Genomic DNA, 51,527 nt, shown 5'->3' with positions numbered 1-51,527 from the left:
CGGCAGCGGCAGGATATAGAGCCGCCGCTTAGGGCGATCCCAGAAGACGCCCACCCAAAGGTCGTACCAGGCGAACAAAGGCCGGATCCTCATTCCGCCGCCTCCGCTGTGAGCTCGCGCCGCACGTTGCATTCGGCGAGCAGCTGCACCATGCGCGGCGGCACGCTGTTGCCGACCAGGTGGTACTTTTCGGTTTTCGTCAGCCTCCGCGTCCTGCCGTCGATCGTGATCATGTCGGGCAGGCTGCCCTTGGCGAAGCCGTGCGCCGCCGCGCCCTCCTCGGGCTCCAGCATGCGCATGCCGATGTCGGTGATGACGTAGGTGTCGCGGCCGACCTTGACGGTGACGAGCCCGTGCCGGGCCTTCGCGGTCAGCGCGCCGAGCGGATCGACGAGCGACTGATCCTGCCCGCCCGTGCCGTAATAGTGCTGGAGGAAGCCGAGGATCAGGCCGGCATGGTTGCCGCCGGCGCCGACGGCGGAAAGCGGATCGCGAATATCACGCCCATCTTTGTCCGTGCCGCGCAGGTTGAGCATGGAAGCGGCGACGACGCCCTGCTGCGTGCCGGCCGAGGTCACGGTCGATAAAGGCTCCAGCAAGTCGCGCGCCGGCTGTCCGGGATGCGACCCGGCGGAATGTTGGGCCATGAAGACGGCGGAAACGGCAACCTGTGGAGACGTCGTGAACGCGGCGAGCGGATCCTCGACGCTCCGACCCTTTCGGGCGGCCTTGCTGCCGTCCCGGCGCGGATCGCTATTGTGTTGGGCGAGGAAAGCGGACACCAACGCGGCCTTCGCGCCGCCAGCAACCCAGGTACCCGAGGGCTCGGCGATATCGAGCGCCCGCGGAGCCTGACCCTCCCGCTCGCCGTAGCCGGATTGAACCATCGTCGCCGCGACCAGCGCGGGATTGGCTCCACCCGCCGTCAGCGTTTGCAAAGGTTCATCCGCAGCACTATACGGCTTGCCGCTGTTGCGCATGACCGCAACATGGGGCACCGCGACCGCCATCTCGCCCCGGTGCGCCGTGGTGAGCGTGCGCAACGGCTCGTCGAGCGAATGCACGCGGTCGGAGCCGCTATGCGTGATCGGCACGATGAACGGCTTGGCCGCGTTGACGACGTACCGCACCACGCCGCGCGCGGTCCGGCGCATCGTCGCCTCCGCGAGGTCCTTCTTCCGACCGAAGATCGACTTCACCGGACGCGTGAAGTCGATGATCGTATGCGCACCCACCCATGGTTTCAGGCCGAGGCGCCTGGCATCCTTGCGCGGCGCATGCGTCCGCTCCGGCCAGACGATCGGCGCGCCGCCCGCCTGGGCGATGCCGAAGAAGCGCTTGCGGATGGTCGGAATCCCGTAATCCGCGCAGACGAGGACCTTGCCCTCGAAGGCGTAGTCGAGGCGCGCCATGTGTTTCAGCCAGGCGCGCCAGATGCGGCCCTTGTGCCTCGGGTCCGGTATCAACCACTGGTCCTGCACGGGCACCCGCTCGCCCTTTGCCGCGACAGACCCGTCGAGCCGGACGACGCGGCCGGTCTTCGGGCAGCGCTTGGCGATGAGCGGCCCCCATGTCCGGATTTCCGGAACGTTCTCCAGCGTGATCGTCTCCGGCCGCACCTGCCCCGCCCATCTGCAGATGACCCAGGCCAGCGAGCGCCGGCGGCGCGAGACGGGCTTGCCGCCCTTGGCGACGGAAAAGTGCGTGCAATCGGGCGAGGCATGCAGGACGCGCACACCCCGGCCGTTCGTCGCCTTCCTCGGGCAGACCTCGAACACGTCGCACCGTTCATGGCGCGTGTGAGGATGCCGCGCCTGGTGGACGGCGACGGCGACGGGATCGTGGTTGATGGCGAGATGGACGTGGAACCCTGCCGCCTCCAGCCCGTCGCAGCCCCCGCCCATGCCGGCGAACAGCACCACCGTCATGCGGTTGTCGAGATCGAAGGCCGCGCCCGCGCTATACGGCATGCGCTTCATGGCGAGCCTCCCTCAATTCCTCGGGAGCCCGGGACGCCGGCCCGTCCGCGCAGGACGGGCAGCGAAAGCCCCCCCCCCTGCGGACGGCCCATCCGAAGGCCTGTGCCACGCGCTCCCGCGCGCGATGGTCGCCGGAAAAGCAAAGCTGGCGCGGGCATTCACGGCATGTCAGAATCATGCAATTCCCCCATTCTGATCGCCTCCCGCATGCCCGAGCGCGCCGCCTCGGTGGCGAGCACGACGGTGACCGGATAGCGGCCGTCGGGAAGGCGTGTTGCGTGCTGCTGCGCATGGAGCGCGTCGAGATAGGCGCGCCCGGGCGCGAAGCCGGCGGCATGGAGCACGGCGGCGATGTCGAGATAGGCGGTGCTGACAAAGTGGAGCGGCACGGCCTCCAGCCATTCCGCCCGCGCGCGGTCGTTTCCGGCGTCCCGCAGGATGTCGATCAGGGGAACGGCATCGCTCATGGCCGCACCTCCCGTGTTTCACGTGTGCCGGTTGCTGTAACAGCTTGATTTCTCAGGAGCGGAACCATGACGAGGTAGCGCATGGGATCGCGCCCGATCGCCCGGCAGAGCGCAAGCAGGCTCTGCGCCGACAGGACCTGCCCCGTGCAGGCGCGCGAGATCATCGCCGGGTTTATGCCCTCGGCGGCCGCCGAGGCGGTGCGCGTCGAAAGGCGGTTCTCGGCGAGCCATGCGCCGACATCGGTGGCCAGCAGGGCGCGGTCTATGTCCGGTTTCACCGCGGTCATCCCGGCACCTCGCTTTCCGCTTCCGGGCCGGTCGGTGCGCGAAGATCCTCCTGGCCGCCATGGACGAGACGCAGGCCGAGGACGTGCGGCGAGATGCCGAGCGCCGACCAGAGTTTCACCCGCGGCTCGGGCTCCATCAGCCGTCCCGTCCACGCCGCCTGGAATTCCTCGCGGGTGACGCCGGCGAGCTGGCGCAGCTGCGCCTTCGCCGCGCGCAAGGCCGAGGCCTTCGGCGTCGCATAGGTACCCGCCATCGCGAGGTATTCCGCGCGGATCCTGAGGAAGCTTCAGCATGGCGGGCGAGAGGTCATGCCGCATCCTCGACCTCCAGGCCGAGCGCGGCGAACATGTCGGGCACGGCGATCTTCGCCTCGGCGGCCCGGCAGTAGCGAAGGCCGTCCTCGAAATAGGTGGCGGAAAGTTCCGAGGCCTGTCCGCGCCGGCCCTTCAGGATCGCCCGGTAGGGAACCGTCATCAGCCCGCCGAACGGGTCGTAGACGAGGTCGCCCTTGTCCGAATACCGCTCTATCAGCCGGTCGACGATGTCGAATTGCAGCGGGCAGACGTGCTTTTCGAGGTTCTTCTGCGACTGCTCGCCGTTCAGCGTGCGCATGCGCGTGACGTCCGTCCACACGGACGGATGCTTCGACTGCGGCGCCAGCGTCATGTATGTCTTGGACAGCTTGTCGCGCGCGGCCAGTTCCTCGCCGAGCCGGCAATGCGCCTCGAAATCGTAGACGGCGTCGCCCGCCGCCATGTCGCGGAAGGCCTTCATCGCCGATTTCGAGCCCATGCGCACGAGCTCGTCGGTCGTCAGCAGCCGGTTGCCCGACGAGGGCCAGAAGGCGTGCGCGTCGAGCTGCCAGCGGGCGAGCGTGTAGCCGATGCCCGGCACCTGCGGGCGCCGGTCCCCGTCCGTCCACTCCGCCGTCCCGCCGTCGCCGGTGATGACCTGCGGCGGCTCGTGCCGGACCCGCACGTCGGCATAGCCCTTCGACCGGTCCGTCTGCGGCTTGCGCATGAGCAGCACGTATTCCGGACTGCCGACGCCCATCTTCGTGGCGTCCTTCATCATCTCGGAATAGGTGAGCCGGTAAGTCTGGTTGTTCTCGTAGACGACGTCGGTCGTCACCGTGATCATGCCGCAGAACTGGAAGCCGTGCCGCATGTAGTGGAAGATCGCCTCGGCATGGAACGGCGAGACGGTCGGCACGCCCTCCCCGGTCACGCTGCCGAAGAGGACCCGGTCCTTGACGTGGATGCACGCCAGGCGCCCCGGCGAGAGGATGCGCAGGAGCTCGGGCGTCAGGAAATCCATCTGCGCCCAGAAATGCGAATTGTCGTCGGTATGGCCGAAGTCGTTGTAGCTCGCGGAATACTCGTAGTGATTGGCGAAGGGGATCGAGGTGACGATCAGCCCCACGCTGTCGCTCTGCGTGCGGCGCGCCTCGTCGACGCAGTCGTTGTGGGCGATGCGGAACGACGTACCCTCCTCGACCCGGCGCGTGACGCCCATCGAGCGCGAAAGCACGTCGTCGACCGGCAGGCGGTCGAGGCCGAAGCGGCGCACGATCTCCGCCATGCGCTCCATCTGGGCGTCGTGGTCGCGCCACTTGCGCTCCAGCTCGCGCCGGACCTCGCGCTCGGCCTCCGAATAGATGATGTCGATCCAGACCTCGTGCGCCTGCCCGAAACGCCAGATGCGGTGCACCGCCTGGATGAAGTCGTGGAACTTGAAGCCGATGCCGGCGAAGATCGACCAGAAGCAATGCTTCTGGAAATTGCAGCCCGCCCCGCTCATCTCCGGCTTCGTCGCGAGGTCGCGGAACCTGCCTTCCTTGAAGCCGATGGCGTTCGCCTCGTTGAGCTCGAGCGCCTGCGATCCGTAGATCGAGCGCACGCCCGGCACGGCCGCCTCGATCGCGCGGCGCTCGTCCTCGAGGTCGTGCCAGAGGATCCGGTGAAGGTCCGGATGCTCAGCGATCAGCTCGCTCATCTTGGCGATGCGCGCCGGCAGGCTGTCGCGCTTGGCGGCCGCCGCCTGGGTGATGCCGAGCGCGGTGTTGCGCAGGAGGAGGCCCTGCCCGTCCCGGTCGACGCCGGCGGTCGAATGGTCGATCGGCACCTCGTGCCAGCGCACGCGCAGCGGCGGAAGGTCGTAGCCCGTATCGTCGCAGCCGAGGTCCGAGGGCTTTTGCAGGAAGATGGCCCAGCTGTGCACCCACAGCCAGAATTCCTCTTCCTTGTGCGGGAAGAGCTGGAGGTCGCCCGCCTTTTCCGAATTGCGCTGGAAGAACCGCGTCAGCGCCTGGCCCGTGTCCATGATGCCGAGGAAGCCGGCATAGTGGATCAGTTCCTTCGTCCGGTTCGGCGAGGGCGTCGCGGTGGCGACGAACTTGAAGCGCACCCCGGAAAAGAGCGGCAGGAAGGTCTGGAAGGTCTTCGTGCCGTAGCCGCGCAGCACCGCCGCCTCGTCGAGGCTGACGCCGGTGAACTGCGAAGGGTCGATCTTCCCGTCGCGGGCGCTCTCGTAGTTCGTCAGGAAGACGAGCGGCACGGCTTCGGACGCGGCGTCGCGGTCGGCCGGCGTGATCTCGTCGGTGGACCGGATGAACCTGAGGCGCACGGCGAAGTCGCCGGCGAACCGCTCTTCCGCCTCCGCGAAGAATTCCTGCCGCACGCCGAGCGGCAGCACGATCAGGCAAAGCCCGCCCGTCACCCTGCGGATGACGCGCATGAGGTCGATCTGCATGGCCGTCTTGTGCAGGCCGAAATTCGCGAAGATCGCGCGGCGGCCCCCCTTCAGCGCCCATCGGTTGATGATGCGGCAATGCGGCTTCATCGCCGGGTTGATCATGTCCATGGCGACGTCGAGCCCGTCGGCCGTCGCCAGTTTCATCTTTCCGCGCAGGAAGGAATCGTAGTCCTGGAGGGTCATGCTGCCGCCGTCCTTTCCGCCCGCCACGCCCTGACCGCGTCGGCCGCATTGGCGGCGGCGGTGACGTGCAGGCCCTGCGCGGTCGGGCGCCACAGGCCCTCCGCGTCCTTTTCGATGAGATCGTTCTCGGCCATGGCGAGGATCAGCGCCTCGGCGACGCTCGGCCGCACGCCGATGGCGCGGCGCAGGATGACGGCGTCGAAGGGCCGCATCTCCTTGAGCCAAAGGACTGCCCGCTCGATCTCGCCGTCCACGCGCTCGTCGAGCGTCAGGCGCGGCGTGGTGCGAGTGAAGTCTTCCCCGACGGGGCCGAAGAGGAGTGCCGCGCGATGCCCGCCCTCGCCGGGCGCGAGCGGCGGCGCGGCCTCGTAAACCTTCCAGTCGATGCGGATCGTCTCCCACCGGCCCCTGCCGAGGCCGTAAGTGCCGTCCGCGTTGCGCTCCCACACGAACCAGGCGGTGTTCATCTGGCTCGACGCCTCGGGCCCGGCCCAGCCGTCCCGGTGCATCATCTCCAGGCGGCGGGTGAAGACGTAGACACGGCTCGGCGGGTTCTCGTCCATGACGAAGACCCGGTCCGGATCGTCGAAGCCGCACATGAAGTTGAGGTTCAGCAGCACCGCCATCTTGCGCGGCCGGTGCACGCGCAGCGCATGGGCAAGACAGGCGTTCGCGTCTCGGCCATAGGGCGGGTTCGACACGATATCCATGCCGAGCGTCTCGCCGGGCTCGGAGTGCAGGAAATTGCCGACCTGCTGCAGCTCGCCGTGCCGGGTGGCGACGCCGCGGTCGCGAAGGTCGGAGATGACCATGTCGTAGCCGGCCGCCTCCATCACCCGCAGGATGGCGCCCTTGCCGACGAACGGTTCCTTGACGACCGCGGAAAAGCTTTCCAGCGCGAGCAGGGAGCGCGTCGCCTCGGCCGCCGTCTCGTAGAGCTTGTCGCCCTGTTCCTCCTGCGAGGCGGCGCGAGTGCCGATCGCGTGCCCCGCCGCCCTCTTCAGGGCCGCCCGGCTCGGCTCCAGCCCTTCCGCCAGCCGCGTCTCCACCACGCGCTCAATGAAATCCGGCTCCTGCCGTACACGGTCGCGCAGCTTGCGCACCTCGTGAAGCTTGCCGCGGTCGAGGCCGATTTCGTCGAGCGTAAAAATGTTTCTATCGGAAACATTTTTGGGGCGTCCTCTGCGGGCAATCTCGCCTTTCGCCTGAGCCTCGTCGACGGCATCCGCCATCGCCACGTAGCAGAGGCTCTCGATTTTCAGCGCCTCCGCCTGCATGCGCCGGGACCGATCAACCAGGTCTCGGGACGCCTTCACACGCTCGGCGGAATCGCCGGCCGCCTTCGCCTGATCATACGCGACGGACGAAACCTTGAGCGCCGCCTCAGTCGCGCCGGCATCCAGCAGCGACCGCGCCGTCTCGATCGCGGCGACGAGGTCCGATGCGTCGGGACGGACGAACAGTTCCACCGTCATGGCGAGCCGTCCTTCACCGCGCCGGTCGACGGAAGCGCGGCGATCGCCTTATCAAGCCCGTCGAGGGCCTTGCGGACGGTATCGAGGCCTGCGGCGAAGCCGGTATAGGTCTCGTGGAAGCCGGCATCGTGGATGGCCTTTGCGAGTCTGGCGATGCGCGCGATCTCGTCCTCGGCCATCCAGCCGCTGAGCGATATCCCGGAGGCCGCCTCGAAGGCCTCGACCTTCGGCGCGAGCCGCTCATAGGCCCGCGTGCGCTGCGCGACGAGCGCTGCAACGCGCTCCTCGATACGGGCCTCGGCTCCCTTGACCGCCGCGCGGATGCCTTCGTCGATCATCGCCTGCTGCAGGCTGTCGGCACGGCGCAGCAGCGCGGCGAGGAACGGCCGGCTCATCGGCTCGGCCGGCGTCGCGGTCGCGGGCCGCACCGTCGTCCACTGCCGGCCGTTCCATTCCCGCAGACCCCAGGCCGGCGGCAGGGCGGAGATATCGTCCACCACGCCTGGCGCCGTATGCAGCCACCATGTGTCGCAATATTTGGCGATCGCTTCCGCCTTGCGCGGGTCGAGTGCCTCGCGGCGATAGTCAGAACGGGAGACCTTGATCTCGATGCCCTGCACCTCCAGCCCCCGCGAAGGCCAAAGGCTCATCATCACGGCATCTGCATAGCGGTGGCGCGAAGCCCCGGTGCTGTCGGACACCTCCCACAGCACCGCCCATTCGGGCTGCGCCCAGCGCTTGGCCATGGCGGCGCGAATGTCGGCGGCCGTGATGCGCTCCGCGTTGACCTTAGCCATCAGTGCGCCCTCATCAGGAGGTCGAGGAAGGCGACGCCGTCGTCGCAGAGGCGAACAAGATCGCAGTCGCGCGCGTCGATGCGGACGAAGCCTTCCCGCGCGCAGATGGCGGCGGCCGCGCGGTCGCCCTTGTCGCGGCAGACATAGGTGCCGCCGGCGGCGCGCACCCTGCGCAGGAACGCCGTCGCACGCGGGCCGACGGCCGCGGGCGGGATGGTCCCGGTCGAGGCGTTGCGCCGCGCTGCCGTCATCGGCCCGCTCCCGCGCCGCGCTCGCGCGCGACCTGTTCGCGCGCCTTGCGGATCGCCTTCTGGCGCTCCTCGTTCCATGCCCATTCCGGAAGCGTGATCACGAGGCCGTCTGCGGTCCTGCGCGTCTCGGGATCCTCGGCGACGGCGGCGAAGTCCGGGGCGAAGTCCAGTTCGGGAAAGCGGACGATGACCGCCGTCTTTAAGAATGTCGGCTTGAACGCCCCTTCAGCGTCCGCGACGAGCAGCAGCTTGCCCGCGTCGCTGCCCTTGCCGATCTTCACCGTGAGGCGCGCGGCATCGCCGAAAGCGGCGGTATAGCGCGCGCTAGGCATGGAAAGGACGAGGCGGAACGCCCCCCCCTGGCGGGCCACGGACATGATCTTGAAGACGCCGGTCCTCGCCTTCGCCTGCGGGATGATCGTCTCGAAGGCCATCAATCGCCCTCCCCGACCACGCGCAGGGAAGCCGCCGTGCCGCCGCGCGCCTTGACCGCCGCAAGCGATGCGCGCAGCCCGTGCGCCGCCCGCTCGAGGCCTGCCGCGAGGCGGTCGATGTTCCGCGCCTCGGTCGGTGTGACCTGGCCGTCCGCGATGGCGTTCGCCATGCCGTTGGCGAGCTCGGCGGCCTGGCGCAGCACCTCGGCGTGCGAGAGCATGACGCAGACGTTCTGCGCGCGCTCCTCCTCCGGGTCGGTGAGCCGCCGGCCGTTGGCCTCGGCCAAGACGCCCGTCACCAGCGCCGCGCCGCAATCGGCCTCCAGCGCGCGCACGGCCCCGATCGGCATCAGATCGGGGTCGGAAGGGTTGTTCCAGCGTCCGACCTGGCTCTTGGAAAAGCCGCTGATCGTCTCGACGCGCAGGATGCCGCCGCAACGCTCGATCAGGTCGCGCTGGGCCGCTTTCACGCGGTACAGGAAAGGATCGGACATCGCATGTCTCCGGAAAAGAAAACGCCGTTCCCGCGCCGGGAAATCCGGCCGGGTTTTCCCGTGGCGGGAAGGTTCGAGATCGTCGAAGGATCAGGGCCTCAGATCACGGAGGCCCGCATGTCATTTGCACGCGAAAGAAGATCGTCCCGCCGCAGCGGGGCAGGGAGTAAAATGGCGCCGGAGCGGTCCGCGCGGCGAAACCTGCCGGTCTCGCGCTCCGGCGCCAGGTGGCAGGGTGGGCGGGGGAGGTTGCCGCCCGGCGTCCTGCGGGGAATTGAGCGAGGTGGACGAGGCGCGTCATTCGGCGGCCTCCTTTGCGGCGGCGCCGTCCTGGGCAGCAAGGCATATTTCGAGAAATTGAAGTTTCGATACTTTGCCATTTGTGCCGCGCTCAACGTCCCGAGCGAGATCTACGCTCGGATCACGCTGGCCAGAGAGAACCCGCGATAAAGTGCTCGGCGCTCTTCCGATGCGAACAGCAAAGGTCGAAAGCTTCTCACCTGACTCAGCAAAATACATCGAAAGGGCATCCATGGCCCGGGAATGTGCCAAATAGGCAAATTCCCGTCAAGGCGAATTTTCGCCTATTTGGCTATGGCGGATTCTTCAAAATTGCGGAAATTTGCCACATGGACAAAAAATTCCCCAATCGCATCCGCGAAATCCGCAAGGATCAAGGCCTCACGATCGAGGACCTTGCCGAGAGGACGGGCCTTTCTGTTTCATACGTGGGCAGGCTTGAGAACGGCGAAAGAAATCTTTCAGTAAAACACCTTAGCTTATTTGCGGACGCCCTATCCGTCACCTCTCAGGATCTCCTTGTTCAGACCGAGTCTTCAGCCAGGAACATCGTGAGCGTGATGGGGCGCATTGGAGCCGGGGCTGAAATTTTGCCAGACGAAGAACAAATCCCTCCGGAAGGCCTCTACGAGATAGAGACGCCATTCCCGCTTCCTGACGATGCAATTGCATTTGAGGTCCACGGAGAATCAATGTGGCCACGCTATGATGACGGAGACATCATCATTTGCTGGCGACAGGGGATCGTAGCTGAGGAGGTTTTAGGCTGGGAGGCTGCGGTTAAGACGGCATCTGGCAATCGGTACTTGAAGCGGGTACTCAGAGGAGCCGAGACGGGGACCTATGATCTTGAGAGCCATAACGCACCGCCGATTCGGGGCGTGCGGCTGGAATGGGTAGCCGCAATACAGTCGGTGATACGCAGCGGGCAGTGGCGAAAGCTAACACCCGCTGCTCGCCAACGGTTAGTGCAGCGCATGACCGGGTCGAAGTAGCCCAACCAAATCATCTCAACGTATCAAACCCGCGCCGTAAGCGCGGGTTTTTCTTTGCCAATTTGGCGAATTGATTCATTCAGGGGAGACATGTTTTGCCAAATAGGCAAATTTTCGCTTGACGCGAATATGCCTATTTGGCAAATATTGAACCGTTCCCCTCGGACGAGCGGGCCGCCGTTAACCCCCACCCAAGCCCTGCGGCGGCCCGTCTTCCGAGTTCATCAACGAACGGAGAAACCCCATGCAGCATGCATCCGCAATCGCAGTTTCGATCCCCATGGAGATCGCCGCCTTCGTGCGCGGCCGCGGCGACGAGGGCCTGACCCTCGAGGATATCGCCGTCGGCATCAACCGGGCCGAGGACGAGATCGGCAGGCACCTTCCCGAGGCCCGCCGCATCGTACGCCGCATGCAGTCCGGTCGGGCCTGACCGCCATGGCGACGATCAGCGACCTCGAAAGACGGGCCGGCATCGCGGACCGCGAGACCCATGTCCCGCGCGACCGCTCGATGATCGAGCGCGTGGCGGACGCCACCGCGCCTTACGTCCTCGTCGCCGCGATCGCGGCCCTCGGCGCTCTCGGCATGGTCTGCGCCGTCCAGCTCGAGCGCTACGAGCGCCAGCTTGTCGCCGAGGCGAGGATCTGACGATGCGGGGAAGCGCCGCGCGACCACGTCGAGGTCCGGCCCCGCCCGGCGCATGTGCGCCGGGCCCGCACCCTCCTCGCCTTCCTCATCCTCATCAACCCCGTGCTCGCGCTCGCCGCGATCGCGATTGCCTTCTGGCGCGACTGAGCGCCGTCCAACCCAGGGAGCACAGCATGCCGAAACTTGGTGCAACGTATTACGACCTCATCACCGGCTTCGAGGGCGTCGCGATCGGCTATGTCCAATACATCACCGGATGCAACCAGGTCCTGCTGGCGCCGCGCGCGATCGACGGTGCCATGAAGGAGTCTCAGTGGATCGACGAGCAGCGCCTCACGGTCAACGAGGACGTCGCCGTGATCGCGATCGACAACGGGCGCGCCGCCGGCTTCGACCGCGCGCCGCCCCGACGCTGAGGTCCGCGCCGATGGCCGACATCCTCACCTTTCCCCGCCCCGCCGCCGTGCACGCGCGGCCCTGCCCCATCGTCGAGGCGGCCACCGGCTCGCTCTGCGAGGCCAAGCGGCTCGTCGGCGACGGCGTGAGCGCGGAGGCCGCCGGGCGCATGCTCGAGCAGACCGACACGCTCGCCTGCCTCCTCATCGCCGCCCGCCACACCATCGCCCTCACCGGCGACCTTGCGCGTGACCGCTTCCTCGGCGCGGCGCTCGATCAGTGGCTCGACGTCCACGGAGGAACCGTCGCATGACCGAAGAGACCGGCGTCACGAAATACCTGCCGAAGGATTGGCTGGACGAAGCCATTCCCGCGCCGCAGCGCGACGTGAACGACTTCATCCACCGCGCCGAGGGCGGCACCTTCCTCCTGATGCCGAAGGACGAGGCGGACCAGCAGGAAGAATGCTGGTGCACTTCGCTGGAGCCGGGCCAGGTCGTCGCCTTCCGGGCGACGGAATGGTACGGCTGGCACACGGTCCATGTCGACGACGACGGCCGCGTGGGCGCGCTGACCGTCCCGGCCAGGGCCAATTGCCTGTGCCTCGACGGCGACACGGAAAATCTCACGGATGACCTTTCCGAGATGGTCAAATGCGGCCGTGGCGACGGACCGCTCGCGCCCGGCGCCTACGACATCACCGTCTATTGGTGGGACGAGAGCGATACCCGCTTCCGCTTCGTCGTCGACGCGGACGGCGCCGGCCGGTTCGAGCCCTGCGCGGGGGCGAGCTGACCATGAGCCGCCCCGCAAGCCCCATCCGCCTCGGCCAGCGCCGCACGCGCCCTATGCCCTCGGAAGCATTCGTCTACCACGCGCTCGCCGACGGCCGCCCGATCGAGGACATCTGCACGGACGTCGGCATGAGCCGCAACAACCTCCTGCAGTTCATCAGCGCCCGCCGGGAGGCCTGGGAGGCGCGCCCACCCAAGCGCCTTGTCGAGGACGAGCGCCGCATCGTCGTCATGCGGGAATCCTTCATCGGCCACGCCTACCGGCAGGTCTCCGTCTCGCTGCCGCGCATCTCAATGCATGTCGCCGCCCGCACGGAGGGCGAGCGCCATGGCTGAGTTCATCGCCTTCCGCGTCCACTTCCAGGGCGAGGACGCCCCGCCCTTCGACGTCCTGACCGTCGACGCCGCCGACGCGCGCAAGCGCGCCGAGATCGCCCGGCCGGGCGAGATCGTCCGCAAGGTCAAGGTCGTGCGCGCCGGCGGCCCCTTCCCAACCTCTTCCATCAGCTCAACCACCGGAGAAACCCCATGAACGTCGCAGCCGCAGTCAAGACACCCGCCGCCACCATAACGCGCTCAGACGCGGCCGCGCCGGTGATCGTCGCAACCAGCCCCGCCGATATCTTTCTCAGGGCCGGAACGACGATCGACATCGGCGGAAAGGTCGCCGTCTTCGAACGCGACACACCGGTCCTCCTGCCCGACCTCGTCGCCGGCGAGGACTACGGGGTGAAGCTCGACGGCGAAGGCCGGCTCTTCGCCTCGCTCCTCGGCCCGGAAAACCCGTTCGACGCCGGCTGGATCGCAGGCTTCCACCATGCGCCGGGCGGCAACGCGCGTGCCCGCGCCGGCGGCGACAGCACGCCGGCCATCAACCCGGCATCGCTCTGGGATCTCGGCTTCCGCCCCTCCTGCCCCGATCCGCGCGGCATGGTCCGCGTCGAGGCCCCGGCCGGGCGTCTCTTCTGGATCGACATCTACCTGCTCGGCGTCGACCACAAGCGCGACGGCACGAGCCGCTGCGGAGCGAGGATCGCCGACGGCGTCTCGCTCGACCGGCTGAACTATCACGACGCGGTCGCGATCATGGCCGGGCACGGCAAGCGCCTGCCGACCTATGACGAGTTCCGCGCCGCGGCCTATGGCGTGACGGAACATTCCTCGGCCAACCGCCATCCGAAGACGACGGGCCTCGACGCCGCCCGCACCAGCGCATGCGGCCTCATGCAGGCGACAGGCAATCTCTGGATCTGGGGCACGGACGGCGACCCCTACGACCCGCGTCCGTCCATCCTCGGCGGCAGCTGGCTCGACGGCTCGAATGCCGGCTCCCGCTACGCGTACCTGGACTACGCTTGGCCGGTGTCCTCGAACGAGAGCCTCTCGGCCCGCGGCGCCTGCGACCACCTGGGCGCCTGACCGCCCGCGCGGAAGCGCGGGCAAACCCTTCCACCAGCAAAAGGATGACGACCATGACGGCAGCAGCCGCAGTCAAGCAGCATGAAACCACGATCGAGCGCCCCGACCCGGACGCACCGATCCTCTACGCCGCGGGCAGGGAGGCCATCGGGATCCGCGCAGGCACGGTGATCCGGATCGACGGCAGGACGCATGCGTTCGACGAGGACACGCTTCTCGACATCGCCGGGACGCTCGTGCCCGGCTACGACTACGGCGTCGGCGTCCACGAGGACGGCAGGCCCTTCGCCACCGTGCTGGCGCCTGCCAATCCGCTGGCCGCGGGATATGTCGCAGGCTTCCACTTCGCACCGAGCGGATGCGCCGAGGGCACCGAAGGCGGCGATGGCGTTCCGTCCATCAACCCGCACTCGCTGTGGGACGTCGGCTTTCGCCCGGCCTGCCCGGATCCGCGCGGCATGGCGCTCGTCAGCCTGGCGGCCGGCTGGCGCCTGTGGGCGGATATCTACCTCCTTGCCGTCGACCACCTTGCCGGCACGAGCCGCTGCGGAGCGACCATCGCCGACGGCCGCGACCGGCCGGAGCGTGTCGACGGCAAGGGCAAGTGCGACAAGCTGGACTATGCGACGGCCGTCGCGATCTACGCCCATCACGGCAAGCGCCTGCTCGGCGCCGACGAATTCTTCGCCGCCGCCTATGGCGTCAAGGAACGTTGCGCACGGGGCGAGGACGCAATCAAGACGGGATCGCTCGACGAGGGCGGCGCGCGCTTCGTCAGCCGGTTCGGCCTCTTCGACGCGACCGGCACCATGTGGATATGGGCGACCGACGGCCATCCCGACGATCCGCGTCCGTCCCTCCTCGGCGGCAGCTGGTTCTACGGCTCGAGTGCCGGCTCCCGCTACGCGCACCTGGACTACGGTTGGCCGGAGGTCTCGAGCGAGCGCATCTCGGCCCGCGGCGCCTGCGACCACCTGAGCGCCTGACGCCCGCGCGAAAGCGCGGGCAAACACCCTGAAACGGACGATCGCCAGCCATGAAACGAGACCACAACGTCAACCCCAGGGACCTGGCGATCGTCGAAAAGTACGGAGCTGCCGTGAACTATCTCTATCCCATCCTCCAGTCCTTCCCGCGCCGGCACGGCGCGCTGCGGGACGAGATCGTCGGAAAGCTGATGGGCGCGGTGGACCTCCTGTATCACGCCGCGAAATCCAGACAGCTTTCGCGGCTTCACGCGGCGGACGCCCATCTGGCGGCGCTGCGCTTCCGGTTGCGCTTCGCGTGCGACTGCCGGCTCCTTTCGCCCCGCCAGCTGTCGGTGGCCCTCGGGCACATCTACGAGACCGGTGCGATGCTGGGGGCCTGGCTGCGCGATGCGAAGGGCAACGGGAGGTCGGGGCAATGACGTTGCCTGGTCCGTCCATCCTCGGCGGCAGCTGGATCAACGGCTCGAATGCCGGCTCCCGCTACGCGAACCTGGACTACGATTGGCCGGAGAACTCGAACGAGAACATCTCGGCCCGCGGCGCCTGCGACGACCCCTTTCCGGCTCGGCGACGGTTACGACCCCGCCGGCCCCTTTCCACCGGCGCTCATGCGCCAGGGTGGTCGGCCCGACCTTCCGGCTTCGGCGAATACACTGCAAGGTCCGGCAGAGCGGGGAGTAGCGGCAACGCTGCCGTCGAAACCCGCGGCCGGCATTCCCGGAGAGTGTCCATGGCCAGGAAATACCGAAACCTCATCGGGCCGATCACGGCCGACGCCAACATGCGCGAGGCCCTGCGGCTTACAGCGCGCGGCAAGCGCTTGACGCCCGGCTATCTCGAATTCAAGGAATACTCCGTCCTCAACCTGCACCTCCTCGCCGCCGCCATGCGCGACGGCACCTATCGGCCGGGCGAGCCGCAGCAGTTCCAAATCTTCGATCCCAAGGAACGCCTGATCTCGGCGCTGCCCTTCGAAGACCGCGTCGCGCAGCAGGCCGTCGCGGCCGTCATTGCGCCGATCTTCGACGCGACGCTCTTGCCGCGATGCTTCGCCTGCCGCCCGGGCAAGGGCACCCACGCGGCCGCCATCGCCCTCCAGGCGGACATGCGCCGGCTCGACCGGGACGGCCCGCTCTACGCCCTCAAGACGGATTTCTCGCGCTACTTCTACTCGATCGAGCGCGGCACGCTCTGGCGGCTCATCGAGGCAAAGATATCGTGCCGGGCGACGCTGCGCCTGGTCGAGGCAATGCTGCCGCGCAGCGGCATCGGCCTTCCGATCGGCAACCTCACCTCGCAGATATTCGCCAACATCTATGCCGGCGTCGTCGACCGTCATCTCCAGCAGGATCTCAGCGAGCGGTACTGGTACCGCTACATGGACGATATCGTCGTGCTCGGCCGGGACCCGGAGCACCTGCGCAAGGTCCGCGCCTCGATCGAGGCGCTGTCGCGCGAACGTCTCGGCCTGCGGTTTTCCAAGTGGAGCATCCAGTCCGTCCACCGCGGCGTGAACTTCGTCGGCTACCGCATCTGGTCGACGCACAAGCTCCTGCGCCGCGACAGCGTCATCCGCGCCCGCCGCAAGATCCGCGCCTACCGCGCCGCCGGCGAGCACGAGCGGCTGGAACGCTTCCTCGCCGCCTGGACCGGCCACGCGAAGTGGGCCGACAGCCGGAATCTCTTGAAGAGCCTCGGCCTAGCGGATGCCGGCCGGATGGGCTCCGATATCAAACTGAATGGGTGTACCGAATGAAAAAACTTCCTCGTGTATCCCCGAAAACGCCAAGCCCTGGAAAGGCGCCGCCAGCGATAGGGGACAAGCATCCCGATGCTTCGGCTGTCGATCGCTTTGCCGTCGCTATGAAGGCGAAGCTGGCGAAAAAGCGCGCCGAAGGCCGTGGAGGATGGGATGATCCCGAGCAATGCAGCGCCGCCTACCTATCCTACCTGCTCATTCAGCATTGCTTCAAGGGCGATCCGCTCGACGTCGGCAACTTCGCGATGATGCTTCATCAGCGCGGGGACCGGATTGTCATTGACGACGAGACTGCCAGCATGGCCCGAGCTGCCATCCCCGGCGCCTTGCCGGTAGAGCCGGTGGGATACCTGAAGCCCGACTTTGCACACGCAACCGAGCCGAAATACATCCCGGCTTCAGAGCGCGTAGAGATCTGGGCGAAAGAGGTTTTCACAGTCCCGGTTTATGCGTCCCCACCCCTCTCCCGAGAAGGAGAGGACAGCGCGGAGGTGGATAGGCTCCGTGGCTTGCTCGACATAGCCCTTGAAGCACTCAACACATACGCCGATCCGACCAGCTATCTAGACAACGACGGGGAGCCCTTGCCGGCGGACGCTGAAACTCATGAGGGTATTCTCGCCGCAAAAACCATCGCCGTCATCCGCTCCGCCCTCGCCGCCACGCGCAGCCGTTCCGCCGCTACAGCGAAGGGAGGCGAGCATGGCTGACCGTCCAATGTGGTGCGACGATTTCGATATGGACCTCCCAAAGGTCGTCCCCGGCGCACGGGAGGCGGTCGGCGAGGCAGGTGGCATCGTACTTTTCACCTATGGGCATACCACGCATGGGACGCTCAACTTGCCGTGCATGTGGAATTCCTGCGAGGGCGGCACGCTGGCATTTTTTGGGTTCTCCAGCCCGGCCGCTCCCCGCGGGTTCACAACCTCATCCCCTGTGGTCGAATGCACCGGCTGGGAGATGTTCCGAGATCTGTGGGTGCACGGTACCGCCGCCTATGTCGAGCGGTTCCTGGTCTGGAAATCCGAGGAGCTGAACCGCGATTTCGAGAACATCATGTGGAACCTGCGCGGCTGGGGTGATGCATCGTCGCGTACCAGCCAGCGTCGCCGGCGCATGGGCGAGCTTCGCGCTCTTATTTCGATCCGGCAGGCCGCGCAGCGCTTGGTCGAGCTTCACAAACATTACGAAGGGCTCCGTCGATGAATAGCCTTAGCATTTCCAGCGCCGCCGTGGTCGCGGCGTTCCGAGACCATAAAGTGGCCCTCCCGCTTCGGCTTTCCGACGAAGACGCCGGCGTCATCCTCGACGATGACGGCGTGGACGTGGCCACCGTCGACGTCAACTGCGAGCGCCCTGGCGAGCAGGCCACCGCCATCGCCATGATGATCGTCAGCGCCATCAACCATCTCGCCGGCCTCGTGCCCGCCGCCTGCCAAACGAAAGGCGACGACCATGGCTGAGAATTCGGCAATCTCCTGGACGCATCACACGTGGAATCCATGGATAGGTTGCGCCAAGGTCTCACCGGCTTGCGACGGGTGCTACGCCGAAGCCATGATGGATAAGCGCTACGGCCGCGTCCGTTGGGGCGGGCCGGGCGCCGGCGCGGGCACGCGTTCCCGCACGTCCAAATCCACCTGGGATGCTCCGTTCAAGTGGCAGAGACAGGCTGAGAAGGACGGCACCCGACCCTTTGTTTTCTGCGCGTCCTTGGCAGATATCTTCGACAATCAAGTTCCGCAGGACTGGCGCGGTGAGGCGTTCTCGGTCATGCGCAAGACGCCTAATCTGGTTTACCTGCTCCTCACGAAGCGGCCTCAACTCATCGTCAAACTGTCAGACGCAGCCGGCGGCCTGCCCGCCAACGCCGCGCTCGGCACGACGGTAGAAGACCAGGACCGAGCCGACATCAACCTTCCGGCCCTAAAGGTTGCGAAGATCGAGTTGAGGCCGCTCTTCACCTTCGGATCGTTCGAACCGCTTTTGGGGCCTGTCGTTATCCCGCCGGCATTCATGCCGGATTGGATCATCGCCGGCGGGGAAGCCGATCAGGGCGGGCATCAGGCGCGCCCCACGCACCCGAACTGGATGCGTAGCCTGCGCGACCAGGCAGCCATGGCTGGCAAGCCCTTCCACCTCAAGCAATGGGGAGAATGGGTGCCCCAGCTCGGCTCGGTCGACCTTCCCGACAACCCCGAGATCAGCCGCTATCAGTGGGCCGAATGGGACGGTGAGGAGTGGGATTTCTGGAACCGTCCTATGTTGTGCGACGAACTGGACCCGGATCACAGCATGATCAGGGCGGGCCGGAGGCGCACCGGCCGCATGCTCGACGGCGCGACACATGATGCCTTCCCACATATCCCTTCGATCTCCGACGCTGGAGAGCAAAAATGAGCCGCCCCGCCGCATCGAAAGACCAGGCACGGCTCGACGCGATCCGCAACCGCGTGGCGCTTGCCTCGCCGGCCTGGGGTCTCGTGGCCGACGATCGGCTGACGATGACGGCAGGCGACGGCGAGCTGGTCGACGTGCTGACATTCGCGGACAACGTCTACATCGAGGACCGTGACCTGATCCTCCATGCGCCCGAGGACCTGCCCTGGCTGCTCGGCATGTACGACCGCGTCGTCACGCGGCTGCGCGAGGCGATGGCGGAAATTGCGCGCCTCAGCCCGCCGCCGAAGAAGGCCAAGGACTATGCGGCCGAGTGCGCCATGCAGTGCGGCCGGCAGGCGTTCCGCGTATTTTTGCGCGAGCGGCACGGCCTGGAGACGACCGACGACGAGCGCGTCAATGCGCGCGTCCGCTCGATCCTGCAAATCCAGTCGCGCGCCGAGCTGAACACGGACGAAAACGCCCGCAAGCGATGGCTTTCGCTGCGGGCGGGATTCAACCAATGGCAGGAGGGTCGGTGATGGAACCGATGGACGATGAGCCCCTTACCCTCGCCGAGGCTTGCGCAATTCTCTTTCGCGGCACTATCAAGCCAGCCACCTTGCGGGCGGAAGCTGCGCGAGGCAATCTCGTCATCGAACGGATCGGCCGGTGGGATTTTGTGACCCGCCAGGCAATCAGGGAGATGAGGGAAAAATGCCGCGTCCAGCAAAAGGAGCCCGTCTCTGGTACGATAAAACGTCCGGCCTCTGGTACATCCGAGACGGATCGGCAAAGCGCGGCACTGGCTGCGGCCTTGAAGAGCGCGCGCGAGCTGAGGAAGCCCTCCGCGAATACATCGGCCAGAAATACGAGCCGCCGAGGGACAGTAGTCCGTCTCGGCTCCTAGTTTCCGATGTCCTGACCTTCTACGCCCGGGAGATCGCCCCCGGACAGAAGTCGGACGCCACCAGCTACGCCATAGAGCGCCTCCTGGACTGGTGGAAGACAAAGCCACTTTCCGAGGTGAAGCGATCGACGTGCCAAGACTATGTCGCCTACCGAACGTCACAGCCCATCCGGCAGGCGAAGAAGGCGAAGGAGCCCAAGCTCGTCAGTGCGGAGACGGCCCGTCGCGAGCTAACGGTTTTGCGGGCCGCCATAAACGCCTATCACGCCGAAACTCCACTGGATGCTCTCCCCGTCGTCACGCTACCCCAAGCCTCCGAGGCGCGCCCTGACTGGCTTCGACGCGATCAGGTAGCCAAGCTCCTCCGAGCCACGCGCAAATTTGACGACAAGGACGCGGCAAGGGCATTGCAGCGGTTCATCTTGCTTGGCGTCTACACCGGGACCCGTTCGGGCGCACTCCGCCGGCTCGGGTGGATTCCCAACACGCTCGGCGGCCACATTGACGTTGACGCCGGCGTCATCCACCGCCGCGGCGACGACGAGGCGGAAACCAAGAAGCGACGGCCGACCGTCAGGATACCTCAACGGCTCTCGGGTTTCCTCACGCGCTGGCGGCAGGCGGACATGAAAAGGGAAAAGCCGATTGCCTACGTCATCCACTATCGCGGAAGCCCTGTGGATAAACAGAGGAAGGCATGGGCGTCAGCCAGGCAAGCGGCCGGCCTCGGCAAGGAAATCACCCCGCATATTCTTCGCCACACCGCCGCGTCGTGGCTGATGCTGGCCGGTGCGGAGATATGGGATGTCGCCAACTACCTCGGAATGAGCCCCAAAATGCTGGAAGACGTGTATGGCCATCACCACCCTGACTTCCAGAAGGAAGTTGCGTCGAAGGTGGGTAAGAGGCGGTAACTGTCAGGATTTCTGTCATGACCGATACCGCAGGTGAAACGAAATGGTATCTAAGCCATTGAAAAGAATGGTGCTGCTAGAGAGATTTGAACTCTCGGCCTCTCCCTTACCAAGGGAGTGCTCTACCCCTGAGCTATAGCAGCATCCGGCGAAACAGGACTGCTTCGCGTGAGCGAGGGCCTATTGCCACAGGTCATCCGGCAGCGCAAGCGGCCTATATGCGATTATCGCAACAAATCTGACGAGTCACCGCTTTTCGCGGGGCCGGTTTAACGACGAGAAGAGGCATGAGCAGCAAGGACGGCACAAAAAGCGGGAAGATCAGGACGGAGGCGGAGATACGCGCCGAGCGGCTGGCGAAGACGCTGCGCGACAATCTCCAGCGGCGCAAGCAGCAGGCGCGTGCCCGCCGCGCCGGAGCGGCGGACGAGACGATCGGGCTTCCCGCAGCCGTGCCTGCCGCAAAAAAAGACGAATCGGACGGTTAGTCGGACATGTCTTCACCGCGAAGGCTAAGGGGGACGGTTTCCGGAACCGGACGCACGGATAAACCGGCGGCCGGCACGGTCTTCATTTTTCGATCGCGATGCTCTAAAGAGGCCGCCATCTCCGAAAGCCGATGTTCTTTGAGAAAGGCGGGCCCGGCCCGTAGTCACACATGGATCGTATCAGGATTGTAGGCGGCAACGAGCTTACGGGCACCATCCCGATCTCCGGCGCCAAGAACGCCGCCCTGCCGCTGATGATCGCGTCGCTCCTCACCGACGACACGCTGACGCTGGAAAACGTGCCGCACCTTGCCGACGTCGAGCAGCTCATCCGCATCCTCGGCAACCACGGCGCCGACATTTCGGTCAACGGCCGCCGCGAGCGCCAGGGCGAGGGTTACTCCCGCACGATCCACTTCACCTCGCGCAACATCGTCGACACGACCGCGCCCTACGAGCTGGTCTCGAAGATGCGCGCCTCCTTCTGGGTCATCGGCCCTCTGCTCGCCCGCGAAGGCAAGGCCCGCGTCTCGCTGCCGGGCGGCTGCGCCATCGGCACGCGCCCGGTCGACCTCTTCATCGAGGCGCTGGCCGCACTCGGCGCGAAGATCGAGATCGACGGCGGCTATATCGAGGCGACGGCGCCGGAAGGCGGCTTGATCGGCGCGCGCTACACCTTCCCCAAGGTCTCGGTCGGCGCCACCCATGTGCTCATGATGGCGGCGACGCTCGCCCGCGGCACGACGGTGATCGGCAATGCCGCCCGCGAGCCGGAAGTGCAGGACCTCGCCAAGTGCCTCAACGCCATGGGCGCGAAGATTTCCGGCGCCGGCACGGCGACCATCACCATCGAAGGCGTCGACCAGCTCTCCGGCGCGCGCCACCGCGTGCTGCCCGACCGCATCGAGACCGGCACCTATGCCATGGCCGTCGCCATGACCGGCGGCGACGTCGTGCTGGAAGGCACGGATGCGGCGCTGCTCGATACGGCGCTCGAGGCGATCCGCCGCGCCGGCGCCGAGGTCACCTCGACGGAAAGCGGCATCCGCGTCGTGCGCAACGGCGGCGGCATCAAGCCCGTCGACGTCGTGACCGACCCCTTCCCCGGTTTCCCGACGGACCTGCAGGCGCAGTTCATGGGCCTGATGACCAAGTCGAGCGGCATTTCGCACATCACCGAGACGATCTTCGAGAACCGCTTCATGCATGTGCAGGAGCTTGCGCGCCTCGGCGCGAAGATCTCGCTCTCCGGCCAGACGGCCAAGATCGAGGGCGTCGAGCGGCTGCGCGGCGCGCCCGTCATGGCGACGGACCTGCGCGCCTCCGTCTCGCTCGTCATCGCCGGCCTTGCCGCCGAGGGCGAGACCATGGTCTCGCGCGTCTACCATCTCGACCGAGGCTTCGAGCGGCTGGAGGAAAAGCTCACCCGCTGCGGCGCCGTCGTCGAACGCGTCAGCGACTGATCTTGCCCGCGCGGTGGTTGCAGTCCGCCGCGCGCCGTCCTATCTCGTGATCGAATGTTCGGGATGCCGCAGGTCCGCGGCCTCCCCGGGAAGGACAGCATAATGGACAGCCTGAAACTGCTCGCCCTCGATACGGAAGACCTCGCCGTCGTCTCGGCCCACCTGCAGGACGCGGTCTTCAAGACCGACGGCCTTTCCTATGACGCCCGCCATCACGTCTTTTCGCTCGTCGTCAACCGCTTCGCCTGGGAAAAGGCAGAGCGCCGCGGCAAGGGATTCGAACGCCGCCGCGCCGTCGTCGCCATCAAGTGCGTCAAGGCCGTACGCTCGCTGGGCATCGACCGCAGGGACCAGGACGCCGTCTTCTCACTGCTTGCCGTCAACTTCGTCCCGAACGGCGAAGGACCGGACGGCATCGTGGAGCTCGTCATGTCCGGCAACGCCTCCATCGCGCTCGATGTGGAATGCATCGAAGTTCAGCTTGCAGATACCGGCGGAGCATGGGAAACCAGCTTGAAACCCCGCCATCCGGCGGTTTGAGGCATCGGTCCGGCGCATTTCCGCCGGGAGACGACAGGGACTTGACGACTTGGCGATCAGACTTGACTACCAGAGCAGCGATTTCGAAAGCCGGTTCGCTGCCTTCCTGACCACCAAGCGCGAGGTCTCCGAAGACGTCAACGCCATCGTGCGCACGATCATCGACGACGTGCGCGCCCGCGGCGATGTGGCGCTTGCCGAATATTCCAGGAAGTTCGACGGCCTCGACTTCGCCGTGACCTCCATGCGCGTCTCGCTGGAGGAGATCGATGCGGCCTATGACGCCGTCGATCCGAAGATCATCGCCGCTCTCGAACTGGCGGCGCAGCGCATCGAGAAGCATCACGCCCGCCAGAAGCCGAAGGACGACATCTACGAGGACGACATCGGCGTCGGCCTCGGCTCGCGCTGGACGGCAATCGACGCGGTCGGCCTCTACGTGCCGGGCGGCACGGCGAGCTATCCGAGCTCCGTGCTGATGAACGCCGTGCCGGCCAAGGTCGCCGGGGTGCCGCGCGTCGTCATGGTCGTGCCGGCCAAGGACGGCGCGATCAACCCGGCCGTGCTCGCCGCCGCGCGCATCGCCGGCGTCGACGAGATCTACCGCATCGGCGGCGCGCAGGCCGTCGCCGCCCTCGCCTACGGCACCGAAACGGTCGCGCCCGTCGCCAAGATCACCGGCCCCGGCAACGCCTTCGTCGCCGCCGCCAAGCGCCAAGTCTTCGGCACGGTCGGCATCGACATGATCGCCGGGCCCTCCGAAGTGCTCGTCATCGCCGACGGCGACAACGATCCGGACTGGCTCGCCGCCGACCTCCTCGCCCAGGCCGAGCACGATGCCGGCGCCCAGTCGATCCTCGTCACCGACAGCCCGGCGCTGGCCGATGCCGTGGAAGCCGCCGTCGAGCGGCAGCTGAAGACGCTGGCACGCTCGGAGACCGCCGCCGCCAGCTGGCGCGATTTCGGCGCCGTCATCCTCGTGCCGGACCTTGCGAAGGCCGTGCCGCTGGCGAACCGCATCGCCGCCGAGCACCTGGAGATCGCCACCGCCGATCCCGACGCGCTGATGGGCGGGATCCGCAATGCCGGTGCCATCTTCGTCGGCCGCCACACGCCCGAGGTCATCGGCGACTATGTGGGCGGCTCGAACCATGTGCTGCCGACCGCGCGCTCCGCCCGCTTTTCCTCGGGCCTTTCCGTGCTCGACTACATGAAGCGCACCTCGATCCTGCGCCTCGGCCCCGATCAGTTGCGCGCCCTCGGCCCGGCGGCCATCACGCTCGCCGAAGCCGAAGGCCTCGGCGCGCATGCCCGCTCCGTCGCCATCCGGCTCAACCCGGAAAGTTAGGCGATGAGCAAGAAAGGCAACTTCCGCCTCTGCGACGTGGTGCTGGACGACACGATCGGCCGGTCCACGCCGGATGTGGAGCACGAGCGTGCGGTTGCCATCTTCGACCTCATCGAGGAAAACACCTTCGAGCCGATCGGCCATGCCGGCGGTCCCTATCGCCTCCACCTTTCCCTTGTCGATTCCAAGCTCGTCTTCGCCATCCGCACCGAAGGAGGCGAGGAAGTCGCAACCCATATCCTTTCGCTGACACCCTTCCGCCGCATCGTGAAGGACTACTTCATGATCTGCGAGAGCTACTACCAGGCGATCCGCTCGGCGACGCCCAGCCAGATCGAGGCGATCGACATGGGCCGGCGCGGCATCCACAACGAGGGCTCGCAGACCCTGATGGACCGGCTCTCGGGCAAGATCAGATTCGATTTCGACACCGCCCGCCGCCTCTTCACGCTCGTCTGCGTCCTCTACTGGCGCGGGTGAGCGGATGGAGGGCGTTTCCCCGCCAGCGCAGGAAGCCCGGCCGCGGACGCCCCGCTCGATTCTCTTCATGTGCCGCATGAATGCGGTTCGTTCGCCGATGGCGGAAACCATCGCCCGCAGCGTGCTGCCGGCCGGCACCTACGTGGCCTCCGCCGGCGTGCGCCCCGGCGAGCGCGATCCCTTCGTCGACGCCGTGCTCGGCGAGGTCGGCCTCTCGCTCGGCCGCCATGCGCCCCACTCGCTCGACGAACTGGAGGACGACTATTTCGACCTCATCGTGACCCTGGCGCCGGAGGCCCATCACGCCGCCCTCGAGCTCACCCGCTCCATGGCCGTCGACGTGATGTACTGGCCGACGCCGGATCCGACGGTCGCAACCGGAACGCGCGAACAGATTCTCTCGTCCTACCGGGAAGTCCGCGAGTTCCTGAAGACGCTGATAGAGAAGCGCCTGAAAGGCCCGGGCTGAGCCCGGAACCGCCTGATTTCCGGCAAATGCAGAAAGCCGGCGCTTCGGTGTTCACAAAGCATCGGGGATTGTGTAGTTTCCGGCAACTTTTTCGAGGCGGGCATCCGGCCTCCCCGAATCCACCCTCAAGGAATATCGCTCAAAGATGGCAAAAGAAGAAGTCCTCGAATTTCCCGGTGTCGTGACGGAACTGCTCCCGAACGCCACCTTCCGCGTCAAGCTCGAAAACGAGCACGAGATCATCGCGCACACAGCGGGCCGCATGCGCAAGAACCGCATCCGCGTTCTCGCCGGCGACAAGGTGCTGGTCGAGATGACGCCCTACGACCTCACCAAGGGCCGCATCACCTACCGTTTCAAGTAAGCCCCTTCAAGCAGGCTCAGGGGCCGCGCCCTCGCCCGGCTTCCGGCCGACGCACGAAGCTGGCGCACCCCGGGGCTTTCCGGAGATCCCATGGCGCAGACCGACAAGCTCATCCTCGCCTCCGGCTCGCCGCGCCGCGTCGAACTGCTCGCCCAGGCGGGCATCGAGCCCGCGCGCCTGATGCCGATGGACATCGACGAGACGCCGAAGCGTTCCGAGCATCCCCGCTCGCTGGCGCGACGCCTGTCGACCGGCAAGGCGCAGGCCGCGCTCGCCGCCGTCAAGGGTGACCCGTCCTTCGCCGGAAGCTATATCCTCGCCGCAGACACGGTCGTCTCGGTCGGCCGGCGCATCCTGCCGAAAACGGAGATGATCGACGAGGCGTCGAGCGCGCTGCACCTTCTTTCCGGCCGCAGCCACCGCGTCTTCACCGGCATCTGCCTCATCACGCCGGACCGCACCGTGCGCCAGAAGGTCATCGACACGAAGGTCCGCTTCAAGCGCCTCTCGACGACCGACATCGAGCATTACCTCGCCTCCGGCCAGTGGCGCGGCAAGGCAGGCGGCTACGGCATCCAGGGCATCGCCGGCAGCTTCGTCGTCAAGCTCGTCGGCTCCTACACGAACGTCGTGGGCCTGCCCCTTTACGAAACCCTCGCCCTTCTCTCCGGCGAAGGGTTCGACGTGCATGCCGGCTGGGGAGATGCCTGACGTGGCGAAGGGCGGCGAAAAAACGACCGCGACGGTCGCGCCCTTGCGCAAGGCCGTCCCCTGCCCGATCTGCAGGCGTCCCTCCGCGCGCGAGCATTATCCCTTCTGCTCGAACCGCTGCCGCGACGTCGATCTCAACCGCTGGCTCTCCGGCTCCTACGCCATTCCTGTCGCCGACGACGAGGCGAAAGCCGACGAAGACGATCGGTGAACCCTGCCGGAGCGCGAAAACCCAGCCTTTTCCGTCACTTGCGGGACCGGGCATTTTTCCCGCAAAAAACCGCCGTTGGGACTGGACACATTTTTGCAAGATGCTATAACCCCGCTCGCTTCCGGGGCGGAACCAAGCGCCCCTTGCGGATTTCAACGGAAATCCAAGCCTGATGCCCGGATAGCTCAGTTGGTAGAGCAGCGGATTGAAAATCCGCGTGTCGGTGGTTCGAATCCGCCTCCGGGCACCATTAACCCCTAAAACAGCCGGCATCCAGACTTTCTAAAGGCCCACACGTCCCGTCGTGTTTTGCCGTGAAGTCGACACGCTTCGAGTTTCCCACCCTGGCTGTTAGAGACCTCCGGTCAGGCCGCACGGCAATTCGCGTTAGGCAATGCTCACACAAGCTAACTCTGAAAAACTGTGCCGATCAGGTCCCGTGGCCTGATTCGAGAAGCGTTGAGCATGACATTTCATGGGCCGGGCATTGGGAGCCCGGCGTGCACTTTGCAGAGCAACCCGAATGAGGATGCAACAATGCAGAAGTCGGAATCGTCTGAACGTGCCTTCCTGCCGGTCGAGAGCATTGCCGCTGCCAGGCAGAGGGATATGGAGAAAATCGTGCGCGCCCTGTCTGCGCTGGCGGAAGTCGCGCGATCCCTGAAAAACGTCCCTCTTCGTTCCCCCAAGGCGGAAGACCTGTTGGGCCTCGAAGCCTGAACGAAGGCGGGCCGGGCGACCGCGCACACGGCGAAGGCCGTGTCCTGCTGTCGGTTCATCACGCAAAGGAGGGCGGTTCCGTCTTCCGGGCCTTCCGTGCCTGTCTTCTCCCATCACCGAATTCGATGCATCTGTCAGCGAAACTCGCGTGTACGGCACCGCAAAACCGGGTAGACCTTGGCCGTTTCGCCTCTCCGGGCGGAGCAGGATTGCGGTTTGCCGGAGTGATTTTCCATGAGCATCGTCGAAAGCCTCAGCCCCCGTTCGCTCCGGGCGCCGGAGAGCGGGATCGTCGAAGTCGTCAACTATGCGCGCGGGCGCGAGGGCCTGATCCCGCTGTGGGTCGGCGAAGGGGACCTGCCGACCCCGGAGTTCATTTCGCGGGCGGCGTCCGAGGCGCTTATGCAGGGGGAGACCTTCTACACCTGGCAGCGCGGCATTCCGGAGTTGAGGGCGGCGCTCTCGCGCTATTATGCCCGCCGCTTCGGCGCGGCTTTGCCGGCAGAGCATTTTTACGTCGTCGGATCGGGCATGCAGGCGATCAAGCTTGCGATCGAGGCGCTCGTCTCGCCCGGCGAGGACATGGTGTACCTGACGCCGGCCTGGCCGAATTTCGCGGCGGCGGCGGGGCTTTCCGGCGCAAATCCCATCGCCGTGCCGCTCGACTTCGCCGGCGGGCGCTGGCAGGTCGACCTAGGGCGCATCGAAGCCGCGATAACGCCGAAGACGCGCGTGCTCTTCGTCAACACGCCGTCCAACCCGACCGGCTGGACGGCGACGCGGGAGGACCTTGCGAACCTCCTCGCCATCGCGCGGCGCCACGATCTCTGGATCATGGCCGACGAGATCTATGCGCTCTATCACTATGCCGGCGGGCGGGCGCCCTCCTTCCTCGACGTCATGGAGGAGGGCGACCGGGTGGTCTTCGTCAATTCCTTCTCGAAGAACTGGTCGATGACCGGCTGGCGCGTCGGCTGGATCGTCGCGCCGCCGGAGATGGGCCAGGTGCTGGAAAACCTCATCCAGTATTCCACCTCCGGTGTGCCGCAGTTCCTGCAGCGGGGCGCGGTCGTGGCGCTCGACGAGGGCGACGCCTTCGTGCAGTCGAACATCGACAAGGCGGCGAAGAACCGCGACGTCTTCTGCGATGCGCTGATCGCCACCAACCGAGTGGAGACGCTGAAGCCGGACGGCGCGCTCTACGCGTTCCTCAAGATCGACGGCGTGACGGATTCCCGCCTTGCCGCGCTCGACATCGTCGACCGGACCAATGTCGGCCTTGCGCCGGGCACGGCCTTCGGGCCCGGCGGCGAACTTTTCATGCGCGCCTGCTTCCTGCGCGATCCGCGAGAGGTCGAGGAAGCGGCGGACCGGCTCGCCCGCTACATCGCCGCACGCTGATGCGGGTCACAGCCGGGCGAGCACGAAATCGGCGCGCTCGCCCACCGGCACCTTCGGCAGGATGACCGTCTCGTAGCCGAGCATCGGATAGGTCCGTTCAAGGCGATCGTATTCGGCAAGCGCCGCGTCGAACCCATGCCGGCGTTCGCGGTCGCCTGCATAGATCTCCGGCCAGGGCGGCGTCAGGAAAACCCGGCGGTTGTAGCGGTGCTCCGCCGCAAGCGCGTCCAGCACCGGTTCGCCGCCGGATGCCTCGAGCGCCGACGCGGCATCGACCAGGCCGCGGTCGAAGAAGACGAAGCCCGGATGATCCCGCATCGCCGCGCGGTCGGCAAGCGCCGTCGCGATGGCGCGGCGGGCGAAGGCGGCAAGGTCAAGCCAGGGCAAGGCGCCGCCGCCCGCCGCCAGTTCCTCCTGCACGACGCGGCGGCCCGGTTCCTCGACGACAGCATGGCCGCGCCGGCGCAGCTCTTCGAGGAGGGTGGATTTCCCGCCGCCGGAGCAGCCGGAGAGCACGATGAAACGATCGGACATGATGTTGCCTTTCTGGAACGGGAGAACGGCCGGACGCGACCGGGTTGCGTCTTGCCGGCAGGCAGGGTGATATGCCTGCGATTCTGACGATTCGGAGAGTTTCATGGCGGTTCTGGTTACGGGTGGCGCGGGCTATATCGGCAGCCACATGGTTTGGGCGCTCGTCGACGCCGGCGAGGAGGTGGTGGTGCTCGACCGGCTCTCCACCGGCTTCCGCTGGGCCGTGGCGCCCGAAGCGCGCTTCTACGAGGGCGACATTGCCGATACGGCGCTGCTGTCGGCGATCTTCTCCGAAAACCGCATCGACGCGATCATCCACTTCGCCGGTTCGATCGTCGTGCCCGAATCGGTCGCCGATCCCCTCTCCTATTACGAGAACAACACGGTCAAGTCACGGGCGCTGATCGCGGCGGCCGTCGCGGCGAAGATCCCGCATTTCGTCTTCTCCTCCACCGCGGCGGTCTACGGCACGCCGGACGGAACGGAGCCGGTGGCCGAGACCGCGGCGCTGCGGCCCGAATCGCCCTACGGCTCCTCCAAGCTGATGACCGAGATCATGCTGCGCGACACCGCCGCCGCGCACGACTTCACTTATACGGCGCTGCGCTATTTCAACGTCGCGGGCGCCGATCCGCGCGGGCGCACCGGCCAGTCGACGGCAGGCGCCACGCACCTCATCAAGGTGGCGAGCGAGGCGGCGCTCGGCAAGCGGGGCGGCATGGACGTCTACGGCACCGACTATCCGACTCCGGACGGCACCTGCATCCGCGACTACATCCACGTAACCGACCTTGCCAATGCGCATCTGAAGGCCCTGCAGCGCATGCGCGCGGGCGGCGGCTCGATCGTCGCCAATTGCGGCTATGGCCGCGGCTTTTCCGTGCTGGAGGTGCTGGAGCAGGTGAAGGCCGTTTCCGGCGCGGACTTTCCGGTGCGCTTCGCCGCCCGCCGGCCGGGCGATGCGGTGCTCATCGTCGCCAATCCCTCCGTCGCGATGAAGGAACTCGGCTGGAGGCCGGAGCACGACGACCTTGCCTTCATCGTGCGCAGCGCGCTCGCCTGGGAGGACCACCTCGGCAAGCGCAACCAGCGCTGAGCCCTACTCCTCCCCGAGCCGCTCCTTTTCGTGCGCGATCGCGCGGGCGATAAGCTGCGCCCAGATCTCCTCGTAGAAATCGCCGTCGAGGCCCTGCGCCTCGGCATTGCGGCGGGCGTTGTCGCGCACTTCCTTCACGCGCTCCGGCACGTCGGCGGGAATGCCGAGGTCCGCCTTGATCTCCGCAGCACGGCCGATGAAGCTCCAGCGTTCGGCAAAGAGCGACATCAGCGCGCGATCGATCCGGTCGATGTTCTCCCGGATTTCCGCCATCGTCGTGCATTCTGCCGCAGTCTTCGCCATCCCGGTCTCCTTCATGGGCACCGGATAGCAGAGGATCGTCCGGGGGGAAAGGCGCTCGGGTGTCGCAAGGCCCATGGCGACATACGAGGCCACATGCAGGCCCGGGGGTTTGGCAGAAGGAGGGTGCGGTCCTGTCTTCCGCCTGCGGGCCTGCATGCTGGCCGAGGCGGAACCTAGGCAAGCAAGCTGGCGCGAAGCTGGACGCGGTTACGTAACGTCAAGTCACGTTCCGATCGCCAGTTTTATGGCAAGGCCGACGACCGCGACCGCCAGCACGCCGCCCGCCCAGAGACCGATGAACCAGAGCAGCCTGCGCCCTGTCGAATGCTCTCCCATCAGTGATAGCCCTCCTCCGGGTCGACCTTTCCGCGGAACACCCAGTAGGCATAGGCGGTGTAGCAGAGGATCATCGGCACGAGCACCAGCGCGCCGACCAGCAGGAAGGCAAGGCTTTCCTCCGGGGCGGCCGCCTGCCAGATCGTGAGGGAAGCCGGCACGATATAGGGATAGAAGCTGATGCCGATACCCGCGAAACCGAGCACGAAAAGGCCGAGGGCGGCAAGGAAGGGCCGCGAATCGTGCCGCGCACGCAGGCCGTGGACGAGAAGGGCGAAGCAGCCGAGCACGAGCAGCGGCACGACCAGGCTGAAGGCGACGGTCGGCCAGCCGAACCAGCGATCGAAATAGAGCGGCTCCATGAACGGTGTCCACAGGCTGAAGACGCCCATGGCAAGGAGCGTGCCCATGCCGGCCCTGAGGGCATAGGCACGGGCGCGGGCGGCAAGTTCCCCGCTCGTCTTCATCACCAGCCAGGTGGCGCCGAGCAGCGCATAACCGACGAGAAGCGCAAAGCCCGTCGCGACGGAAAAGGGCGTCAGCCAGTCCCACCAGCCGCCGGCATAGGCGCGGCCTTCCACGGGAATGCCCTGGACCAGCGCGCCGAGAGCCACGCCCTGCATGAAGGCCGCCACCATGGAGCCGCCGGCGAAGGCTATATCCCAGAGGAACTCGCCGCGTTTCGTGCGCCAGCGGTATTCGAAGGCGACGCCGCGGAAGATGAGGCCGAGCAGCATCAGCACGAGCGGCATGTAGAGCGCCGGCAGGATCGTCGCATAGGCGAGCGGGAAGACGGCCATCAGCCCCCCGCCACCCAGCACCAGCCAGGTCTCGTTGCCGTCCCAGACGGGCGCAACGGAATTCATCATCACATCGCGGTCGTGCTTCTCCTTGAAGAACGGAAAGAGGATGCCGACGCCGAGGTCGAAACCGTCGAGAATGACATAGGCGAGCACGGCGAAGGCGATGATGGCCGCCCAGATGAAGGGAAGGTCAAGCGCCATGGCGGCGGCTCCCGGACTTGGTGGCGATGGCGGCGGCGGGCGTGATGCCGGCCGAACGGATAGGCCCTTCGAGCGCCGGCATGGGATCGCGCGGCAGGCGGCCCATCAGGCGCAGGATGTAGAAGGTGCCGGCGCCGAAGACGAGGAAATAGACGACGATGAAGGCAATCAGCGAGGTCGCGACGGCGGGCGCATCGATTGGCGCGACGGAATCGGCCGTCAGCAGGTGGCCGTAGACCGTATAGGGCTGGCGGCCGACCTCCGTCGTCACCCAGCCGGCGAGCACGGCGAGGAAGCCGGCCGGGCCCATGAGGATTGCGGCGCGGTGCAGCCAGCGATTCTCGCCGAGCGTCCCGCGCCAGCGACACCAGAGAGACCAGAGCCCGAGGCCGAGCATGGCAAAGCCGATGGCGACCATGACGCGGAAGGACCAGAAGACGATGCCGACAGGCGGCTGCAGCTCCCTCGGCACCGTGTCGAGGCCCGCCAGCGGCGCATTCAGGTCGTGCTTGAGGATGAGGCTCGACAGCTTCGGGATCTCGACGGCGTAGTCGACCCGTTGCTCGGCCGAATTCGGCAGCCCGAAGAGGATGAGCGGTGCGCCGTCCGGATGGCTCCGGTAGTGGCCCTCCATCGCCATGACCTTGGCCGGCTGGTGCTCCAGCGTGTTGAGGCCGTGCAGGTCGCCGGCGAGGATCTGGACCGGCGCGACGAGCGCGGCCATCCACATGGCCATGGAGAACATCTTCTTCGCGCGCTTCGGCGCATCGCCGCGCAGGAGATGATAGGCGCCGACCGCGCCGACGACGAGGGCGGTGGTAAGATAGGCGGCCAGCACCATGTGCACGAGCCGGTAGGGGAAGGACGGATTGAAGATCACCGCCCACCAGTCGGTCGGCACGAACTGGCCCGCGTCATTGACGGTGAAGCCGGCGGGCGTCTGCATCCAGGAATTGGCGGCGAGGATCCAGGTGGCCGAGATCAGTGTGCCGACGGCCACCATGAGGGTCGCGAAGAAATGCAGCTTCGGGCCGACGCGGTTGAGGCCGAACAGCATGACGCCGAGGAAGCCCGCCTCGAGGAAGAAGGCGGTCAGGACCTCGTAGCCCATCAAAGGGCCGATGACCGCTCCCGCCTTGTCGGAAAAGACGCTCCAGTTCGTGCCGAACTGGTAGGACATGACGATGCCCGAGACGACGCCCATGCCGAAGGCGAGCGCGAAGATCGTCTTCCAGAAATTGAAGAGGGCGAAATAGACCTCGTCCTTCGTCCAGAGCCACAGTCCCTCCAGCACCGCGAGATAGCTCGCAAGGCCGATCGAGAAGGCCGGAAAGACGATGTGGAAGGAAACCGTGAAGGCGAACTGGAAGCGGGCGAGCAGGGTGGCGTCCAGCGAGTCGAACATTGGCCAGTCCTTTCTGAAACCGCCGCGCCTGCCGGCTGCGGTCGCTCCAGAGAATGTGGCCGCCAGTAGTCAAAGGTCAATTCCGCACGCCTGCCCTCGTTGCCGCACCGCGACAATCGCCCGCGTGCGGCATTTCGCGCCCCGTTGTGGGAACCCGAAACGGGCGAAGCTCCCGGTGTATCCACCGGGAGCTTCGAAACCGTCGGCGTGGTGCCGGCGATCAGTTGCTGGCGTTCGGAGCGACCGAGCGGTAGTCGCCGCTCTCATAGGGCTTTTCAGCGGACTGGTCCCGGACGATGACGCGGTCACCGATGCTGTTCGTACGGAACCTGTCGACATTCGTCTGGCTCTGTACCGGGGCGGGCGCGCCGCCGACATAGTAGTCGCCGCTGGCGAAGGCCGCGGAGGCGCCGAAGGCGGAGGCAGCGACGAGGGCGGCGGCGAAGGTGGTGGCAAGGGTCTTGGTCATTGTCTTATCCTTGGTTCAAATCTTAGGAATATGCGGGTTTCGGCGATCAGTTGCTGGCGTTCGGAGCAACCGAACGGTAGTCGCCGCTATTGTAGGACTGGGCCTGTGCGGACTGGTCCTTGATGACGACGCGCTTGTCGCCGATGCTGTGCGTACGGACCGTGTCGATGTTCTGGGACTTCACGGCATCCGGCGCGCCGCCGACATAGTAGTCGCCGCTGGCGAAAGCCGCGGAGGCGCCGAAGGCGGAAGCTGCAACGAGGGCGGCGGCGAAGGTGGTGGTGAGGGTCTTGGTCATTGTCTTTATCCTTGGTTCAAGTCTTGGGTTCAGGTCTTGGGAGGCCCGTTCGTCAGCGGTCAGTTGGCGTTGACGGGCGCAACCGAGCGATAGTCGCCGCGGTCGTAGGGCTTGGCGCTGTAGGACGGATCCTTGATGACGACGCGCTTGTCGCCGATGCTGTGCGTGCGGACCGTGTCGATGTTCGACTGGGTCTTCACGGCGTCGGGCGAGCCGCCCGGATAGTAGTCGCCGCTGGCGAAGGCTGCGGAGCCGCCGAAGACGGAGGCGGCGACCAGCGCGGCGGCGAAAGTGGCGTTGAGGGTCTTGGTCATTATCGTTGTCCTTTCTATATCTGACGATGGACGCGGTACTGCGGTCTTGCTCGATTGCCGGGCGGGCCATTTCGGGGCGCTCACAGCTCTCCTTGCTTCGACAGTTCCGCCATCGTCATTTCCCTTCGGTTGTCTTCGGAAGCGGGATCGCCGCTTTCGTGAATTAAAGATGGTCCCTCAATTTGTGGGCCGCAAGGGTCTTCTTTTGGAAACAACTGTCAACGTTTTTTGAACAGTGGAAACCACTGTTCCGGACCACAACCCGTCAAGGCCGAAAACGGAAAAACCGTCCAATTGGACGGTTCAAGCTCATCAAAGGCGTCACGACCAAAATATTGATTTAAAAGCAAAAATAGAAATTTCTGACAAAAAGAAATTTCTAACGCACGCCAAGAATGCAGCGCGAGCGCGCGGCGTTAACAATTGTGGCGGTAAAATTCGAGCCGCTGATTTCAAGAGTTTCACGAATGTGTGACACTCGAAAAATCGGCCCCGAAAGAGCCTGCGGCGTGATTTGAATTGTGACGAGAACGTGACAACCGGCCCTCCGGGGCCGCCTTCCGCTCCCTCTCTATCGCCCAAGGCGGGGCGAGTGATTCCTCACGACACGCTCAGGCGGCCCGCAGATAGTGTTCCGCCAGTTCCGTCCAGAACGCGGCGCCGACAGGCAGGAGATCGTCATTGAAGTCGTAGGCGGGATGGTGGAGCGATTTGCCGTTCTCGCCGCTCTTGCCGCCGAGGAAGAAATAGGTGCCCGGCCGCTCCTTCAGCATATAGGCGAAGTCCTCGCTGCCCATGAAGGGCCGTGCGAGGTCGACGACCTTGTCGGCGCCGGCAAAGCGGATGGCGAGATCGCGCACCAGATCCGTCTCGGCCTTGTGGTTGACCGTCGCGTCGTAGAAACGCTGGTAGTCCACCGTCGCGCTCATGCCATAGCTTTCCGCCTGCCGCTCGGCGATGAGGCGGATGCGGCGTTCCAGCTCGTCGCGCACGGCGGGATCGAAGGAGCGGATGCCGACGACGATTTCCGCGCGGCTCGGGATGATGTTGCTCGCCGAGCCCGAATGGAACGAGCCGACCGTCACCACCGTCGGGTCGAGCGGGTGGATGTTGCGCGAGACGATGGTCTGCAGCGCCATGACGATGGAGGCGCCGCAAACGATCGGGTCCGAAGTCTCCTGCGGCTCCGCCCCGTGCCCGCCGATGCCGTTCACGGTGATGCGCGCCTCGTCCACCGCCGCCATGATCGGCCCTTCCCTCAGGGCGAACTGGCCGAAGGGCAGGCCCGGCTCGTTGTGGAGCGCGAAGACCGCATCGCAGGGGAACTTCTCGAAGAGGCCCTCCTCCACCATGATCTTCGCCCCGCCGAAATTCTCCTCGGCCGGCTGGAAGATCAGGTGCACGGTGCCGTCGAAGTTGCGCCGCTCGGCGATCGCCTTCGCCGCGCCCAGCAGCATCGCCGTATGCCCGTCATGGCCGCAGGCATGCATCCTGCCCGGCGTCCTGCTGGCATAGGCGAGGCCGGTTTCCTCGTGGATCGGCAGCGCATCGATATCGGCGCGGATGCCGATCGACTTGCGGCCGGTGCCGTTCACGAGCGTCGCGACGAGGCCGGTTTTCGCAAGGCCCCGTGTGACCTTGTAGCCGTAGCTTTCGAGATGGCGGGCGATGACGTCCGAGGTGCGCACCTCTTCGAGGCCCAGTTCCGGATGCTCGTGCAGATCGCGGCGGATCGCCACCATTTCCGGCATGGAATTGAGGAGGGTCGTCTGGATCGTCATGACATCATCCGTTTCAGGCAGCACGCGTCGGGATCTTGCCTTCGAAATAGCGGAAGGCGACCACCAGGATGGCGGTCAGGCAGAGATAGATGAGGGCGAGCAGCAGCAGCGGCTCGTAGGTGATGTAGGTTTCCTGCCGCACCCTGGAGATAACCGCATAGACGTCGACCACGGTGATCGTCGCGACGAGCGGCGTCGACTTGAGCTGCAGCACGGTCTCGCCGTTCAGCGTCGGCAGCGCCCGGTGCACGGCGCGCGGCAGCCAGATGCGGCGGAACGTCGTGAAGCGGCTCATGCCATAGGCACGGGCAGCCTCCAGTTCCCCCGCCGGCACGCCGGCGAAGGCGCCGCGCATCACCTCGCCCTCGTAGGCGGCGAAGGAGATCGTCAGCGCCGCCACGCCGTAGGGCCAGGCCTCGCGCAGGTATGGCCATAGGAAGGAGTTGCGGATTTCCGGGAACTGCGGAAACAGCGAGCCGAGGCCGTAATAGAGCAGCCAGAGCTGGAGCAGCAGCGGCGTGCCGCGAATGATCGTGCAGAAGCCGCGCGCCAACATCTTCAGGGGCCACGGCCCCGTCACCTGCATGAGGCCGATCGGCACGGCGAAGAGGAAGCCGAGGATGGACGTGCTGAACAGCATCAGGAGGGTGACGCCGACACCGTGGGCAAGACGGCCGGAATAGCGCGGCACCCAGTCCCAGCGCATGAACCAGACCACGCAGAAGACGAGGACGGCGGCAACAGCCATCAGCACGATGCGGTGCGGCTTGAAGAAGCTCTTCTTCGACGGCAGCTCGGTCAGCGCCAGGGCGGAAACGGTCTGGTCGCTCATCAGGCAGGCTCCGCCATGCCGCGCCGGTAACGGCGCTCGACGACGCCGATCAGCACGTTCGAGACCAGCGTGATCATCAGGTAGAGCACGCCCGCCGCGCAGAAGAAGAGGAGATAGGCCTTGGTGCTGCCCGCCGCCTGGCGCGTGACGAGCGTCAGCTCGCTGAAGCCGACGACCGCGAGCAGCGCCGTGTCCTTGGTGGCGATCAGCCAGAGGTTGGAAAGCCCGGGAATGGCATGAGGCAGCATGGCCGGCAGCGTGATGCGGCGCATGATCTGGACCGGCGACATGCCGTAGGCGCGCGCCGCCTCGATCTGGCCGGCCGGCACCGCCTTGATCGCGCCGCGCAGCACTTCGGTCGAATAGGCGCCCTGCACCACGCCGATGACGAAGATGCCGGCGGCAAGGCCGCTGACGTCGACCGGGCCAAAGCCGAGGACGGCGGAAATCTGGTTCAGCACGTCCGTGCCGGCATAATAGAGGATGAGGATCAGCACGAGCTCGGGCACAGCCCGCACCAGCGTCGTGTAGACTTCGAGCAGATCCTTCGCGACAGGCCCGCCGTAGAGCTTGCCCATGGCCCCGCCGGTGCCGAGGACAAGGCCGAGCCCGTAGCCGCCGATGGCGATCTGGATCGAGTTCCAGAGCCCGGCGAGGAGAACCCCGCCCCAGCCGGGCGGTTCGAGGGCAAGCAGGCTCCAATTGATCAGCGATCCGGCATCGGCCATGGGATCTTACATTCCTTCAGGACAATCTCGCGGCGTTTCTTCATCGGGGAGAGGCCCGCCCACCTTCTCCCCGCAAGCGGGGCGAAAGGGATATGACGCACCGGTTCCCAACCCCGGCATTGCGTTGGGCACGTCCCCTCTCCCCGCCTGCGGGGAGAGGGGGTCAGGGTGAGGGGCAAATAAACGCCCCGCGGGCGACGTCAGCCGCCGTAGATGTCGAAGTCGAAGTATTTCTTGGAGAATTCGTCGTAGGTGCCGTTTTCGCGGATCGCCTTGATCGCCGCGTTGATCTTGTCCTTCAGTTCCGTCTCGCCCTTGCGCAGGCCGACGCCGACGCCGAGGCCGAGGACTTCCGGATCGTCCTTCACCATGCCCTTCATATCGCAGCAGGCGGCGCCCTGTTCGGACTTGAGGAATTCCAGCATGGCGACGGAGTCGGCCTGCACCGCATCGATGCGGCCGGAGGCGAGGTCGTTGTTGGCCTCGTCCTGGGTCTGGTATTCCTTGACCGTCACACCGGCCGGGGCGAAGTACTTGTTGGCATAGACCTGATGGATGGTCGCCACCTGCACGCCGAGCGTCTTGCCGGCAAGGCCCTCCGGCGTCGGCTCGAACTTCACATCCTTCGGCCCGATGACGCCCGGCAGCGAGTTGTAGTACTTGTCGGAGAAGTCGATCGTCTGCTGGCGCTCCGCCGTGATCGACATGGAGCCGATGATCATGTCGATCTTGTTGGAGGTCAGGGCCGGGATGATGCCGTCCCAGGCGACGGGCGTGATGACGCAGTCGAGCTTGGCTTCGGCGCAGATCGCCTTCATGAAGTCCACTTCCCAGCCTTCCCAGTTGCCCGAAGCGTCCGGCGAGGTGAAGGGCGGATAGGGCTCGGCGGCGAAGCCGACGCGGACCTGCTGGGCCGCGGCGCCCGAGATGGCGGCAAGGCCGATCGCTGCGGCAAGGGCGATTGTCTTCAAGGCACTCTTCATGGTCTTCCCTCTGTTGGCTTTTTCGTTCTCAGTGGATGGAGCTGATGAATTTCTTCAGCCGCTCCGATTTCGGCGATCCGAAAATCGCGTCCGGCGGCCCCTGTTCCTCGATGACGCCGCCCGCAAGGAACACGACGTGGCTCGCCACATTGCGCGCGAACTTCATCTCGTGGGTGACCAGGATCATCGTGCGCTTCTCCCTGGCGAGGTCGCCGATGACGGAGAGCACCTCGCCGACCAGCTCCGGGTCGAGCGCGGAGGTGGGCTCGTCGAAGAGCATGACATGGGGCTGGACGGCGAGCGCCCGGGCGATGGCCGCGCGCTGCTGCTGGCCGCCGGAGAGGAAGGCCGGATAGGCGTCGCGTTTCTCGTAGAGCCCGACGCGGCGCAGCAGCGTCTCCGCCCTGTCGATCGCCTCGTCCTTCTTGACGCCCAGCACGTGGACGGGCGCCTCGATGACGTTTTCGAGGATGGTCATGTGCTGCCAGAGATTGAAGCTCTGGAACACCATGCCGAGGCGGGAGCGGATGCGCTGAACCTGCTTGCGGTCCGAAGGCATCATGCCGCCGTGGCCGTCCTTCTTCATGGCGATGGTCTCGCCGTGGATCGTCACCGTGCCGGCGCTCGGCAGCTCCAGCATGTTGATGCAGCGCAGGAAGGTCGACTTGCCGGAGCCGGAACCGCCGATGATGGCGATGACGTCGCCCTCGTGCGCGGTCAGCGATACGCCCTTGAGAACCTCGAGCGGCCCGAAGCGCTTGTGCAGGTCCCTGACCGCGATTGCCTCGGCGCGTTCCGTCATCGGGAAGACGTCTCCCGCACACGGAAAATCGATGCATGAGCCATGCCAAATTCCCCTGTTTTTCAGCGTTCCCGCAGGCGTCTTCGGCCCGTCGTTTCGTCTTGTGGAAGCCATCGTGGCACTTGTTAAGAAATTATTCAAGCGTATAATAAACCTGCCGCCGACTTTTCCGGCAGCGCCCGCCCACGACCCGATTTCCTTGAGGAGCATTGAATGACCGCCTACGGTTCGCAGGAAATGTCGGCCCCTTTGTTGCGCGTTCTGATGCGCCGGCCCGGCGAGAGCCTGAAGGCTGCCGACCCCGCAAAGTGGCACTATGGCCCGACCTTCGACGGCGCACGCGCCGTCCACCAGTACAGGGCCTTCGCCGAACTGGTGGAGAAATCCGGCACCGAGATCATCTGGCTGGAGGACGAGGGCGACGGCCTCGCGGACGCCATGTTCACCCACGACCCGTCGCTGATGTCCGACCACGGCGCGATCCTCCTGCGCATGGGCAAGCCGCTGCGCGTCGCCGAGACCGCCCTGCACGAAAAGGCCTATGCCGAGCGGCAGATCCCCATCCTTGGCCGCATCGAGGCGCCCGGCACCGTGGAGGGCGGCGATTGCATCTGGCTCGACGCGAAGACCCTCGTCGTCGGCCGCGGCGTGCGCACCAACCAGGACGGCATCGACCAGCTTTCCGCGATCCTCGGCCCTCACGGCGTCACGGTGCTCGGCTACGACCTGCCGCTCTGGCAGGGCGAGGAGGCCTGCCTTCACCTGATGAGCGTGATCAGCCCGCTTGCCGAGGACCTCGCGCTCGTCTTCGCCCCGCTCTTGCCGGCCGCCTTCTACCAGCTGCTCAGGAAGCGCGGCGTGCGCCTCATCGAGGCGCCGGCCGGCGAGTTCCATGCCAGCAACGGCCTGTCGCTCAACGTGCTGCCGACCCGACCCTACGAGGTCATCATGGTGGAGGGCTTCCCGGCCACGAAGGCGGCAATGGAGGCGGCCGGCTGCACCGTCGAGACGTTCGAAGCCGATGCGCTCTGCATCGCCTGCGAGGGCGGCCCGACCTGCCTGACGCGGCCGGTGCTGCGCCGCGCGGCATGAGCAATTCCAGCAGGACCGTGCAGCGGCTTGCTGGAATTGCGTAGAACTGGAGGAGAGAAAATGGCCCGCCGGACCTTCCATCGCGCGCCCGAGGCCGAACGCCGCCACGACCTGATCGAGGCGACGCTCGACTGCATCGCCGAATACGGCCTTCAGGGCGCGACGGTCCGGCAGATCGCCATCAAGGCGGGCGTCACGGCGGGCCTCATCCGGCACTACTTCCAGTCCAAGGAGCACATCCTCCAGGAAGCCTACCGCGTCGTCATCGCGCGGCTCACCGAAAAGGCCGAGCGGGTGACGGGCGATCCGGAAACGCGGCTTGTCGACTTCATCGTCATCAACCTCACGGAACCGGTCGCCAACAGCCGCAGCCTCTCGCTCTGGGCCTCGTTCATCAGCCGGGTCAGCGTCGATCCCGAGCTCGCCGCGATCCACCGCGAAGGTTACCTGAGCTTCCGCAACGCACTGGAGAGCCTGCTGGCGGATTTCCTCAAAGCCCGCGGCGCGGATGCCTCGCCGGAGCGCTGCCGCCGGCTCGCCATCGCGATCAACGGCCTGCTCGACGGTCTCTGGCTCGAAGGCTGCCTTGCCGGCGAGCTCTTCGGCAAGAGCGAGCTGGTCGAGGTCGCGCTGACCTCGATCGAGACGCTCATCGGACTGCCCCTGAGGCCCGCCAAGGGCTAACGATTTTCACATACGGAGAACGGCCATGCGCTACGCATCCATCACAGACCGGCTCGCAAGCCTCGGCTCGGAGAAATGGGCCATCCATGCCGAAGCGCGGCGCATGAAGGCCGAGGGCCAGCCGGTCATCGAGCTGACCATCGGCGAGCCGGACGTGCCGCCGGACCCGGCGCTGCTCGCCGAGGCCGTGCGCGCCATGCATGCCGGCCGGTACCGCTATTCCAACGGGCGGGGCGAGCCCTCCGTCGTCGAAGCGCTGGTGCGCAAGTATAGCAAGCGCCGCGGCGACGTGACCGCCGAAAACGTGCTCTGCTTCCCCGGCACGCAGACCGCGCTCTTCGCCGTCATGCTCGGCCTTGCCGAGGCAGGCGATGCCGTGCTCGTCGGCGACCCGCTCTATGCGACCTACGAGGGCGTCATCCGCGCGACCGGCGCCGAACGCATCGCCGTGCCGCTGCGCCCGGAAAACGGCTTCCACATGAAGGCCGCCGACCTCGAAGCCGCCGTCACGCCGCAATGCCGCGTGCTTTTGCTCAACACGCCGCACAACCCGACCGGCGCCGTGCTGAGCGCCGAGGAGATCGCCGGGATCGGCGCCGTCTGCCGCAGGCACGACCTCTGGATCGTCTGCGACGAAGTCTACGAAGAGCTCGTCTTCGGCGCGGCCTTCGCCTCGCCCTTCGACGATCCCGACCTTGCCGAGCGCACCGTCGTCGTCTCCTCCATCTCGAAGTCGCATGCCGCACCCGGCTTCCGCAGCGGCTGGGCGGTCGGCCCGGCGGAATTCTGCACGCGGCTGCTCTCGGTCTCCGAGACCATGCTGTTCGGCGGCCAGCCCTTCATCGCCGACATGACGGCCTATGCGCTCGACAACCCCGTTTCGACCGCCGCGACGATGCGCCGGACCTACAAGGCGCGAGCCGCCCGCTTCGCCGACGCGCTTTCCCGCGCTCCCGGCCTCGTGCCGCTGCCGCCGGAAGCCGGCATGTTCATCGTCGTCGACGTGGCCGAGACGGGCATGAGCGGCGAAGTTTTCGCCTGGGCGCTCCTGCGCGAGGAACTGGTCGCCGTCATGCCGGGATCGTCCTTCGGCGAGCAAGCGAGAGACTTCATCCGCCTCAGCCTCACCGTGCCCGACGATCACATCGACGAGGCCTGCCGGCGCATCGCCGCGCTCGCCGCCCGGTCCGCCATGCCGAAGGAGCGCCGCGCATGACCACCAGGACCGTCGGGGAAGTTCTCGTCGACCTGCTCGAAGCGAACGGGGTCGAGGTCGTGTTCGGCATTCCGGGCGTGCACACGGTCGAGCTCTACCGGGGCCTCGCCGCCTCGAAGATCCGCCACGTCACGCCGCGCCACGAGCAGGGCGCCGGCTTCATGGCGGACGGTTATGCCCGCGTCTCCGGCAAGCCCGGCGTCGCCCTCGTCATCACCGGCCCCGGCCTCACCAACACGATCACCGCCATGGCGCAGGCGCGGCAGGATTCCGTGCCCATGCTGGTCATCTCCGGCGTCAACCGGCGCGATTCGCTCGGCCACGGCCGCGGCCTGCTGCACGAGCTGCCGGACCAGCAGGGCATGATGAAGACGCTCGCCCTCTACTCCCATACCCTGCTCAACCCGGCCGACCTTCCCCTCGTCGTCGAGCGCGCCTTCGCCGTGCTGCTGTCCGGCCGCCCCGGCCCGGTGCATATCGAGATCCCGACCGACGTGATGGCCAAGCCCATCGAGACCGGCAATTTCCCGGCCGCCGTCGCGACGCGCCCGCGCGCCGATGCCGAGACGCTGCAACGCGCCGCGATCCTGTGCACCAACGCCTCGCGCCCCGTCATCCTCGCCGGCGGCGGCGCGGTGACGGCGGAGGAGGAGATCCGCGCGCTCGCCGAGCGCATCGGCGCGCCGGTCGTCACCACGGTCAACGCCCGCGGCATGCTCGCCGGCCATCCGCTGCGCGTGCCCGCGAGCCCCAGCCTCAAGGCCGTGCGGCGGCTGCTCGCCGATGCCGACCTCGTCGTCGCCTTCGGTACGGAATTCGGCCCCACGGACTACGACATCAATGTCGACGGCGGCTTTCCGAGTCTGAAATCGCTGATCCGCGTGGACATCGACGCCGCCCAGCTCGCCCGAACGCCGCAATCGAGCTTTTCCGTCTTCTCCAGCGCCAAGACGGCCGCGGCCGGCATGCTCGGCTTCCTGGAAGGCCACAAGGCGATCGGCAACGGCGCGCCCCGCGCCGAGGCGGCCCGCAAGGGCGCGTGGAACGAGCTGACGGCGAAGATGCAGGCGGAAATCGATGTCATCGATACGGCCTGGCGCACGCTGCCGAAGGCGATCATCGTCGGCGACAGCACCCAGGCCGTCTATGCCGGCAACTACTATTGCGATGCCCCGCGCCCGCGCAGCTGGTTCAACGCCGCGACCGGCTACGGCGCGCTCGGCTTCGCCCCGCCGGCGGCCGTCGGCGCGGCGCTGGCCGAACCGGACGCGCCGGTCGTCTGCCTCGTCGGCGATGGCGGCCTGCAATTCTCGCTCTCGGAGATCGGCTCGGCGGCGGATGCGAAGGCGCGCGTCATCTTCCTCGTCTGGAACAACGACGGCTACCAGGAGATCGAGAACTACATGATCGAGGCCGGCATCACGCCGGAAGGGGTCAAGCCCTCCGCCCCCGATTTCATCGCCATCGGCAGCGCTTACGGCGTGCCCTCCGAACGCCTCGCGGACGTGCGCGACCTTCCTGCGGCGCTGGAGCGGGCGGCAGGACGCGACGGCCCGAGCCTGATCGAAATCCACCAGACGAGGACCGCCGGCGCGACGGCGTGACAGAAGCGCAGCGCCCGTCGCCTGGGAGGCCATCTCGGCGCAGACGCTTCACGGCCCGGCGGAAAAGGCCCGGAAGACCGGGCCTTTTCCATCCGAACGCAAGGCCTCAAACGGCCGGCCGGGTCTTCAGCAGGTCGCGGATCTCGGTGAGCAGCTGCACGTCCTCCGGCGGCGGGGCGGCCTCGGCGGCGCCGGCTTCCCTTTCCTTCTCCACCGAAGCGCGCAGGCGGTTCACGCCCTTGATCATCAGGAAGATGATCCAGGCGAGGATGAGGAAGTTGATGAGGACGGTGATGAAGTTGCCGTAGGCGAAGACGGCGCCCTGCTCGCGGGCGGCGGCGAGCGAGGAAGCCGTCACGTTGCTCGACAGCGGCAGGAAGTAGTTGGAAAAGTCGAAGCCGCCCCCCGTCAGGGCACCGACGATCGGCATGACGAGATCGTTGACGACGGACTCGACGATCTTGTTGAAGGCTGCACCGATGATGACGCCCACGGCAAGGTCCATGACGTTGCCGCGGGCGATGAACTCCTTGAACTCATTGAGCATGAGGGTCTCCTGTTGCTGCGAGGCCAGTGCAAGCTAGTTTAATTTTACCTGAGATGGAACTGCCAACCGTCAATCCCGCGGCAGTTACGCACCGGGTATTTCCAACCCCGACCTTCGACGCAATTTCCTTCCCGTCCGCTTTGGCCTATTCTGCCGTAAAAGGCCGATGGACTGCGGGAGGAAGCATGCCGGGCTCGCTGATATTCGCCTTGGCGCTCGCCTATCTGCTCCTGCTCTTCGCGGTCGCAAGTTACGGCGACCGCAAGGCCAAGCGCTCCGAGCGCGCCGCGAAGGGCCGGCCGCTCGTCTATGCGCTGAGCCTTGCCATCTACTGCACGTCCTGGACCTATTTCGGCGGCGTCGGCCTTGCCACCACCAACGGCCTCGAATTCGCCGGCATCTATATCGGCCCGATCCTGATGTTCACGCTCGGCATGCCGCTCGTGCGCCGCATCGTGACGCTGGCGAAATCCGAGCGCCTCACCTCGATCGCCGACTTCGTCGCCGCCCGCTACGGCAAGAATCCGGGCGTCGCCGCCGTCGTCGCCCTCATCTCGCTGATCGGCTACATTCCCTATATCGCGCTGCAGCTCAAGGCCGTGTCGAGCTCCGTGGCGGCGATGGTCGACACGACCGGCTTCGGCATCGCCGCCTCGGGCGGCCTCGTCGACCTGCCGCTCGTCGTCACGCTCTTCCTCGCCTGCTTCGCCATCGTCTTCGGCACGCGCCATACGGATGCGACGGAGCACCAGGACGGCCTCATCCTGGCGATCTCGATGGAATCGCTGGTCAAGCTCGTCGCCTTCGCCTCGGTCGGCTTCTACGTCGTCTATTTCATGTTCGACGGGCTCGGCGACCTGTGGCAGCGCGCGGGCGAGAACGAGCGCGTCATGCAGGCGCTCACCTACGAGACGCCGGTGGCGCGCTGGATCCTGCTCATCGTGCTCTCCGCCTGCGCCATCGTCATGCTGCCGCGCCAGTTCCACGTGACGGTCGTGGAAAACCGCACGGCGGGCGAGTTGCGCATGGCCGGCATCCTCTTTCCCCTCTACCTCATCGCCATCAACCTCTTCGTGCTGCCCGTCGCCATCGGCGGCGTGCTCACCTTCAACGGCCAGGGCGATGCCGACCTCTACGTGCTGACCCTGCCCTTCGCGCTCGACCAGCCCGTCCTGACGCTGATCGCCTTCATCGGCGGCTTTTCCGCCGCCACCGCCATGGTCATCGTCGCCTCGGTGGCGCTCTCCATCATGGTGTCGAACGACATCGTCATCCCCGTGGTGCTGCGCCGCAACCTCATCGGCGGCGTCGAGCAGCAGGACGACCTGTCGCGCATATTGCTGCGCATCCGGCGCCTCGCCATCTTCTTCGTGCTGCTGCTCGGCTATGCCTACTACCGGGCGGCGACGGCCAATGCAGGCCTTGCCTCGATGGGCCTGCTCGCCTTCGCCGCCATCGCGCAGGTGGCGCCGACCCTGTTCGGCGGCCTCTTCTGGCGCAATGCCAATGCGCGCGGCGCCATGGCCGGCATGATCTCGGGCCTCGTCGTGTGGGCCTACCTCCTCTTCCTGCCGAGCATCGGCGTCGCGGACAATGCCTATATCGCGCAAACCGTGCTCGGCTTCCTTTTCCCAGGCTCCACCATCTTCACCGGCGAGACGGCTGATCCGCTGGTCAATGCGACCCTGCTCGCCATGATGGTCAACATCGGCGCCTACGTGATCGGCTCGCTCACCCGCAACCCGACCTCGCTGGAGCGCCTTCAGGCGGGCACCTTCATCCGCTCCAAGCCGCGCCTCGAACGCGCCTTCCGCGGCCGGCGCACGAAAGTGACCGTGCGGGACCTCAAGTCCACCATCGCCAAGTATCTCGGGGAGGAACGCATGCAGCGCTCCTTCCACACCTACGAGCGGCAGGTCGGCCGCTGGCTGGAGGACAATGCGCCGGCCGACGCCGCCATCGTGCACTTCTCCGAGCAATTGCTCGGCAGCGCCATCGGCTCCTCCTCCGCCCGCCTCGTCCTCTCCCTCGTCCTTCAGCGCATCGACGATACGCCGACGGATACGGACTGGCTGCTCGACCAGGCAAGCGAGGCCCTGCAATACAACCAGGACATGCTGCAAACCGCGCTCGGCCAGATGGACCAGGGCATCGCCGTCTTCGACAGCGCCGGCAACCTCACCGTCTGGAACCGCCGCTTCCGCCAGTTGCTCGACCTGCCGGAATATGTCGGCCAGGTCGGTTTCCCGCTCGCCGACATCGTGGACATCCTGGTCGAGCGCGGCGACATAGCGGAGAAGGACCGGGAGGCGACAATCACCCGCACCATGACCTATGACGAGCCGTTCGCGCTGGTGCTCGCCGGCGGCGCGCGCATCGTCGAAGTGCGCACCAATGCCATGCCGGAAAAGGGCTTCGTCTCCACCTATACGGACATCACCGACCGCGTGGCCTCCGACCGGGCGCTGAAGCAGGTCAACGAGACGCTGGAGCAGCGCGTCGCCGAGCGCACCGCCGAGCTCACGCGCGTCAACACCGAGCTTGCCGAGGCGCGCGCCGCCGCCGAGGAGGCGAACATCAGCAAGACGCGCTTCTTCGCCGCCGCCGGCCACGACATCCTCCAGCCGCTCAACGCCGCGCGCCTCTATTCCTCGTCCCTCGTCGAGCGGCTCGGCGAGACGGAGAACCGCGAGATGGTGCGCAATATCGATTCCTCGCTGGAATCGGTGGAGGCCATCCTGGGTGCCGTGCTCGACATTTCCCGCCTCGATACCGGCGCGATGAAGCCGCGCGTGCAGACGGTGGCGCTGAAGGACCTCCTCAAGCGCATCGAGACGGATTTCGCACCGGTCGCCCGGGCGAAGAACCTGAAGTTCACCGTGCTGCCGTCGTCGCTCGCCATCCGCACCGATCCGAACCTCCTGCGCCGCGTCGTGCAGAACCTCGTCTCGAACGCGATCAAGTACACGAATGCGGGAAAGGTCCTCGTCGGCGTGCGCAGGAAAGGCGGGCACGCCTATATCCAGGTGCTCGATTCGGGCATCGGCATTCCCGCCTCGAAGTTCCGCACGGTCTTCAAGGAATTCGCCTGTCTCGACGAGGGCGCGCGCACGGCGCCGGGCCTCGGGCTCGGCCTTTCCATCGTCGACCGCATCTCCCGCGTGCTCTCCCATCCGGTCGAGCTGCAATCGACGCCGGGCCGCGGCACCAGCTTCAAGGTGCGCGTGCCGATCGATGCCGCCGCCAGCCGGCACGTCGCCGGCAAGCCGGCCGCCGTGCCGGCGAGCGACGAACCGCTGAGAGGGCTTCGGGTCCTTTGCATCGACAACGAGCCGAAAATCCTCGACGGCATGCGGCTCCTGCTTTCCGGCTGGGGCTGCACGGTCACGCTGGCCGAATCGGTGGCGGCGGTCGAGGCGCTGGTCGCGAGCGGCCCGCCGGCGGTCGATGCCGTCATCGCCGACTACCATCTCGACGACGGCACGGGCATCGCCGCGATCGGCCGGCTGCGTGCGGCGCTCGGCCGGGACGTGCCGGCCCTGCTCGTCACGGCCGACCGCACGCCGGACGTACGCGCCGAGGCCGAGCGTGACACGATCCTCGTGCAGAACAAGCCCGTCCGCCCCGCCTCCATGCGGGCCTGGCTGACGCAGCTTTCGACGACGCAGCGCGAGGCGGCGGAATAGGCTTCAGGCCGCCGCCTGGGCGCTGCCGATCTTGCCGAGCTGGATGACCGCCTGGGTGCGGCTGTCGACGTTGAGCTTGAGGAGGATCGCCGAGACGTGCGCCTTGATGGTCGCCTCGGAGACGCCGAGCTCGTAGGCGATCTGCTTGTTGAGCAGGCCCTCGGCCAGCATGGCGAGCACGCGCGACTGCTGCGGCGTCAGCGTACGCAGCCGCGCGATGAGGTCCGCCACCTCGCTGTCCTGCTCGGCCCCGCGCACATAGCCGCCGGGCGTGTAGATATTGCCTTCGAGCACCGAGTTGATGCCCTCGCGGATATCCTCGATGGAGGCGGACTTGGAGATGAAGCCCGACGCGCCGAGATCGAGCGCGCGGCGGATGGTGGCGGGGTCGTCGCTGGCCGAGACGATGACGACCGGCAGGCTCTGGAATTCGGCCCGCAGCGAGATCAGGCCCGAAAGGCCGCTGACGCCGGGCATGGCGAGATCGAGCAGCATGAGGTCGGCATTCGGATTGGACCCGGCCGCCTTGCGCGCCGCCTCGAAATCGCCCGCCTCGACGATGTCCGGATTGCCCGCCATTCCGGTCAGCGCCTGTTTCAGGGCGCCGCGGAACAGCGGATGGTCATCCGCGATGATGATCGTGAGTGCCGATGCCATGCGCTCCCTCCCCGGAGTACAGAGACCTGTAGGACCTCGCGGCGGACACAGCAGGGTTAGAAGCCGGCGAAAAATGGTCCGTCAGGTCTTTTCCGGCACCGCTTCCTTCCCGGGGGCGGCTTCCTCCTCGCCCTCCTCCAGGTTTTTCACGATGCCCATGAACCTCTGCATCATCTTTTCCATGATGCTCATGGTTCGGTCAATCTCTTCATCCGTCGGTAGAGAAGGTTTTGCATCCGTCTGGGCGGTTGCACCACCTTTTTCCAGGGCTTCCACACGTTTCGTGAGCAGATCGAGTTCTTTCTCGAAGGCCGCGCGTTCGTCGGCCGCCATGCGGCAGACGATCTGCCCCTCCTGCTCCCGGCAAAGCGAAATGTCGCCCGAGACCGTATCGAGCCGTACGAAGCCGGTCTCCGTCTTTTCCATGCGGTAGCGGCCTTCGCCCTCGGCATGGACCGAGCCTGCCAGGAGGGCGGCGACGAATGTGATGGGCAGGACATGAATTCGCATGCAAAATCCTCCAAGAGCCGGTTTCCGGACCTGTCGCCGGTGGACATTCGCCGTTCTTTGCGGCAAGCGCTACCGTGGAATCGGCAGGCACTGGAGAAACGGACGAGATGGCCAAAACAATCTACAAGATCGTTCCGGCAAGTCTGTGGCAAAAAGCCAGGGACGCAGGGATTTTCGAAGGCGCGGCCATCGATCTTTCCGACGGCTTCATCCACTTCTCCACCGCAGCCCAGGCGAAGGAGACGGCCGCCCGCCATTTCGCCGGCCAGACGGACCTCCTTCTCGTCGCCGTCGACGGCGCGGCGCTCGGCGACGAGCTCGTCTACGAGCCGTCCCGCGGCGGCGACCTCTTCCCGCACCTCTACGCCGCCCTGCCGCTTTCCGCGGTCCTGTGGGAAAAGCCCCTGCCGCTCGGCAAGGACGGCGTCCACCAGTTCCCGGAGATGCCGCGCTGATGTCTTTGCTTTCCGCCCTTGGCCGCAAGGGCCTCTTCCTCTTCGATCCGGAAACCGCGCACGGCCTGTCGATCGCCGCGCTGAAGGCCGGCCTGGTGCCCGCCTGCCCGGCGAAGACCGATCCGCGCCTGGCACAGCCGATTGCCGGCCTCACCTTCCCCAACCCGCTCGGCATAGCCGCCGGTTACGACAAGAATGCCGAGGTGCCGGAAGCGCTGCTTCGGCTCGGCTTCGGTTTTGCGGAAGTCGGCACCGTCACGCCGCGCCCGCAGGAAGGCAACCCGAAGCCGCGTATCTTCCGCCTCACGGCGGACGAAGCGGTCATCAACCGCCTCGGCTTCAACAACGAAGGCCATGCGGCGGCCCTCGAACGCCTGAAGGCCTGCCGGCGCGACGCGCTGATCGGCGTCAATATCGGCGCCAACAAGGACAGCACGGACCGCATCGCCGATTATGTCCAGGGCATCCGAACCTTCTACGACGTCGCGCGCTACTTCACCGCCAACATCTCCTCGCCCAACACGCCGGGCCTGCGCGACCTGCAGGCGAAGGAGAGCCTCGGAGCGCTGCTTGCCGCCGTGCTCGCCGCCCGCGCCGAGGAGCAGGCGCGCAGCGGCCGGCAGGTGCCGGTCTTCCTGAAGATCGCGCCGGACCTTACCGAAGAAGGCCTCGACGACATTGCCGAGGTGGCGCTCGCCCATCCGCTCGACGGCCTCATCGTCTCCAATACGACGCTTTCGCGCGAGGGTCTTCGCGACACCCGGCAGGCGGGTGAAGCCGGCGGCCTTTCCGGCAAGCCGCTCTTCGAGAAATCGACCACGGTGCTCGCCAAGATGCGCCGGCGTGTCGGCGAGACGCTGCCGATCATCGGCGTCGGCGGCGTCTCCTCGGCCGAGACGGCGGCGGAGAAGATCCGTGCCGGCGCGGACCTGGTGCAGCTCTATTCCTGCATGGTCTATGCCGGCCCCACGCTGCCGGGAAGGATCGTCGGGGGACTCTCGCGCCTGTGCGATCGCGAACAGATCGCCTCGATCCGCGACATCCGCGGCACGCGCCTTGCCCATTGGGCGGACCGCCCCCTCTGATCGCCATAACGGAACCAAACTCCTCCGCCAGGGTTTCTTTCCTGCGGGTGGAGTGTTCGGCAAATGCCGGCACGAGCAATTCCGGCAAACGTGCGACGCGGCCCTGCGTCCGCAATTGCTGGGGATTGGCTGTCGACGGTAGCCTGCACCGATCCCGCCCAAAACGGCCGCAAAGGCCAGGAAGGGACGATACCATGGACGATCACGACGAACGGATTCGCAAAAAGGCCCATGAAATCTGGGAAGAAGAAGGCCGTCCGGAAGGCCGCGAATATTCGCACTG

66 protein-coding genes and 2 tRNA genes (2 of these 68 only partly in view) are annotated in these 51,527 nt (G+C 66.4%); 39 read left to right on the top strand and 29 right to left on the bottom strand.

Going from position 1 to position 51,527, the window contains the following annotated elements; translation table 11 throughout:
- The 12 genes from ACIIOY_RS06535 to ACIIOY_RS06480 all read right to left on the bottom strand — a co-directional run.
- Window positions 1-93 carry the 5' portion of a hypothetical protein gene (locus tag ACIIOY_RS06535; RefSeq protein ID WP_411033826.1) on the bottom strand. It extends 36 nt beyond the left edge of the window, so the window shows 93 of its 129 coding nt (coding positions 1-93); its start codon is at window positions 91-93; the stop codon falls past the left edge of the window.
- Window positions 90-1,979: a DNA cytosine methyltransferase gene (locus tag ACIIOY_RS06530; protein ID WP_411033825.1), complete on the bottom strand. Its 1,890-nt coding sequence runs from the start codon at window positions 1,977-1,979 to the stop codon at window positions 90-92. Before ACIIOY_RS06530 ends, ACIIOY_RS06535 begins: the two co-directional genes overlap by 4 nt.
- A 158-nt stretch (window positions 1,980-2,137) precedes the next feature.
- Window positions 2,138-2,446 carry a hypothetical protein gene (locus ACIIOY_RS06525; RefSeq protein WP_411033824.1) on the bottom strand — a complete coding sequence of 103 codons (309 nt, stop codon included), beginning with the start codon at window positions 2,444-2,446 and terminating at the stop codon, window positions 2,138-2,140.
- Complete coding sequence (locus tag ACIIOY_RS06520) at window positions 2,443-2,733, bottom strand: hypothetical protein (protein WP_411033823.1); 291 nt, start codon at window positions 2,731-2,733, stop codon at window positions 2,443-2,445. Before ACIIOY_RS06520 ends, ACIIOY_RS06525 begins: the two co-directional genes overlap by 4 nt.
- Window positions 2,730-2,987 carry a hypothetical protein gene (locus ACIIOY_RS06515; protein ID WP_411033822.1) on the bottom strand — a complete coding sequence of 86 codons (258 nt, stop codon included), beginning with the start codon at window positions 2,985-2,987 and terminating at the stop codon, window positions 2,730-2,732. The genes ACIIOY_RS06520 and ACIIOY_RS06515 overlap by 4 nt, the downstream gene beginning before the upstream one ends.
- 53 nt (window positions 2,988-3,040) lie before the next feature.
- Window positions 3,041-5,671, bottom strand: coding sequence for a DNA methyltransferase (locus ACIIOY_RS06510; protein WP_411033821.1), 2,631 nt, complete (start codon window positions 5,669-5,671; stop codon window positions 3,041-3,043).
- On the bottom strand, window positions 5,668-7,146 hold the full coding sequence (locus tag ACIIOY_RS06505; protein WP_411033820.1) for a hypothetical protein: 1,479 nt from the start codon (window positions 7,144-7,146) through the stop codon (window positions 5,668-5,670). The genes ACIIOY_RS06510 and ACIIOY_RS06505 overlap by 4 nt, the downstream gene beginning before the upstream one ends.
- Entirely contained in the window at window positions 7,143-7,943 is an 801-nt protein-coding gene (locus tag ACIIOY_RS06500) for a hypothetical protein (protein WP_411033819.1), read from the bottom strand. The genes ACIIOY_RS06505 and ACIIOY_RS06500 overlap by 4 nt, the downstream gene beginning before the upstream one ends.
- Window positions 7,943-8,194 carry a hypothetical protein gene (locus tag ACIIOY_RS06495; RefSeq protein WP_411033818.1) on the bottom strand — a complete coding sequence of 84 codons (252 nt, stop codon included), beginning with the start codon at window positions 8,192-8,194 and terminating at the stop codon, window positions 7,943-7,945. The genes ACIIOY_RS06500 and ACIIOY_RS06495 overlap by 1 nt, the downstream gene beginning before the upstream one ends.
- Complete coding sequence (locus ACIIOY_RS06490; RefSeq protein WP_411033817.1) at window positions 8,191-8,628, bottom strand: hypothetical protein; 438 nt, start codon at window positions 8,626-8,628, stop codon at window positions 8,191-8,193. Before ACIIOY_RS06490 ends, ACIIOY_RS06495 begins: the two co-directional genes overlap by 4 nt.
- Window positions 8,628-9,122, bottom strand: a complete 495-nt coding sequence (locus ACIIOY_RS06485; protein WP_411033816.1) for a hypothetical protein — start codon at window positions 9,120-9,122, stop codon at window positions 8,628-8,630. Before ACIIOY_RS06485 ends, ACIIOY_RS06490 begins: the two co-directional genes overlap by 1 nt.
- Before the next feature lie 297 nt (window positions 9,123-9,419).
- Window positions 9,420-9,656, bottom strand: coding sequence for a hypothetical protein (locus ACIIOY_RS06480; RefSeq protein WP_411033815.1), 237 nt, complete (start codon window positions 9,654-9,656; stop codon window positions 9,420-9,422).
- Window positions 9,657-9,751: 95 nt separating this feature from the next.
- On the opposite strand from ACIIOY_RS06480, the gene ACIIOY_RS06475 reads away from it, so the two are divergent.
- The 18 genes from ACIIOY_RS06475 (at window position 9,752) to ACIIOY_RS06390 (ending at window position 20,628) form a co-directional block, all read left to right on the top strand.
- Window positions 9,752-10,417, top strand: coding sequence for an XRE family transcriptional regulator (locus tag ACIIOY_RS06475; protein WP_411033814.1), 666 nt, complete (start codon window positions 9,752-9,754; stop codon window positions 10,415-10,417).
- A gap of 244 nt (window positions 10,418-10,661) precedes the next feature.
- Window positions 10,662-10,850 (top strand): hypothetical protein, encoded by a 189-nt coding sequence (locus ACIIOY_RS06470; protein ID WP_411033813.1) that lies wholly within the window; start codon window positions 10,662-10,664, stop codon window positions 10,848-10,850.
- 5 nt (window positions 10,851-10,855) lie between these two features.
- Window positions 10,856-11,068 carry a hypothetical protein gene (locus tag ACIIOY_RS06465; RefSeq protein ID WP_411033812.1) on the top strand — a complete coding sequence of 71 codons (213 nt, stop codon included), beginning with the start codon at window positions 10,856-10,858 and terminating at the stop codon, window positions 11,066-11,068.
- 173 nt (window positions 11,069-11,241) lie between these two features.
- A complete protein-coding gene (locus ACIIOY_RS06460; protein ID WP_411033811.1) occupies window positions 11,242-11,484 on the top strand; it encodes a hypothetical protein in 243 nt (80 codons plus the stop codon).
- An 11-nt stretch (window positions 11,485-11,495) separates the two neighbouring features.
- Window positions 11,496-11,777: a hypothetical protein gene (locus tag ACIIOY_RS06455; protein ID WP_411033810.1), complete on the top strand. Its 282-nt coding sequence runs from the start codon at window positions 11,496-11,498 to the stop codon at window positions 11,775-11,777.
- Window positions 11,774-12,259, top strand: coding sequence for a hypothetical protein (locus ACIIOY_RS06450; RefSeq protein WP_411033809.1), 486 nt, complete (start codon window positions 11,774-11,776; stop codon window positions 12,257-12,259). Before ACIIOY_RS06455 ends, ACIIOY_RS06450 begins: the two co-directional genes overlap by 4 nt.
- Before the next feature lie 2 nt (window positions 12,260-12,261).
- Window positions 12,262-12,594: a hypothetical protein gene (locus ACIIOY_RS06445; RefSeq protein WP_411033808.1), complete on the top strand. Its 333-nt coding sequence runs from the start codon at window positions 12,262-12,264 to the stop codon at window positions 12,592-12,594.
- Window positions 12,587-12,790: a hypothetical protein gene (locus tag ACIIOY_RS06440; RefSeq protein WP_411033807.1), complete on the top strand. Its 204-nt coding sequence runs from the start codon at window positions 12,587-12,589 to the stop codon at window positions 12,788-12,790. The genes ACIIOY_RS06445 and ACIIOY_RS06440 overlap by 8 nt, the downstream gene beginning before the upstream one ends.
- Entirely contained in the window at window positions 12,787-13,677 is an 891-nt protein-coding gene (locus tag ACIIOY_RS06435) for a phage major tropism determinant (protein WP_411033806.1), read from the top strand. The genes ACIIOY_RS06440 and ACIIOY_RS06435 overlap by 4 nt, the downstream gene beginning before the upstream one ends.
- 53 nt (window positions 13,678-13,730) lie before the next feature.
- Window positions 13,731-14,663, top strand: a complete 933-nt coding sequence (locus ACIIOY_RS06430; protein WP_411033805.1) for a phage major tropism determinant — start codon at window positions 13,731-13,733, stop codon at window positions 14,661-14,663.
- Window positions 14,664-14,713: 50 nt separating this feature from the next.
- A complete protein-coding gene (gene avd / locus ACIIOY_RS06425) occupies window positions 14,714-15,085 on the top strand; it encodes a diversity-generating retroelement protein Avd (RefSeq protein ID WP_411033804.1) in 372 nt (123 codons plus the stop codon).
- A 311-nt stretch (window positions 15,086-15,396) separates the two neighbouring features.
- The gene (locus ACIIOY_RS06420) at window positions 15,397-16,422 is read left to right on the top strand and encodes an RNA-directed DNA polymerase (protein WP_411033803.1); all 1,026 of its coding nucleotides are present in this window, start codon (window positions 15,397-15,399) and stop codon (window positions 16,420-16,422) included.
- Window positions 16,419-17,135 carry a hypothetical protein gene (locus ACIIOY_RS06415; protein ID WP_411033802.1) on the top strand — a complete coding sequence of 239 codons (717 nt, stop codon included), beginning with the start codon at window positions 16,419-16,421 and terminating at the stop codon, window positions 17,133-17,135. The genes ACIIOY_RS06420 and ACIIOY_RS06415 overlap by 4 nt, the downstream gene beginning before the upstream one ends.
- A complete protein-coding gene (locus ACIIOY_RS06410) occupies window positions 17,128-17,631 on the top strand; it encodes a hypothetical protein (RefSeq protein WP_411033801.1) in 504 nt (167 codons plus the stop codon). Before ACIIOY_RS06415 ends, ACIIOY_RS06410 begins: the two co-directional genes overlap by 8 nt.
- A 53-nt stretch (window positions 17,632-17,684) precedes the next feature.
- Entirely contained in the window at window positions 17,685-17,888 is a 204-nt protein-coding gene (locus tag ACIIOY_RS06405; RefSeq protein WP_411033800.1) for a hypothetical protein, read from the top strand.
- Complete coding sequence (locus ACIIOY_RS06400) at window positions 17,881-18,825, top strand: DUF5131 family protein (RefSeq protein ID WP_411033799.1); 945 nt, start codon at window positions 17,881-17,883, stop codon at window positions 18,823-18,825. The genes ACIIOY_RS06405 and ACIIOY_RS06400 overlap by 8 nt, the downstream gene beginning before the upstream one ends.
- The gene (locus tag ACIIOY_RS06395) at window positions 18,822-19,346 is read left to right on the top strand and encodes a hypothetical protein (protein WP_411033798.1); all 525 of its coding nucleotides are present in this window, start codon (window positions 18,822-18,824) and stop codon (window positions 19,344-19,346) included. Before ACIIOY_RS06400 ends, ACIIOY_RS06395 begins: the two co-directional genes overlap by 4 nt.
- A gap of 175 nt (window positions 19,347-19,521) precedes the next feature.
- Window positions 19,522-20,628, top strand: coding sequence for a tyrosine-type recombinase/integrase (locus ACIIOY_RS06390; protein ID WP_411033797.1), 1,107 nt, complete (start codon window positions 19,522-19,524; stop codon window positions 20,626-20,628).
- 68 nt (window positions 20,629-20,696) lie between these two features.
- Here the strand turns inward: ACIIOY_RS06390 and ACIIOY_RS06385 are convergent.
- A tRNA-Thr gene (locus tag ACIIOY_RS06385) sits at window positions 20,697-20,771 on the bottom strand.
- Window positions 20,772-20,915: 144 nt separating this feature from the next.
- On the opposite strand from ACIIOY_RS06385, the gene ACIIOY_RS06380 reads away from it, so the two are divergent.
- From ACIIOY_RS06380 to ACIIOY_RS06325, 12 genes are all read left to right on the top strand, one after another.
- On the top strand, window positions 20,916-21,116 hold the full coding sequence (locus tag ACIIOY_RS06380) for a hypothetical protein (RefSeq protein WP_411033796.1): 201 nt from the start codon (window positions 20,916-20,918) through the stop codon (window positions 21,114-21,116).
- Between the two features lie 170 nt (window positions 21,117-21,286).
- Entirely contained in the window at window positions 21,287-22,579 is a 1,293-nt protein-coding gene (gene murA / locus ACIIOY_RS06375) for a UDP-N-acetylglucosamine 1-carboxyvinyltransferase (RefSeq protein ID WP_411033795.1), read from the top strand.
- Between the two features lie 102 nt (window positions 22,580-22,681).
- Window positions 22,682-23,119 carry a DUF2948 family protein gene (locus ACIIOY_RS06370; RefSeq protein WP_411033794.1) on the top strand — a complete coding sequence of 146 codons (438 nt, stop codon included), beginning with the start codon at window positions 22,682-22,684 and terminating at the stop codon, window positions 23,117-23,119.
- 49 nt (window positions 23,120-23,168) lie between these two features.
- The gene (hisD, locus tag ACIIOY_RS06365) at window positions 23,169-24,467 is read left to right on the top strand and encodes a histidinol dehydrogenase (RefSeq protein ID WP_411033793.1); all 1,299 of its coding nucleotides are present in this window, start codon (window positions 23,169-23,171) and stop codon (window positions 24,465-24,467) included.
- Between the two features lie 3 nt (window positions 24,468-24,470).
- On the top strand, window positions 24,471-24,947 hold the full coding sequence (locus ACIIOY_RS06360; protein ID WP_411033792.1) for a UPF0262 family protein: 477 nt from the start codon (window positions 24,471-24,473) through the stop codon (window positions 24,945-24,947).
- A gap of 4 nt (window positions 24,948-24,951) precedes the next feature.
- Entirely contained in the window at window positions 24,952-25,416 is a 465-nt protein-coding gene (locus ACIIOY_RS06355) for an arsenate-mycothiol transferase ArsC (RefSeq protein ID WP_411033791.1), read from the top strand.
- A 145-nt stretch (window positions 25,417-25,561) separates the two neighbouring features.
- Window positions 25,562-25,780 carry a translation initiation factor IF-1 gene (gene infA / locus ACIIOY_RS06350; protein WP_004435948.1) on the top strand — a complete coding sequence of 73 codons (219 nt, stop codon included), beginning with the start codon at window positions 25,562-25,564 and terminating at the stop codon, window positions 25,778-25,780.
- A 90-nt stretch (window positions 25,781-25,870) separates the two neighbouring features.
- Entirely contained in the window at window positions 25,871-26,491 is a 621-nt protein-coding gene (locus tag ACIIOY_RS06345) for a Maf-like protein (protein WP_411033790.1), read from the top strand.
- 1 nt (window position 26,492) lies between these two features.
- Window positions 26,493-26,702, top strand: coding sequence for a DNA gyrase inhibitor YacG (yacG, locus tag ACIIOY_RS06340; RefSeq protein WP_411033789.1), 210 nt, complete (start codon window positions 26,493-26,495; stop codon window positions 26,700-26,702).
- Between the two features lie 174 nt (window positions 26,703-26,876).
- Window positions 26,877-26,952: transfer RNA gene (locus ACIIOY_RS06335), tRNA-Phe, on the top strand.
- A 287-nt stretch (window positions 26,953-27,239) separates the two neighbouring features.
- Complete coding sequence (locus ACIIOY_RS06330) at window positions 27,240-27,422, top strand: hypothetical protein (RefSeq protein WP_411033788.1); 183 nt, start codon at window positions 27,240-27,242, stop codon at window positions 27,420-27,422.
- 234 nt (window positions 27,423-27,656) lie between these two features.
- Entirely contained in the window at window positions 27,657-28,823 is a 1,167-nt protein-coding gene (locus tag ACIIOY_RS06325) for a pyridoxal phosphate-dependent aminotransferase (protein ID WP_411033787.1), read from the top strand.
- 6 nt (window positions 28,824-28,829) lie between these two features.
- Here ACIIOY_RS06325 and ACIIOY_RS06320 read toward each other — a convergent pair whose 3' ends face one another.
- The gene (locus tag ACIIOY_RS06320) at window positions 28,830-29,357 is read right to left on the bottom strand and encodes an AAA family ATPase (RefSeq protein WP_411033786.1); all 528 of its coding nucleotides are present in this window, start codon (window positions 29,355-29,357) and stop codon (window positions 28,830-28,832) included.
- A 103-nt stretch (window positions 29,358-29,460) separates the two neighbouring features.
- On the opposite strand from ACIIOY_RS06320, the gene galE reads away from it, so the two are divergent.
- Window positions 29,461-30,453, top strand: a complete 993-nt coding sequence (gene galE, locus ACIIOY_RS06315) for a UDP-glucose 4-epimerase GalE (RefSeq protein WP_411033785.1) — start codon at window positions 29,461-29,463, stop codon at window positions 30,451-30,453.
- Between the two features lie 3 nt (window positions 30,454-30,456).
- Here galE and ACIIOY_RS06310 read toward each other — a convergent pair whose 3' ends face one another.
- From ACIIOY_RS06310 to ACIIOY_RS06255, 12 genes are all read right to left on the bottom strand, one after another.
- Entirely contained in the window at window positions 30,457-30,756 is a 300-nt protein-coding gene (locus tag ACIIOY_RS06310) for a chorismate mutase family protein (RefSeq protein WP_411033784.1), read from the bottom strand.
- A gap of 222 nt (window positions 30,757-30,978) precedes the next feature.
- The gene (locus tag ACIIOY_RS06305) at window positions 30,979-31,092 is read right to left on the bottom strand and encodes a DUF2474 family protein (protein ID WP_411033783.1); all 114 of its coding nucleotides are present in this window, start codon (window positions 31,090-31,092) and stop codon (window positions 30,979-30,981) included.
- On the bottom strand, window positions 31,092-32,096 hold the full coding sequence (gene cydB / locus ACIIOY_RS06300; RefSeq protein WP_411033782.1) for a cytochrome d ubiquinol oxidase subunit II: 1,005 nt from the start codon (window positions 32,094-32,096) through the stop codon (window positions 31,092-31,094). The genes ACIIOY_RS06305 and cydB overlap by 1 nt, the downstream gene beginning before the upstream one ends.
- Complete coding sequence (locus ACIIOY_RS06295) at window positions 32,086-33,501, bottom strand: cytochrome ubiquinol oxidase subunit I (RefSeq protein WP_411033781.1); 1,416 nt, start codon at window positions 33,499-33,501, stop codon at window positions 32,086-32,088. Before ACIIOY_RS06295 ends, cydB begins: the two co-directional genes overlap by 11 nt.
- Before the next feature lie 220 nt (window positions 33,502-33,721).
- On the bottom strand, window positions 33,722-33,970 hold the full coding sequence (locus tag ACIIOY_RS06290) for a hypothetical protein (protein ID WP_411033780.1): 249 nt from the start codon (window positions 33,968-33,970) through the stop codon (window positions 33,722-33,724).
- A gap of 46 nt (window positions 33,971-34,016) precedes the next feature.
- The gene (locus ACIIOY_RS06285) at window positions 34,017-34,268 is read right to left on the bottom strand and encodes a hypothetical protein (RefSeq protein WP_411033779.1); all 252 of its coding nucleotides are present in this window, start codon (window positions 34,266-34,268) and stop codon (window positions 34,017-34,019) included.
- Window positions 34,269-34,327: 59 nt separating this feature from the next.
- Complete coding sequence (locus tag ACIIOY_RS06280) at window positions 34,328-34,582, bottom strand: hypothetical protein (RefSeq protein WP_411033778.1); 255 nt, start codon at window positions 34,580-34,582, stop codon at window positions 34,328-34,330.
- Window positions 34,583-35,193: 611 nt separating this feature from the next.
- The gene (locus ACIIOY_RS06275) at window positions 35,194-36,363 is read right to left on the bottom strand and encodes a M20 aminoacylase family protein (protein ID WP_411033777.1); all 1,170 of its coding nucleotides are present in this window, start codon (window positions 36,361-36,363) and stop codon (window positions 35,194-35,196) included.
- Window positions 36,364-36,376: 13 nt separating this feature from the next.
- A complete protein-coding gene (locus tag ACIIOY_RS06270) occupies window positions 36,377-37,195 on the bottom strand; it encodes an ABC transporter permease (protein ID WP_411033776.1) in 819 nt (272 codons plus the stop codon).
- Window positions 37,195-37,923, bottom strand: a complete 729-nt coding sequence (locus ACIIOY_RS06265; protein ID WP_411033775.1) for an ABC transporter permease — start codon at window positions 37,921-37,923, stop codon at window positions 37,195-37,197. The genes ACIIOY_RS06270 and ACIIOY_RS06265 overlap by 1 nt, the downstream gene beginning before the upstream one ends.
- Before the next feature lie 200 nt (window positions 37,924-38,123).
- Window positions 38,124-38,906, bottom strand: a complete 783-nt coding sequence (locus ACIIOY_RS06260; RefSeq protein WP_411033774.1) for a transporter substrate-binding domain-containing protein — start codon at window positions 38,904-38,906, stop codon at window positions 38,124-38,126.
- Window positions 38,907-38,934: 28 nt separating this feature from the next.
- Entirely contained in the window at window positions 38,935-39,708 is a 774-nt protein-coding gene (locus tag ACIIOY_RS06255) for an ABC transporter ATP-binding protein (RefSeq protein WP_411033773.1), read from the bottom strand.
- 213 nt (window positions 39,709-39,921) lie between these two features.
- On the opposite strand from ACIIOY_RS06255, the gene ACIIOY_RS06250 reads away from it, so the two are divergent.
- From ACIIOY_RS06250 to ACIIOY_RS06235, 4 genes are read left to right on the top strand one after another with little or no spacing between them, the layout of a single operon-like run.
- Window positions 39,922-40,800, top strand: coding sequence for a dimethylarginine dimethylaminohydrolase family protein (locus ACIIOY_RS06250; protein WP_411033772.1), 879 nt, complete (start codon window positions 39,922-39,924; stop codon window positions 40,798-40,800).
- A gap of 60 nt (window positions 40,801-40,860) precedes the next feature.
- The gene (locus ACIIOY_RS06245; RefSeq protein WP_411033771.1) at window positions 40,861-41,484 is read left to right on the top strand and encodes a TetR family transcriptional regulator C-terminal domain-containing protein; all 624 of its coding nucleotides are present in this window, start codon (window positions 40,861-40,863) and stop codon (window positions 41,482-41,484) included.
- Window positions 41,485-41,509: 25 nt separating this feature from the next.
- On the top strand, window positions 41,510-42,700 hold the full coding sequence (locus tag ACIIOY_RS06240; protein ID WP_411033770.1) for a pyridoxal phosphate-dependent aminotransferase: 1,191 nt from the start codon (window positions 41,510-41,512) through the stop codon (window positions 42,698-42,700).
- Window positions 42,697-44,304, top strand: a complete 1,608-nt coding sequence (locus ACIIOY_RS06235; RefSeq protein WP_411033769.1) for a 5-guanidino-2-oxopentanoate decarboxylase — start codon at window positions 42,697-42,699, stop codon at window positions 44,302-44,304. Before ACIIOY_RS06240 ends, ACIIOY_RS06235 begins: the two co-directional genes overlap by 4 nt.
- 106 nt (window positions 44,305-44,410) lie before the next feature.
- Here the strand turns inward: ACIIOY_RS06235 and mscL are convergent, their stop codons facing one another.
- Entirely contained in the window at window positions 44,411-44,851 is a 441-nt protein-coding gene (gene mscL, locus ACIIOY_RS06230; protein ID WP_411033768.1) for a large conductance mechanosensitive channel protein MscL, read from the bottom strand.
- A gap of 185 nt (window positions 44,852-45,036) precedes the next feature.
- Between mscL and ACIIOY_RS06225 the strand changes: the two genes are divergently transcribed.
- The gene (locus tag ACIIOY_RS06225) at window positions 45,037-48,537 is read left to right on the top strand and encodes a PAS domain-containing hybrid sensor histidine kinase/response regulator (protein ID WP_411033767.1); all 3,501 of its coding nucleotides are present in this window, start codon (window positions 45,037-45,039) and stop codon (window positions 48,535-48,537) included.
- A gap of 3 nt (window positions 48,538-48,540) precedes the next feature.
- On the opposite strand, the gene ACIIOY_RS06220 is transcribed toward ACIIOY_RS06225, so the two are convergent.
- On the bottom strand, window positions 48,541-49,194 hold the full coding sequence (locus ACIIOY_RS06220) for a response regulator (RefSeq protein WP_411033766.1): 654 nt from the start codon (window positions 49,192-49,194) through the stop codon (window positions 48,541-48,543).
- A gap of 81 nt (window positions 49,195-49,275) precedes the next feature.
- Window positions 49,276-49,704: a hypothetical protein gene (locus ACIIOY_RS06215; protein WP_411033984.1), complete on the bottom strand. Its 429-nt coding sequence runs from the start codon at window positions 49,702-49,704 to the stop codon at window positions 49,276-49,278.
- A gap of 107 nt (window positions 49,705-49,811) precedes the next feature.
- Between ACIIOY_RS06215 and ACIIOY_RS06210 the strand changes: the two genes are divergently transcribed.
- From ACIIOY_RS06210 to ACIIOY_RS06200, 3 genes are all read left to right on the top strand, one after another.
- Window positions 49,812-50,159, top strand: coding sequence for a DUF952 domain-containing protein (locus tag ACIIOY_RS06210; protein ID WP_411033765.1), 348 nt, complete (start codon window positions 49,812-49,814; stop codon window positions 50,157-50,159).
- On the top strand, window positions 50,159-51,244 hold the full coding sequence (locus ACIIOY_RS06205; protein WP_411033764.1) for a quinone-dependent dihydroorotate dehydrogenase: 1,086 nt from the start codon (window positions 50,159-50,161) through the stop codon (window positions 51,242-51,244). The genes ACIIOY_RS06210 and ACIIOY_RS06205 overlap by 1 nt, the downstream gene beginning before the upstream one ends.
- Before the next feature lie 194 nt (window positions 51,245-51,438).
- Window positions 51,439-51,527, top strand: the 5' end (the start) of a protein-coding gene (locus ACIIOY_RS06200; RefSeq protein WP_411033763.1) for a DUF2934 domain-containing protein. It continues 268 nt past the right edge of the window; only the first 89 of its 357 coding nucleotides appear in the window; the start codon lies at window positions 51,439-51,441; the stop codon falls past the right edge of the window.

Origin of the sequence: Shinella agrisoli (assembly GCF_046557955.1) — a bacterium.
Taxonomy (GTDB): domain Bacteria; phylum Pseudomonadota; class Alphaproteobacteria; order Rhizobiales; family Rhizobiaceae; genus Shinella.
The sequence above is the reverse complement of the archived record's forward strand: the minus strand, read 5'-3'. Positions and strand labels throughout refer to the sequence as shown.

Excerpts from the sequence above, each read along its gene's own strand:
- ACIIOY_RS06325 (WP_411033787.1), top strand. The coding sequence starts at position 27,657 with ATGAGCATCGTCGAAAGCCTCAGCCCCCGTTCGCTCCGGGCGCCGGAG.
- ACIIOY_RS06415 (WP_411033802.1), top strand. The coding sequence starts at position 16,419 with ATGAAAAAACTTCCTCGTGTATCCCCGAAAACGCCAAGCCCTGGAAAG.
- ACIIOY_RS06255 (WP_411033773.1), bottom strand. The coding sequence starts at position 39,708 with ATGACGGAACGCGCCGAGGCAATCGCGGTCAGGGACCTGCACAAGCGC.
- ACIIOY_RS06505 (WP_411033820.1), bottom strand. The coding sequence starts at position 7,146 with ATGACGGTGGAACTGTTCGTCCGTCCCGACGCATCGGACCTCGTCGCC.
- ACIIOY_RS06210 (WP_411033765.1), top strand. The coding sequence starts at position 49,812 with ATGGCCAAAACAATCTACAAGATCGTTCCGGCAAGTCTGTGGCAAAAA.
- ACIIOY_RS06290 (WP_411033780.1), bottom strand. The coding sequence starts at position 33,970 with ATGACCAAGACCCTTGCCACCACCTTCGCCGCCGCCCTCGTCGCTGCC.
- ACIIOY_RS06265 (WP_411033775.1), bottom strand. The coding sequence starts at position 37,923 with ATGGCCGATGCCGGATCGCTGATCAATTGGAGCCTGCTTGCCCTCGAA.
- ACIIOY_RS06450 (WP_411033809.1), top strand. The coding sequence starts at position 11,774 with ATGACCGAAGAGACCGGCGTCACGAAATACCTGCCGAAGGATTGGCTG.
- ACIIOY_RS06220 (WP_411033766.1), bottom strand. The coding sequence starts at position 49,194 with ATGGCATCGGCACTCACGATCATCATCGCGGATGACCATCCGCTGTTC.
- ACIIOY_RS06525 (WP_411033824.1), bottom strand. The coding sequence starts at position 2,446 with ATGAGCGATGCCGTTCCCCTGATCGACATCCTGCGGGACGCCGGAAAC.
- ACIIOY_RS06480 (WP_411033815.1), bottom strand. The coding sequence starts at position 9,656 with ATGGATGCCCTTTCGATGTATTTTGCTGAGTCAGGTGAGAAGCTTTCG.
- ACIIOY_RS06510 (WP_411033821.1), bottom strand. The coding sequence starts at position 5,671 with ATGACCCTCCAGGACTACGATTCCTTCCTGCGCGGAAAGATGAAACTG.
- mscL (WP_411033768.1), bottom strand. The coding sequence starts at position 44,851 with ATGCTCAATGAGTTCAAGGAGTTCATCGCCCGCGGCAACGTCATGGAC.
- ACIIOY_RS06370 (WP_411033794.1), top strand. The coding sequence starts at position 22,682 with ATGGACAGCCTGAAACTGCTCGCCCTCGATACGGAAGACCTCGCCGTC.
- ACIIOY_RS06345 (WP_411033790.1), top strand. The coding sequence starts at position 25,871 with ATGGCGCAGACCGACAAGCTCATCCTCGCCTCCGGCTCGCCGCGCCGC.
- ACIIOY_RS06495 (WP_411033818.1), bottom strand. The coding sequence starts at position 8,194 with ATGACGGCAGCGCGGCGCAACGCCTCGACCGGGACCATCCCGCCCGCG.
- ACIIOY_RS06445 (WP_411033808.1), top strand. The coding sequence starts at position 12,262 with ATGAGCCGCCCCGCAAGCCCCATCCGCCTCGGCCAGCGCCGCACGCGC.
- ACIIOY_RS06245 (WP_411033771.1), top strand. The coding sequence starts at position 40,861 with ATGGCCCGCCGGACCTTCCATCGCGCGCCCGAGGCCGAACGCCGCCAC.
- ACIIOY_RS06250 (WP_411033772.1), top strand. The coding sequence starts at position 39,922 with ATGACCGCCTACGGTTCGCAGGAAATGTCGGCCCCTTTGTTGCGCGTT.
- ACIIOY_RS06205 (WP_411033764.1), top strand. The coding sequence starts at position 50,159 with ATGTCTTTGCTTTCCGCCCTTGGCCGCAAGGGCCTCTTCCTCTTCGAT.
- ACIIOY_RS06310 (WP_411033784.1), bottom strand. The coding sequence starts at position 30,756 with ATGGCGAAGACTGCGGCAGAATGCACGACGATGGCGGAAATCCGGGAG.
- ACIIOY_RS06260 (WP_411033774.1), bottom strand. The coding sequence starts at position 38,906 with ATGAAGAGTGCCTTGAAGACAATCGCCCTTGCCGCAGCGATCGGCCTT.
- ACIIOY_RS06280 (WP_411033778.1), bottom strand. The coding sequence starts at position 34,582 with ATGACCAAGACCCTCAACGCCACTTTCGCCGCCGCGCTGGTCGCCGCC.
- ACIIOY_RS06215 (WP_411033984.1), bottom strand. The coding sequence starts at position 49,704 with ATGCGAATTCATGTCCTGCCCATCACATTCGTCGCCGCCCTCCTGGCA.
- ACIIOY_RS06430 (WP_411033805.1), top strand. The coding sequence starts at position 13,731 with ATGACGGCAGCAGCCGCAGTCAAGCAGCATGAAACCACGATCGAGCGC.
- infA (WP_004435948.1), top strand. The coding sequence starts at position 25,562 with ATGGCAAAAGAAGAAGTCCTCGAATTTCCCGGTGTCGTGACGGAACTG.
- ACIIOY_RS06295 (WP_411033781.1), bottom strand. The coding sequence starts at position 33,501 with ATGTTCGACTCGCTGGACGCCACCCTGCTCGCCCGCTTCCAGTTCGCC.
- ACIIOY_RS06485 (WP_411033816.1), bottom strand. The coding sequence starts at position 9,122 with ATGTCCGATCCTTTCCTGTACCGCGTGAAAGCGGCCCAGCGCGACCTG.
- ACIIOY_RS06420 (WP_411033803.1), top strand. The coding sequence starts at position 15,397 with ATGGCCAGGAAATACCGAAACCTCATCGGGCCGATCACGGCCGACGCC.
- ACIIOY_RS06400 (WP_411033799.1), top strand. The coding sequence starts at position 17,881 with ATGGCTGAGAATTCGGCAATCTCCTGGACGCATCACACGTGGAATCCA.
- ACIIOY_RS06355 (WP_411033791.1), top strand. The coding sequence starts at position 24,952 with ATGGAGGGCGTTTCCCCGCCAGCGCAGGAAGCCCGGCCGCGGACGCCC.
- ACIIOY_RS06530 (WP_411033825.1), bottom strand. The coding sequence starts at position 1,979 with ATGAAGCGCATGCCGTATAGCGCGGGCGCGGCCTTCGATCTCGACAAC.
- ACIIOY_RS06330 (WP_411033788.1), top strand. The coding sequence starts at position 27,240 with ATGCAGAAGTCGGAATCGTCTGAACGTGCCTTCCTGCCGGTCGAGAGC.
- ACIIOY_RS06235 (WP_411033769.1), top strand. The coding sequence starts at position 42,697 with ATGACCACCAGGACCGTCGGGGAAGTTCTCGTCGACCTGCTCGAAGCG.
- murA (WP_411033795.1), top strand. The coding sequence starts at position 21,287 with ATGGATCGTATCAGGATTGTAGGCGGCAACGAGCTTACGGGCACCATC.
- ACIIOY_RS06475 (WP_411033814.1), top strand. The coding sequence starts at position 9,752 with ATGGACAAAAAATTCCCCAATCGCATCCGCGAAATCCGCAAGGATCAA.
- ACIIOY_RS06470 (WP_411033813.1), top strand. The coding sequence starts at position 10,662 with ATGCAGCATGCATCCGCAATCGCAGTTTCGATCCCCATGGAGATCGCC.
- ACIIOY_RS06360 (WP_411033792.1), top strand. The coding sequence starts at position 24,471 with ATGAGCAAGAAAGGCAACTTCCGCCTCTGCGACGTGGTGCTGGACGAC.
- ACIIOY_RS06270 (WP_411033776.1), bottom strand. The coding sequence starts at position 37,195 with ATGAGCGACCAGACCGTTTCCGCCCTGGCGCTGACCGAGCTGCCGTCG.
- ACIIOY_RS06455 (WP_411033810.1), top strand. The coding sequence starts at position 11,496 with ATGGCCGACATCCTCACCTTTCCCCGCCCCGCCGCCGTGCACGCGCGG.
- ACIIOY_RS06440 (WP_411033807.1), top strand. The coding sequence starts at position 12,587 with ATGGCTGAGTTCATCGCCTTCCGCGTCCACTTCCAGGGCGAGGACGCC.
- ACIIOY_RS06465 (WP_411033812.1), top strand. The coding sequence starts at position 10,856 with ATGGCGACGATCAGCGACCTCGAAAGACGGGCCGGCATCGCGGACCGC.
- ACIIOY_RS06435 (WP_411033806.1), top strand. The coding sequence starts at position 12,787 with ATGAACGTCGCAGCCGCAGTCAAGACACCCGCCGCCACCATAACGCGC.
- ACIIOY_RS06225 (WP_411033767.1), top strand. The coding sequence starts at position 45,037 with ATGCCGGGCTCGCTGATATTCGCCTTGGCGCTCGCCTATCTGCTCCTG.
- ACIIOY_RS06460 (WP_411033811.1), top strand. The coding sequence starts at position 11,242 with ATGCCGAAACTTGGTGCAACGTATTACGACCTCATCACCGGCTTCGAG.
- galE (WP_411033785.1), top strand. The coding sequence starts at position 29,461 with ATGGCGGTTCTGGTTACGGGTGGCGCGGGCTATATCGGCAGCCACATG.
- avd (WP_411033804.1), top strand. The coding sequence starts at position 14,714 with ATGAAACGAGACCACAACGTCAACCCCAGGGACCTGGCGATCGTCGAA.
- ACIIOY_RS06410 (WP_411033801.1), top strand. The coding sequence starts at position 17,128 with ATGGCTGACCGTCCAATGTGGTGCGACGATTTCGATATGGACCTCCCA.
- cydB (WP_411033782.1), bottom strand. The coding sequence starts at position 32,096 with ATGGCGCTTGACCTTCCCTTCATCTGGGCGGCCATCATCGCCTTCGCC.
- ACIIOY_RS06275 (WP_411033777.1), bottom strand. The coding sequence starts at position 36,363 with ATGACGATCCAGACGACCCTCCTCAATTCCATGCCGGAAATGGTGGCG.
- ACIIOY_RS06500 (WP_411033819.1), bottom strand. The coding sequence starts at position 7,943 with ATGGCTAAGGTCAACGCGGAGCGCATCACGGCCGCCGACATTCGCGCC.
- ACIIOY_RS06240 (WP_411033770.1), top strand. The coding sequence starts at position 41,510 with ATGCGCTACGCATCCATCACAGACCGGCTCGCAAGCCTCGGCTCGGAG.
- ACIIOY_RS06390 (WP_411033797.1), top strand. The coding sequence starts at position 19,522 with ATGCCGCGTCCAGCAAAAGGAGCCCGTCTCTGGTACGATAAAACGTCC.
- ACIIOY_RS06515 (WP_411033822.1), bottom strand. The coding sequence starts at position 2,987 with ATGGCGGGTACCTATGCGACGCCGAAGGCCTCGGCCTTGCGCGCGGCG.
- ACIIOY_RS06520 (WP_411033823.1), bottom strand. The coding sequence starts at position 2,733 with ATGACCGCGGTGAAACCGGACATAGACCGCGCCCTGCTGGCCACCGAT.
- ACIIOY_RS06395 (WP_411033798.1), top strand. The coding sequence starts at position 18,822 with ATGAGCCGCCCCGCCGCATCGAAAGACCAGGCACGGCTCGACGCGATC.
- ACIIOY_RS06380 (WP_411033796.1), top strand. The coding sequence starts at position 20,916 with ATGAGCAGCAAGGACGGCACAAAAAGCGGGAAGATCAGGACGGAGGCG.
- ACIIOY_RS06490 (WP_411033817.1), bottom strand. The coding sequence starts at position 8,628 with ATGGCCTTCGAGACGATCATCCCGCAGGCGAAGGCGAGGACCGGCGTC.
- ACIIOY_RS06320 (WP_411033786.1), bottom strand. The coding sequence starts at position 29,357 with ATGTCCGATCGTTTCATCGTGCTCTCCGGCTGCTCCGGCGGCGGGAAA.
- ACIIOY_RS06285 (WP_411033779.1), bottom strand. The coding sequence starts at position 34,268 with ATGACCAAGACCCTCACCACCACCTTCGCCGCCGCCCTCGTTGCAGCT.
- ACIIOY_RS06305 (WP_411033783.1), bottom strand. The coding sequence starts at position 31,092 with ATGGGAGAGCATTCGACAGGGCGCAGGCTGCTCTGGTTCATCGGTCTC.